The 57,671-nt window shown below is 60.1% G+C and carries 50 protein-coding genes (2 of these 50 cut by a window edge); 19 read left to right on the top strand and 31 right to left on the bottom strand.

The window, feature by feature from the left end; all coding sequences use genetic code 11:
- Nucleotides 1-951, bottom strand: the 5' portion of a protein-coding gene (locus tag J2D75_RS08385; RefSeq protein WP_207854322.1) for an APC family permease. Its footprint begins 498 nt before the window's first position; the window shows 951 of its 1,449 coding nt (coding positions 1-951); the start codon lies at nt 949-951; the stop codon falls past the left edge of the window.
- A complete protein-coding gene (locus J2D75_RS08380; protein ID WP_207854321.1) occupies nt 948-1,751 on the bottom strand; it encodes a carbon-nitrogen hydrolase family protein in 804 nt (267 codons plus the stop codon). The genes J2D75_RS08385 and J2D75_RS08380 overlap by 4 nt, the downstream gene beginning before the upstream one ends.
- Nucleotides 1,752-1,938: 187 nt before the next feature.
- On the opposite strand from J2D75_RS08380, the gene J2D75_RS08375 reads away from it, so the two are divergent.
- The 3 genes from J2D75_RS08375 (at nt 1,939) to J2D75_RS08365 (ending at nt 6,132) form a co-directional block, all read left to right on the top strand.
- Entirely contained in the window at nt 1,939-3,369 is a 1,431-nt protein-coding gene (locus J2D75_RS08375; protein WP_265782971.1) for an aminotransferase-like domain-containing protein, read from the top strand.
- 107 nt (nt 3,370-3,476) lie between these two features.
- Nucleotides 3,477-4,373, top strand: coding sequence for a pirin family protein (locus J2D75_RS08370; RefSeq protein WP_207854320.1), 897 nt, complete (start codon nt 3,477-3,479; stop codon nt 4,371-4,373).
- Nucleotides 4,374-4,485: 112 nt separating this feature from the next.
- Nucleotides 4,486-6,132 carry an FMN-binding glutamate synthase family protein gene (locus J2D75_RS08365; RefSeq protein WP_243428616.1) on the top strand — a complete coding sequence of 549 codons (1,647 nt, stop codon included), beginning with the start codon at nt 4,486-4,488 and terminating at the stop codon, nt 6,130-6,132.
- A gap of 12 nt (nt 6,133-6,144) precedes the next feature.
- Here J2D75_RS08365 and ppk2 read toward each other — a convergent pair whose 3' ends face one another.
- From ppk2 to J2D75_RS08345, 4 genes are all read right to left on the bottom strand, one after another.
- Entirely contained in the window at nt 6,145-7,065 is a 921-nt protein-coding gene (gene ppk2 / locus J2D75_RS08360) for a polyphosphate kinase 2 (protein WP_207854319.1), read from the bottom strand.
- A 166-nt stretch (nt 7,066-7,231) separates the two neighbouring features.
- Entirely contained in the window at nt 7,232-8,842 is a 1,611-nt protein-coding gene (locus J2D75_RS08355; protein WP_243428615.1) for an inorganic phosphate transporter, read from the bottom strand.
- Nucleotides 8,843-9,049: 207 nt separating this feature from the next.
- Nucleotides 9,050-9,385, bottom strand: a complete 336-nt coding sequence (locus J2D75_RS08350) for a hypothetical protein (protein ID WP_243428614.1) — start codon at nt 9,383-9,385, stop codon at nt 9,050-9,052.
- A gap of 43 nt (nt 9,386-9,428) precedes the next feature.
- Complete coding sequence (locus tag J2D75_RS08345; RefSeq protein ID WP_207854318.1) at nt 9,429-11,216, bottom strand: ABC transporter ATP-binding protein; 1,788 nt, start codon at nt 11,214-11,216, stop codon at nt 9,429-9,431.
- 255 nt (nt 11,217-11,471) lie between these two features.
- On the opposite strand from J2D75_RS08345, the gene nth reads away from it, so the two are divergent.
- Complete coding sequence (gene nth / locus J2D75_RS08340; RefSeq protein WP_243428622.1) at nt 11,472-12,140, top strand: endonuclease III; 669 nt, start codon at nt 11,472-11,474, stop codon at nt 12,138-12,140.
- 25 nt (nt 12,141-12,165) lie between these two features.
- Here nth and hemH read toward each other — a convergent pair whose 3' ends face one another.
- Both hemH and J2D75_RS08330 read right to left on the bottom strand, forming a co-directional pair.
- Nucleotides 12,166-13,212, bottom strand: a complete 1,047-nt coding sequence (gene hemH, locus J2D75_RS08335; RefSeq protein WP_207854316.1) for a ferrochelatase — start codon at nt 13,210-13,212, stop codon at nt 12,166-12,168.
- A gap of 33 nt (nt 13,213-13,245) precedes the next feature.
- A complete protein-coding gene (locus tag J2D75_RS08330; protein WP_265782981.1) occupies nt 13,246-14,328 on the bottom strand; it encodes an A/G-specific adenine glycosylase in 1,083 nt (360 codons plus the stop codon).
- Between the two features lie 10 nt (nt 14,329-14,338).
- Here J2D75_RS08330 and J2D75_RS14445 point away from each other — a divergent pair, with 10 nt between their 5' ends.
- The 8 genes from J2D75_RS14445 (at nt 14,339) to J2D75_RS08290 (ending at nt 23,679) form a co-directional block, all read left to right on the top strand.
- Nucleotides 14,339-14,884: a DciA family protein gene (locus J2D75_RS14445; protein ID WP_243428612.1), complete on the top strand. Its 546-nt coding sequence runs from the start codon at nt 14,339-14,341 to the stop codon at nt 14,882-14,884.
- Nucleotides 14,885-15,021: 137 nt separating this feature from the next.
- Nucleotides 15,022-15,255, top strand: a complete 234-nt coding sequence (locus J2D75_RS08320) for a hypothetical protein (RefSeq protein WP_207854313.1) — start codon at nt 15,022-15,024, stop codon at nt 15,253-15,255.
- A gap of 32 nt (nt 15,256-15,287) precedes the next feature.
- Complete coding sequence (locus J2D75_RS08315) at nt 15,288-16,406, top strand: lytic transglycosylase domain-containing protein (protein WP_243428611.1); 1,119 nt, start codon at nt 15,288-15,290, stop codon at nt 16,404-16,406.
- A gap of 239 nt (nt 16,407-16,645) precedes the next feature.
- Nucleotides 16,646-17,146, top strand: coding sequence for a DUF3576 domain-containing protein (locus J2D75_RS08310; protein WP_207854312.1), 501 nt, complete (start codon nt 16,646-16,648; stop codon nt 17,144-17,146).
- Between the two features lie 103 nt (nt 17,147-17,249).
- Entirely contained in the window at nt 17,250-19,892 is a 2,643-nt protein-coding gene (leuS, locus tag J2D75_RS08305; RefSeq protein WP_207854311.1) for a leucine--tRNA ligase, read from the top strand.
- Complete coding sequence (locus J2D75_RS08300; protein ID WP_207854310.1) at nt 19,892-20,587, top strand: hypothetical protein; 696 nt, start codon at nt 19,892-19,894, stop codon at nt 20,585-20,587. The genes leuS and J2D75_RS08300 overlap by 1 nt, the downstream gene beginning before the upstream one ends.
- 63 nt (nt 20,588-20,650) lie before the next feature.
- Nucleotides 20,651-21,664, top strand: a complete 1,014-nt coding sequence (gene holA, locus J2D75_RS08295) for a DNA polymerase III subunit delta (protein ID WP_207854309.1) — start codon at nt 20,651-20,653, stop codon at nt 21,662-21,664.
- 572 nt (nt 21,665-22,236) lie between these two features.
- Nucleotides 22,237-23,679 carry a restriction endonuclease gene (locus J2D75_RS08290; protein ID WP_207854308.1) on the top strand — a complete coding sequence of 481 codons (1,443 nt, stop codon included), beginning with the start codon at nt 22,237-22,239 and terminating at the stop codon, nt 23,677-23,679.
- A gap of 14 nt (nt 23,680-23,693) precedes the next feature.
- Here J2D75_RS08290 and J2D75_RS08285 read toward each other — a convergent pair whose 3' ends face one another.
- From J2D75_RS08285 to J2D75_RS08245, 9 genes are all read right to left on the bottom strand, one after another.
- Entirely contained in the window at nt 23,694-24,956 is a 1,263-nt protein-coding gene (locus tag J2D75_RS08285; RefSeq protein ID WP_207854307.1) for a cation:proton antiporter, read from the bottom strand.
- 105 nt (nt 24,957-25,061) lie between these two features.
- Nucleotides 25,062-25,943, bottom strand: coding sequence for a carbon-nitrogen hydrolase family protein (locus tag J2D75_RS08280; protein ID WP_207854306.1), 882 nt, complete (start codon nt 25,941-25,943; stop codon nt 25,062-25,064).
- 2 nt (nt 25,944-25,945) lie between these two features.
- Nucleotides 25,946-26,578, bottom strand: coding sequence for a GNAT family N-acetyltransferase (locus J2D75_RS08275; RefSeq protein WP_207854305.1), 633 nt, complete (start codon nt 26,576-26,578; stop codon nt 25,946-25,948).
- Between the two features lie 181 nt (nt 26,579-26,759).
- Nucleotides 26,760-27,839, bottom strand: coding sequence for a heme-dependent oxidative N-demethylase family protein (locus tag J2D75_RS08270; protein WP_207854304.1), 1,080 nt, complete (start codon nt 27,837-27,839; stop codon nt 26,760-26,762).
- Nucleotides 27,840-27,852: 13 nt separating this feature from the next.
- The gene (locus J2D75_RS08265) at nt 27,853-28,803 is read right to left on the bottom strand and encodes a PDR/VanB family oxidoreductase (protein ID WP_207854303.1); all 951 of its coding nucleotides are present in this window, start codon (nt 28,801-28,803) and stop codon (nt 27,853-27,855) included.
- Nucleotides 28,796-29,347, bottom strand: a complete 552-nt coding sequence (locus J2D75_RS08260; RefSeq protein WP_207854302.1) for a dimethylamine monooxygenase subunit DmmA family protein — start codon at nt 29,345-29,347, stop codon at nt 28,796-28,798. The genes J2D75_RS08265 and J2D75_RS08260 overlap by 8 nt, the downstream gene beginning before the upstream one ends.
- A gap of 55 nt (nt 29,348-29,402) precedes the next feature.
- Nucleotides 29,403-30,536, bottom strand: coding sequence for an aminomethyltransferase family protein (locus J2D75_RS08255; RefSeq protein WP_207854301.1), 1,134 nt, complete (start codon nt 30,534-30,536; stop codon nt 29,403-29,405).
- 174 nt (nt 30,537-30,710) lie between these two features.
- Entirely contained in the window at nt 30,711-32,084 is a 1,374-nt protein-coding gene (locus J2D75_RS08250; RefSeq protein ID WP_207854300.1) for an NAD(P)-binding domain-containing protein, read from the bottom strand.
- A gap of 68 nt (nt 32,085-32,152) precedes the next feature.
- Nucleotides 32,153-34,363 (bottom strand): DUF1989 domain-containing protein, encoded by a 2,211-nt coding sequence (locus J2D75_RS08245; RefSeq protein ID WP_207854299.1) that lies wholly within the window; start codon nt 34,361-34,363, stop codon nt 32,153-32,155.
- A gap of 253 nt (nt 34,364-34,616) precedes the next feature.
- Here J2D75_RS08245 and J2D75_RS08240 point away from each other — a divergent pair, with 253 nt between their 5' ends.
- Complete coding sequence (locus J2D75_RS08240) at nt 34,617-35,684, top strand: helix-turn-helix transcriptional regulator (protein WP_207854298.1); 1,068 nt, start codon at nt 34,617-34,619, stop codon at nt 35,682-35,684.
- A 2-nt stretch (nt 35,685-35,686) separates the two neighbouring features.
- Here J2D75_RS08240 and J2D75_RS08235 read toward each other — a convergent pair whose 3' ends face one another.
- The 6 genes from J2D75_RS08235 to J2D75_RS08210 are packed head-to-tail and all read right to left on the bottom strand — an operon-like array spanning nt 35,687 to nt 42,638.
- The gene (locus tag J2D75_RS08235; protein ID WP_207854297.1) at nt 35,687-36,562 is read right to left on the bottom strand and encodes a bifunctional 5,10-methylenetetrahydrofolate dehydrogenase/5,10-methenyltetrahydrofolate cyclohydrolase; all 876 of its coding nucleotides are present in this window, start codon (nt 36,560-36,562) and stop codon (nt 35,687-35,689) included.
- Between the two features lie 21 nt (nt 36,563-36,583).
- Nucleotides 36,584-37,462: a formyltetrahydrofolate deformylase gene (gene purU, locus J2D75_RS08230; protein ID WP_207854296.1), complete on the bottom strand. Its 879-nt coding sequence runs from the start codon at nt 37,460-37,462 to the stop codon at nt 36,584-36,586.
- Between the two features lie 18 nt (nt 37,463-37,480).
- Entirely contained in the window at nt 37,481-38,068 is a 588-nt protein-coding gene (locus J2D75_RS08225) for a sarcosine oxidase subunit gamma (protein ID WP_207854295.1), read from the bottom strand.
- Nucleotides 38,061-41,090 carry a sarcosine oxidase subunit alpha family protein gene (locus J2D75_RS08220; RefSeq protein WP_408736751.1) on the bottom strand — a complete coding sequence of 1,010 codons (3,030 nt, stop codon included), beginning with the start codon at nt 41,088-41,090 and terminating at the stop codon, nt 38,061-38,063. The genes J2D75_RS08225 and J2D75_RS08220 overlap by 8 nt, the downstream gene beginning before the upstream one ends.
- Complete coding sequence (locus J2D75_RS08215) at nt 41,087-41,371, bottom strand: sarcosine oxidase subunit delta (RefSeq protein WP_207854294.1); 285 nt, start codon at nt 41,369-41,371, stop codon at nt 41,087-41,089. The genes J2D75_RS08220 and J2D75_RS08215 overlap by 4 nt, the downstream gene beginning before the upstream one ends.
- A 7-nt stretch (nt 41,372-41,378) precedes the next feature.
- Nucleotides 41,379-42,638 carry a sarcosine oxidase subunit beta family protein gene (locus tag J2D75_RS08210; RefSeq protein WP_207854293.1) on the bottom strand — a complete coding sequence of 420 codons (1,260 nt, stop codon included), beginning with the start codon at nt 42,636-42,638 and terminating at the stop codon, nt 41,379-41,381.
- An 82-nt stretch (nt 42,639-42,720) separates the two neighbouring features.
- On the opposite strand from J2D75_RS08210, the gene J2D75_RS08205 reads away from it, so the two are divergent.
- Nucleotides 42,721-43,689, top strand: a complete 969-nt coding sequence (locus tag J2D75_RS08205) for a LysR family transcriptional regulator (protein WP_207854292.1) — start codon at nt 42,721-42,723, stop codon at nt 43,687-43,689.
- Here the strand turns inward: J2D75_RS08205 and J2D75_RS08200 are convergent.
- Together J2D75_RS08200 and J2D75_RS08195 are read right to left on the bottom strand one after the other, a co-directional pair.
- The gene (locus tag J2D75_RS08200) at nt 43,686-44,336 is read right to left on the bottom strand and encodes an HD-GYP domain-containing protein (RefSeq protein ID WP_207854291.1); all 651 of its coding nucleotides are present in this window, start codon (nt 44,334-44,336) and stop codon (nt 43,686-43,688) included. The genes J2D75_RS08205 and J2D75_RS08200 overlap by 4 nt on opposite strands.
- A 300-nt stretch (nt 44,337-44,636) precedes the next feature.
- The gene (locus J2D75_RS08195) at nt 44,637-46,013 is read right to left on the bottom strand and encodes a GGDEF domain-containing protein (RefSeq protein WP_207854290.1); all 1,377 of its coding nucleotides are present in this window, start codon (nt 46,011-46,013) and stop codon (nt 44,637-44,639) included.
- A gap of 407 nt (nt 46,014-46,420) precedes the next feature.
- Here J2D75_RS08195 and J2D75_RS08190 point away from each other — a divergent pair, with 407 nt between their 5' ends.
- The 3 genes from J2D75_RS08190 to J2D75_RS08180 all read left to right on the top strand — a co-directional run bounded on the left by J2D75_RS08190 (nt 46,421) and on the right by J2D75_RS08180 (nt 50,461).
- The gene (locus tag J2D75_RS08190; protein WP_207854289.1) at nt 46,421-48,826 is read left to right on the top strand and encodes a TonB-dependent receptor; all 2,406 of its coding nucleotides are present in this window, start codon (nt 46,421-46,423) and stop codon (nt 48,824-48,826) included.
- A gap of 63 nt (nt 48,827-48,889) precedes the next feature.
- Nucleotides 48,890-49,744, top strand: a complete 855-nt coding sequence (locus J2D75_RS08185) for a tetratricopeptide repeat protein (protein WP_207854288.1) — start codon at nt 48,890-48,892, stop codon at nt 49,742-49,744.
- A gap of 120 nt (nt 49,745-49,864) precedes the next feature.
- The gene (locus J2D75_RS08180; protein WP_207854287.1) at nt 49,865-50,461 is read left to right on the top strand and encodes a GcrA family cell cycle regulator; all 597 of its coding nucleotides are present in this window, start codon (nt 49,865-49,867) and stop codon (nt 50,459-50,461) included.
- Between the two features lie 75 nt (nt 50,462-50,536).
- Here the strand turns inward: J2D75_RS08180 and J2D75_RS08175 are convergent, their stop codons facing one another.
- Nucleotides 50,537-51,244 carry a bactofilin family protein gene (locus J2D75_RS08175; RefSeq protein WP_207854286.1) on the bottom strand — a complete coding sequence of 236 codons (708 nt, stop codon included), beginning with the start codon at nt 51,242-51,244 and terminating at the stop codon, nt 50,537-50,539.
- 202 nt (nt 51,245-51,446) lie between these two features.
- Between J2D75_RS08175 and J2D75_RS08170 the strand changes: the two genes are divergently transcribed.
- Nucleotides 51,447-52,445, top strand: coding sequence for an adenosine kinase (locus J2D75_RS08170; RefSeq protein ID WP_207854285.1), 999 nt, complete (start codon nt 51,447-51,449; stop codon nt 52,443-52,445).
- Nucleotides 52,446-52,478: 33 nt separating this feature from the next.
- On the opposite strand, the gene rnd is transcribed toward J2D75_RS08170, so the two are convergent.
- On the bottom strand, nt 52,479-53,699 hold the full coding sequence (rnd, locus tag J2D75_RS08165) for a ribonuclease D (RefSeq protein WP_207854284.1): 1,221 nt from the start codon (nt 53,697-53,699) through the stop codon (nt 52,479-52,481).
- Nucleotides 53,700-53,819: 120 nt separating this feature from the next.
- On the opposite strand from rnd, the gene queF reads away from it, so the two are divergent.
- Entirely contained in the window at nt 53,820-54,290 is a 471-nt protein-coding gene (gene queF, locus J2D75_RS08160; RefSeq protein WP_207854283.1) for a preQ(1) synthase, read from the top strand.
- An 82-nt stretch (nt 54,291-54,372) separates the two neighbouring features.
- On the opposite strand, the gene atpC is transcribed toward queF, so the two are convergent.
- The 4 genes in view from atpC to atpA are tightly spaced (at most 31 nt apart) and all read right to left on the bottom strand, a layout consistent with a single transcriptional unit that may run on beyond the window.
- A complete protein-coding gene (atpC, locus tag J2D75_RS08155; protein ID WP_207854282.1) occupies nt 54,373-54,783 on the bottom strand; it encodes an ATP synthase F1 subunit epsilon in 411 nt (136 codons plus the stop codon).
- Nucleotides 54,784-54,811: 28 nt separating this feature from the next.
- On the bottom strand, nt 54,812-56,284 hold the full coding sequence (gene atpD, locus J2D75_RS08150; protein ID WP_207854281.1) for a F0F1 ATP synthase subunit beta: 1,473 nt from the start codon (nt 56,282-56,284) through the stop codon (nt 54,812-54,814).
- A 31-nt stretch (nt 56,285-56,315) separates the two neighbouring features.
- Nucleotides 56,316-57,203 carry a F0F1 ATP synthase subunit gamma gene (locus J2D75_RS08145; RefSeq protein WP_207854280.1) on the bottom strand — a complete coding sequence of 296 codons (888 nt, stop codon included), beginning with the start codon at nt 57,201-57,203 and terminating at the stop codon, nt 56,316-56,318.
- A 16-nt stretch (nt 57,204-57,219) separates the two neighbouring features.
- Nucleotides 57,220-57,671, bottom strand: partial view of a F0F1 ATP synthase subunit alpha gene (gene atpA, locus J2D75_RS08140; RefSeq protein WP_207854279.1) — the 3' end only. Its footprint extends 1,084 nt past the window's final position; the window shows 452 of its 1,536 coding nt (coding positions 1,085-1,536); its start codon lies off the right edge, out of view; it ends in the stop codon at nt 57,220-57,222.

The following is a 57,671-nucleotide window of genomic DNA, read 5'->3' as shown; positions in this document are numbered from 1 at the left end:
ATTATGAAAGGACAGCAGGCAGGCAAACAGGCTTGTCAGTAGCAGAACCTGCATAATTTCACGCACTGTACCACCCGCATAGCGCCCGGCAGTTTCCAGCACCATGTTGCCACCGTTGTCCAGATATGTGCGGGCAATGGCCGTAACAGACTCCGTTCCCCACGCCTCAATCATGCACCAGCAGGAAAACGCATAGAAAAAACCAATAATCAACACTGCCCCATAGGTCGCACGGGGAATGGTTTTTTCCGGCTCGCGGGCTTCATCCCGAAAAATGGCCGTGGCCTCAAAACCCAGAAACCCGGTAATGGCGAACAGCAACGCCACCGCAAACGGGCCGGATGCAACAGGCGCACTCCCTGCCGGGGCCGCCACAGGCACGGGATGCCACACAATGGCGGCATTCATGATCAAAACAACCCCGATTTCCAGAACAAGAGCAATCCCCAACACGCGGGAGCTGAGTTCGATATGCCGGTATCCCAGCAAGCCCACCAAGGTCAGAGCAACCAGCGCATAAGCCCACCAAGGAAGTGCCGGGCCACCCCACTGGCGCACGGCATCATCCATCGCCCAGCCAAAAAAGCCATACACACCAAGCTGGATAGCCGTGTAAGTCAGCAATGCCAGAAACGCGCTACCCCGCCCGGCCCGCGCGCCCAGCCCCTCACGCACATAGGTAAAAAATGCCCCTGCCTGCGTGATATACGGTGTCATGGTTACAAACCCGACGGAAAACAGCAAAAGCACGAACGAGGCTGCCGCAAAACCAGTCCATGCCAGCGCCCCGTTACCCTGCGCGATGGCCAGTGGCACATTGCCACTCACCACTGTCAGCGGTGCGGCGGCGGCCATCACCATGAAAATGATTTCCGCAACACCCAGATTGCCCGAAAGGCGTCCGTGTTCCTTCCCGCCCTCACACGGGGCGGCAGAATGGTTCGTGCTCATGGGGTATCCTTTTCAAAAGCGGCGACCAGGCTCTGATAGGAAGCGGGGCGCCTGTCCTGCAGATAGGGGTTCGCATGCTGGGCGCGGGCGACAACCTGCGCCGATACATCGGCCGTAATCAGCCCCGTGCCCTGCTCAATCCGGGCAAGAACGGTGGCATCGGGTGCGACAATCTGGCTGTTGCCGACATAGTGTGTCTGGCCTTCCTGCCCATCATGGTTGATGTAGGCGATATAGATCTGGTTTTCCCATGCGCGGGTGCGGATGACCTCGCGGGCAACGAATGTGAACGGCTCCATCTGGGCGGTGGGCACCAGCAGCAGTTCGCACCCTGCCAGAGCGGTGGCGCGCACATATTCGGGAAACTCCACATCGTAACAGATCATGCTGGCAACACGCATACCCTGAAAGGAAACAACTTCAGGCTGGGCGGAGCCGGGCAGGAAAAACGCCCTGTCCAGCGCCCCGAACAGATGCTGCTTGCGGTAATGCAGCACAGTGTGGCCTTGGGCATCCACCAGTGTTGCAGCGTTATACAGCCCCTGCGGCGTGTGCTCGGCATAGCCTGCCAGAATGGCCACGCCATGCGCCGCCGCCATGGCCCGGATGGCGGGCAACGGGTCAAAACGGGCCAGATCGCGCAGGCTTTCGCCAATATCATAGCCAGTCACGAACAGTTCGGGCGTTACAAGAAGCTGGACATTGTCCTGACGGGCACGGACCACCGCCTGCCCCAGTTCGGTCAGGTTTGCGTCCACCCTGCCGGGCGTGCCTGCGGTCTGGAGGCCGGCTATACGCATGAACGTGTCATCCTGTTTCTATATCAAAACAATCAGGCCACTATAGGCTCCACGATGCGGAACTCAATGCCCGCAAACACCACAACCCCGACCACAAGGGAGTGAAGGCACGCGCACCACGCCATGGCGGGCGGAAAGCCGTTTATGATATGTACAGAAACGCCATAATCTGAAAGAATCTGTACTGGTGTCCACCCCGCCTGCTTTTGGAAATTTTTCCGCTGCCTCGTCCATTCATCTGGATAGCTCGCTCCCCACACCTCTGGTGGCGCAGCTTGCCGCACGCCTGAGCGCGCTGGTCAGAAACGGGGATATTCCCGCAGGCGAACGCGTTCCCTCCATCCGTCACATGGCACGCCTGTGCAAGGTCAGCCCGCTGACCGTGGCCAATGCCTATACCCGGCTGGTGGAAGCCGGCGTGCTCGTGGCCCATGCACGGGGCGGCTATTTTGCAGCACGCATGGCCCCGCCTCCCCGGCCAGACCCCGGCGAGGGAGACCCTCTCTGGCTGCTCCAGCATGCGTATGAGACTACGGCCCCCACCATAAAAGCCGGATGCGGTTGGCTGTCGGAGCAGTATCGCTACTCCCTGTCCGTGCGCCGTGCGCTGGAAAGGCTGGCCCGTTCGGATTTACTGCCCACTTTTCTGGATTATGGAAACCCGGCGGGTTTTCCCGCATTGCGGCTGGCCATACGCCAGCTTCTGGCCCGGCGGAACATTCCCTGCCCCGAAAACGGTATCGTGCTGACCCACGGCGCCTCGCAGGGGCTGGAACTGGCCCTGCGCGCCTGCACCAAACCGGGCGATACAGTGCTGGTCGATGACCCCGGCTACTGTAATCTCTACCCCCTGCTGCACATGCTGGGCCTGCGCGCGCAGGGGGTACCCCGCACGAAGGAAGGGGTCGATATTGCCGCACTGGAAGAGCGGTTGGCCGATACGCCCGCCGCCGTCATGGTGACAACCTCCGTGCTGCACAATCCGACGGGTGTCTGCGCCACAGCGGCCAATATAACGGCGCTCTATGCGCTGGCCTGCCGATATGGGCTGCATGTGATCGAGGACAACATCTTTCTCGACCTCGCCCCCCAGACCCAGCCCTGCCTGGCCCGGATTGATACCGAGGAACGGGTTGTGCATGTCAGCAGCTTTTCCAAAACCATAACGCCCGGCCTACGTGTAGGGTATGTGCGCTGCGCACCCGACCTGGCTCGCCGGATCATGGAATATAAAATGGCGGTGGGGCTGACCTCATCCTCCCTCAACGAAGCGCTGGTCTGCTCCATTCTGCAAGGCGGATTCTACCAGTCACATCTGGCAGACCTGCGTGAAGGACTGTTCAAAGCCCAGAAAACCACCATTGCCGCCCTGCTCAAAGCCGGGCTGGCCCTGTATGCCCAGCCTTCGGGCGGGATGTTTGTCTGGGCGCGCTTTCCGGGCGACAAACCGGCCCGCGCCATCATGCGCCGTGCGGCACAGGCCGATATCCTGCTGGCACCGGGCAGCCTGTTCCGCCCCGATGGGCAGGATACGCCGTGGTTCCGCTTCAATGTCACTCAATGTGATAGCCCTGCCCTGCTGAACTTTCTGCACACCGAGGCCCATAGCGGTTTCTGAACGGAAGCCACTGGCCTGCCCCTGCGTTATGCAACAGAACGGGCTATGGGGCGCGCCTGTCATGCTGCCCACGATACGCGCCCCACAGATGCCAAGGAGGCTCTGCCATGATCGAACTGACCATAGAACAACGCAGGCGCAGTCTGGGCGGCGGGCTGGAAGTCGGGCGTGTCCTGCCCCATGCCCGCAGACGTATGGTGGGGCCTTTCATTTTTTTCGATCATCTGGGGCCGCTCACTCTGCCTGCGGGGGTGGATCGTCAGGTGGATGTCAGGCCTCATCCGCATATCGGCCTTTCAACCGTGACCTATCTTTTCTCGGGCGAGATCATGCACCGTGACAGTCTGGGCTCAGAACAGGCCGTACGCCCCGATGCCGTCAACTGGATGACAGCCGGGCGCGGCATCACCCATAGCGAACGCTTTGAAAAAGCCCGTGCCATAGGCGACCACCTGCACGGCATACAGGCATGGGTGGCCCTGCCGTGTGAGGATGAGGAAACAGCCCCTTCCTTCGCACATCTGGAAGGAGCCGACCTGCCCCACTGGACAGAAAGCGGTCTGCACGGCCAGCTCATTGCAGGCAGCGCCTACGGACTGACAGCCGCCGCCCGCACCCATTCCCCTCTTTTTTACGTGCATCTTGAACTCGCAACCGGCGCAAAGGCGGAACTACCCACCGCCTACCCTGAACGCGCACTTTATATTGCCAAAGGCCGTATCCGCCTTGACGCACAAGACTACGAGGCCGGGCGGATGCTGATTGCAAGCCCCGGCAGCACGTGGTTTGAAGCCCTTGAACCCGCCACCGTCATGTTGCTGGGCGGCGAGCCAATAGGAGAGCGGTTTCTGCTGTGGAACTTTGTCAGCTCATCAAAAGACAGGCTGACACAGGCCGCCATGGACTGGCAGGCTGGCCGCATGAAACTGCCCGATGCCGATCATGACGAATACATTCCCCTGCCCGCTGGCACCCTGCCGCCACAGGCCATGCCCGCTTCCTGATTACGTAAATGTTCATGCTGATAGCGCAAGCGTGTTTACGCATTGCGTGTGCGGCATTCTATCGTCCGCTCCAACCGGCGGACACCCGCTCCGGCGTAATCAGCCATGAGGCATGACCATGAAGACAGCAACCCTGATAGCCGCCCTGTTCACAGATCATGCGCTCGGGCGCAACGGGTTGCTCTGGGCCAGCATACTTCTGACAGCAGCGGCATTCTGTCTGGCACCGGTTCACCCTTACGTGCTGTTTCTGCTAGTACCTGCCCTGCCGGTACTGGCCCTGTGCCTGATTGATCTGACACAAAGCCGCCATAGCCTCCGGCGCACTTTCCCTGCTTCAGCACGGTTTCGGTGGTTTTTTGAATGGCTGCGCCCCTTCCTGCGCTCCTATATCGTTGAGGGCGATCTCGAAGGCCGTCCGTTCAGTCTCGATACACGCGCACTGGTTTATGCCCGCGCCACCGGGGCAACCGATGCGCATCCTTTTGGCACAGAGCTGGATGTTTACGACGGCGAATACGAATGGCTGGCCCATTCCATGGTACCCAATACCAGTGCGGATACCGCCATGCGCGTGCAGGTAGGCTCTAACCAGTGCAGCCAGCCTTATAGTGCATCGCGGCTGAATATTTCAGCCATGTCCTTCGGGGCATTGAGCGCCAATGCCATAGAATCCCTGAACCTTGGTGCAAAAATCGGTGGTTTTTACCATGATACGGGCGAAGGTGGCCTCTCCCCCTACCACCTGCGCCACGGAGGCGATCTGGTATGGGAACTGGGGTCGGGTTATTTTGGCTGCCGCACAGCCGATGGCCGGTTTGACCCCGAGCGCTTTCGTGACCGCGCGGCGGACGAGCGGGTGAAAATGACCGAAATCAAACTTTCACAAGGTGCCAAGCCAGGGCATGGCGGCGTATTGCCCGGCCCCAAAGTGTCTGAAGAAATCGCCCATATCCGGGGTGTTGCACCGGGGCAGGACTGTCTTTCTCCCGCTGCGCATAGTGCGTTTTCCACCCCACGGGAGCTGCTGGAATTTGCCGCACGCATGCGCGAACTCTCTGGCGGCAAACCTGTCGGGATCAAGCTGTGTGTTGGCTACCCGCACGAACTGTTTGCCGTAACAAAAGCCATGCTGGCCAGTGGTATCATGCTGGATTTTATCGTGATCGACGGCGCGGAAGGGGGCACGGGAGCTGCCCCGCAGGAGCTTTCGGACAGTCTGGGCACCCCCCTGCGCGAAGGGCTTATTCTCGCGCGCAATGCGCTCGTCGGCTCCGGGCTACGTAGTCAGGTCAAGCTCGCGGCCTCCGGCAAGGTGGCCTCGGCTGCGGGTATTGCCATGCACGCGGCCCTTGGGGCGGACTGGTGCAATGCTGCGCGCGCCTTCATGTTCTCGCTCGGCTGCATCCAGTCCATGCGCTGCCATACAGATACCTGCCCCACCGGCATTGCCACGCAGTCTCCCGCGCGGCAACGTGGGCTTGTGGTTTCAGAAAAGGCAGAACGCGTGGCGCGATTTCATAAATCAACCATAGCCGCGCTGCATGAAATCGTGGTGGCCGCAGGCCTGCGCTCGCCAGATGATTTCAGGCCAGCCCATCTGCGCCACCGGATCAACGTGGCGCAGGCACTACAAATGGATGAACTCTATCCGTTTGTAGCGCCTGGCGAACTCGTAGCAGGCACAGACCAGCCCATGCTGCGCCGCTGGTGGGATGAAGCTGATCCTGACAGCTTCCGCCCACGCCTGCGGAATTAATCCTCTATAAAATCAGTAAATTTCAGGAACAATCATGTTTTCCGGTGTCGGCTGACGTTCGTAATCAGGGTGGTGAACACGTTCTGGCAGTACAATTTCGGGGTGTTGCACGTCCTCATACGGTACCTGAGACAGCAGATGGGAAATGCAGTTCAGCCGTGCGCGTTTCTTGTCCACACCCTGCACAACCCACCAGGGGGCTTCAGGTATGCTGGAGCGTTCAAGCATAACTTCCTTCGCACGGGTATAATGCTCCCAGCGACGACGGCTTTCCAGATCCATGGGAGACAGTTTCCACTGTTTCAGGGGATCTTCTATCCGGGCGCGAAAACGGGCTTCCTGCTCATCATCCGTGATTGAAAACCAGTATTTGACCACCTGAATACCGCTGCGCACAAGCATGCGCTCAAACTCAGGAACAGAGCGGAAAAATTCTTCATATTGCTGGTCGGTGCAGAACCCCATCACCCGTTCCACGCCAGCGCGATTGTACCAGCTCCGGTCAAAAAGAACGATTTCGCCTGCGGCAGGTAGGTGGGCGATATAGCGCTGAAAATACCATTGCGTGCGCTCACGGTCGTTAGGCGCAGGCAGAGCCGCCACCCGGCAGATACGCGGGTTGAGCCTTTGGGCAATCCGCTTGATCGCCCCGCCCTTGCCCGCTGCATCGCGCCCTTCAAACAGCACGACCAGACGGTGCCCACTGGCCTTGACCCAATCCTGTAGCCTGACCAGTTCGCCCTGCAATCTGACCAGCTCACGGAAATACGTCCGGCGAAAAGCCCTTTCTTCCTCATCCAGAGCGCCGCCAGCGGCTTCCTCCTCCAAAGAAAGTTCAAACTCCTCGTCCAGATCATCAATGATTTCGCGCCGCATCTGTACACGGATACGCTCTTCCGGGGACAGGCTTTGCAGATACTGATCGTCGGCCATGGTTTTCCCTTTCAGGCAAAGGATCACACGTTACACGCAGCGTATGATAAAAATCATTCAAACGGCAGGACTGATGAAAAAAGCATTAGCCCTGAAAACTCTTTTTCCAGAACAGGAAACCTGCAGGGAGATCAAACTCACCCGCAGGCCATAAAAGCCCCTGTTGTTAGAAAACATGCCGGAAAACAAAGAACAGCACACCGCTGATCAGCATCGCGGCCGGGAGCGTTACAATCCACGCCATAGCCATAGTGCGCAGGGTGCGCCACTGCAGGCCGGAACCCGCCGCAGCCATAGTGCCCGCCACACCGCTTGAAAGGATATGTGTGGTGGAAACCGGCAGGCCAAACCCTTCCGCCAGACCGATTGTACCCATGGCCACAATTTCAGCCGAAGCCCCCTGTGCGTAGTTAAGGTGGGTCTTGCCGATTTTCTCACCCACGGTCACGACAATGCGCTTCCAGCCAACCATGGTGCCCATGCCCAGAGCCACGGCCACCGCAATCTTGACCCATGTGGGAATGAACCGGGTGCCTGCATTAAGCTGGCCCATGAAGCTTTTGAGGCCCGCTGCTTCCTTACCTTCAAACGCCGTGGTTTTTGTCAGGACACGGATGGCGTCGGACACCAGATACATATCCGTACGAACGTTGGGCACCTCTGCTGCGGGAATGGCGTTGAGCGAGTGATACCCCTTGACCGAAGCTGTGATGTCATCAGACAGCACGGCCAGTGCGCTATAAACCTGCGGCGTATCAACATGCCGGTTGCGCAGCGCGTCCGTAACCTGCACGCGGGCATCGGCTACGGTAGGCGCCGCGATTTCCTTGGCATGAAGCTGGAAAATGGTGCTGGCATCGCCCGCCATCTGCACAAAGGCCGGCATGGCTGTTTCGGGCATGGCGCGGTTAAGAGCATAGGCGGTGGGGGCCGCACCGATCAGGATCAGCATGATCAGGCCCATGCCTTTCTGCCCGTCGTTACCCCCGTGGAAGAAGGAAACGCCCGTGCAGGTGCCAACCAGCATGCCACGGATCCACAGCGGCGGCGGCTTGTGGCCTTCGGGGGCCTCAAACAGCACGCGCTGGCGGATGAAGGTTCTGAAAGACCAGAACAGCAGCATGGAAAGAATAAAGCCACAAAGCGGGCTGAACAGCAGCGCGCTGAACACTTTCTGCACCTGCGACCAGTCTACGCCGTATGTCGCCGCACCGGCCGGAGCCATGAGCTGGTTGGCAATCCCCACCCCCATGATCGAACCGATCAGGGCATGAGAGGAACTGTTGGGAATGCCGAGCGCCCATGTGGCGAGGTTCCACAAAATAGCGGCAATCAGCAGCGCGAAGATCATGGCATGACCGGCACTTCCGCCAGCCTGCAGGATCAGCTCGACCGGCAGCAGGGTGACAACACTATACGCCACCGCACCGGATGAGACGAGCACGCCCAGCAGGTTCCACATACCCGACCACACCACCGCAACCAGCGGCGGCATGCTGTTGGTATAAATAACGGTTGCAACAGCGTTGGCCGTATCATGAAAACCGTTGACGAACTCAAAGCCCAGAGCAATCAGCAGCGCCAGCGCCAGAAGGGCGAACGCACCCACCGCAATCCCGTGCTCGCCTGCGGCCTGCAGGTCAGTCAGGACGCTGTAACCCACAAAGGCCAGCGCAGCAGCAATAACCGTCAGAAAAAACAACCTGAATGCAGGGGTTTCCCCTGCATTCATGCGCGGGCGCAGAAAGCGGCCCTGTGAGACACTTGTTTCAGACAAAATTCTGTCTTTCCTAGTTTTGCAGAAATTTTGCCCATTTTGACGCAATCAAAAATAACTAACAGTTAAGTTATGATGAAAAATGATCGTTTATAAAACGCTGCGTTCAAACAAATGAAAAATATACTCTTTTCGAAAGCGATTATTGTTAAATAAAAACAATATAGAAACACCAGTGCACGTCCCGCACAGGAAAACAGGGCACCCTTACTGCCCCCCCTCCTTCTGTTCGCCAAACAGATCGGGCCTGCGGCGGGCCATCCATGCGAACAAATACACGCTCAGCCCGCGAAACAGCGGAATATCCTCAGCCAGCAGCACCACACCCAGCGGGAGCATCCAGATCCCCAGCAAAGGCAGAAAAGATAAAAACCCTCCCAGCAGGAACAGAAAACCCGCGACCATCCTGATCGTGCGCCGTTCAGCCGCCAGCAGCCACCGCACCCAGCGGCCCACACGGGCGGGCAGATGGGCCACCAGCGCATCGCGCCGCTGTTTTCTCAGCCGTTCGGTTTCGTTATCAGGCTTCATTGTTACCGCCATGATGTGTCAGCCCCTCCGTGCCGCAGGAATCGTATCGGCTCCCTTACAGGCTCTGCAAGGTATACAGCCTGCGATACAAGCCACCTTCCTTACCCACCAAAGTCGCATGTGGGCCATCTTCCACCACGCGCCCATGTTCAAACACCACAATCCTGTCCAACCCCCGCACGGTGGCCAGACGGTGCGCCACCACCAGCACTGTGCGCCCGTGCATGAGCCGCTCCATCGCCTGCTGCACCAGCGCCTCGGACTCCGAATCCAGACTGGCCGTTGCCTCGTCCAGCACCAGAATAGGGGCATCCGCCAGAAAAGCGCGGGCTATGGCCACACGCTGGCGCTCCCCGCCAGACAGCTTGATACCGCGCTCACCCACAAGGGTTTCATACCCTTCTGGCAGGCGGTCTATGAAACCCGCCGCATTGGCCAGCCGTGCGGCCTGCTCAATCTGTTCGCGTGTGGCATCGGGGCGGCCATAAGCAATGTTTTCCGCCAGGCTACGGTGGAACAGCATGGGCTCTTGCGGCACCAGCGCAATATGCGCACGCAGGGCGGACTGGCTGACTGTGGCAATATCCGTACCGTCCACCCGGATCACACCCGCCTGTGGCGCGTACAGCCGCTGCAACAGCTTGGTAAACGTTGTCTTGCCCGAGCCTGACGGCCCCACCAGCCCCACACGGCTACCTGCCTTGATCGTCAGCGAAAAATCATCGAACAGCGGCCGGGCCTGCCCCGGATAACAGAACCCGACATGTTCGAAACGGATCTCGCCCTGACTAACCTGCAAGGGCTGCGGATGGGCGGGATCGGCCACGGCGGCGGGCGTGCGCCATAGCAGCAGCAGCTCCTCCATTTCATTCACCGAACGCTGCACCACGGAAACCTGCTGGCCGATCTCGCGCAGGTAGCCCTGCACCAGAAAGGTCATGGTCAGCACATAGGCCACATCGCCGGGGCCAGCGCGCCCGACCATCCACAGCCAGATCGCCCCACCCGCCAGCGCCAGCCGCATGACCATGACCGCTGCCGACTGAATATTGGCGCTGTCCGTGCCCCGCACCCACATATGCGCCGTTGCCTTGCGCCAGCGGGTAACAATACGCTCAAGACGCGCATCCTCCCGCGCTTCCGCTCCGAAGGCCTTCACCACGGCATTGCAGGTTATGGCATCAGCCAGAGCCGCCCCCATGCGGCTGTCTCCCTCATTGGCAGCCTGCGCGGATGGCGCCACGTAACGCAGGGTCAACGCACAGGAGAGAGCAACAAACAGGACCGACAGCACCCCCAGCAACGCCCCCATAGCGGGCCAGTGCCAGCCCAGCACAAGGGTTGTCAGCACCAGCAGCGCCACTTCGGGCAACAGCAGAAGCAGCAGCGTGTCATCCAGCATGTCCACCGCCCACATGCCGCGCGTCAGCCGCCGCACGGTGGAACCCGCGAAGGTGCTGGCGTGCCAGTCGGTAGACAGACGCTGGACATGGGCGAAGGCTTCCGTGCCGATTTTCTGCATGACCTGTGTGGTCAGCCGCGTAATGCCCAGATACGCCCCCCGCTTGGCCAGCACGCTGGTAAAACCGCACCCGGCCATGGCGGCAAGCATCCACAGTGCATCCCGCCCCATTTCGGCTACCGGATGCGCAACATCCGTCACCAGCTGCCCGGCGATAACGGGCATCAGTACATCTGTCAGCGTCGCCAGCAGGGTTCCCGCCAAGGTCACGGCCAACGGCACCGGAAAGCCCAGCCAGTGCCCTGCCACAAAGCGCAGCACATCAATAAACAGGCTAGTTTTCCGCGTGGCCGCAGCCACTTCGGAACCGTGAACAGGCATAAGGGTACCCCGGACAGGTCAGTAAAACAGAGAGATCATTCTTGGTGGCGCAGGAACGCCCGCACTGCCTGTATCGTGAAAGGGGGTGGTTGCACAAATACCCCCTATCCCCGACAATACCGCCCGGATCGACCAGCCGCAGGCCCGCTTATGCCCCCCAAGCCCCGCTCTTCCACCACCGCATCAGCCCCGGCACCGCAGGCCAGGCCTGCACGCAAGGCGGCCGCACCCGCTGCCGCACGGGCCAAACGCGACATGAAACCCCCAGAAATCCGGGCCTTTCTGCTTGATCTGGCCCGCGCATGGCCCGACGCCAAAACCGAGCTGGTTTATACAACACCCTTCACCCTGCTGGTGGCGGTCGTGCTCTCGGCACAGGCAACCGATGCCTCGGTCAACCGTGTCACACCGGCCCTGTTTGCCGCAGCCCCCACCCCCGCTGCTATGGTCGCACTGGGGGAGGAAGCCGTGGCCCAGCTTATCCGCACCATCGGACTATGGCGCAGCAAGGCGCATAATGTGGTGGAACTGTCGCGCCAGCTTCTGGCCGAGCATGATGGCGCGGTACCCGGCACGCGCGAAGCACTGGAAAAACTGGCCGGTGTGGGCCGTAAAACCGCCAATGTGGTGCTGAGTGTCGCGTTCGACCAGCCCACCGTGCCGGTGGATACCCATGTGTTCAGGCTGGCCAACCGCTCGGGGCTGGGGCGCGGGCGCACGGTGGAGGCGGTGGAAAAAGCGCTGGAGCGCCGTATCCCACAGGAAATGAAGCAGGAATCCCACCACTGGATGATCCTGCAGGGGCGCTATGTCTGCAAGGCCCGCAAACCCGAATGCTGGCGCTGTGCGGCACAGGAGCCATGCCTCTACCCCGACAAAACGCCCTTACCCACGCCACCCCGGCGGGCATCCGCCGCTGCCTGAACGCCCGGCTGTCACCCGATATGGGTTACAGCCAGCCAGACAGTTCCCGGCAGGCCAGTGTTTCCAGCAGGTCGATACAGGCGGGCGATTCATTCAGGCAGGGGATAAGGGTAAACGACTCCCCCCCCGCATGCAGGAAGCGCTCGCGCACCTCGTTGCCGATTTCATCCAGCGTTTCCAGACAGTCGGCCATAAAACCGGGCATGACCACGGCAATACGCGTGATCCCCTGCGCGGGCAGGGCGGTAATATACGGCTCGGTATAGGGCTCCAGCCAGCGTGTCGGGCCGAAACGGGACTGAAAGGTCATGGGCAGGGTCTGCTCATCCCGCCCTAGCGCCACGCGCAGGGCGGCCACCGTTTTCTCGCAGTCCGCGTGATAGGAATCGCCCTTTTTCACGTAATCCACCGGCAGACCGTGGAAAGACGCCACCACCTTCTGGAAAGGCTCTCCCTCGCGCCCCTCCTCCGCCTGCGCACGCAGGGCTTCATCATGCGCGGCCCGCACGCTCTGCGCCACGGCGGCGATAAAGTCCGGGTCATCCGCAAACGGTGGCAGCGTACGAATGGCAGGCTGGTTGCGCAGGCGCATAAGTGCGCGGAACACCTGATCATTGGCCGTGGCGGTCGTGGTCGCACTATATTGCGGATAGAGCGGCATGCACAAAATCCGCTCGCAGCCCTGCCGTAGCAGGTCATGCACGGCGTCCTTCAACGAAGGCCCGCCATAACGCATGCCCCACGCGACAGGCACATTGCTGGCCGCAAAACGCTCGGCCAGTTTTTCCGCCTGTGCACGGGTGATGGTGCGCAGGGGGCTTTCATTACGCCCCGTGTTCCAGATCCGCTCATAGGCCCGCCCACTCGCCCGCGGGCGGGTTGTCAGCACCACACCTTGCAACAGCGGTTGCCAAAACAGCGGCGAACCTTCGATCACACGCCTGTCGGAAAGGAACTCCGACAGATAGCGCCTGACCGCCCGGTAGCCCGTATCATCCGGCGTGCCCAGATTGATCAGCAAAATGCCAACCCGCCCACGCTCCGCCTGTGACGGCACATGATGGAAAACCATGACTTCTTTCCTTTCCGCACCGCTGTCCAGCACTTAGCCTGACAGGCTCTCACTCTCCGACAGACCCTGCATACCCACCGCGACACATTTACGCATGACCGATGGCAGCGCCGCCCCTTGCAGCCGTGTAACGGGCAGCAGAAAACCCTGACCGACCTCGGCATTGCCAAAACGCGCCACCCGCGCGGCCAGCACGATAATTTCGAGCGAAAAATGCGTAAACACGTGCCGCACCATACCCGCCTTCTGCCACACGGCCCGCACGGGCGCACTGGCCAAAGCCTCGGCTTCAGGCCATGCGGTGGCCTGCCAGGGGGTTCCGGGTATTTCGGTCATGGCGGCCAGCAGCCCGGTCTCCGGCCTGCGTTGCAGCAGCACCTGTCCGGCTTCATCCACCACAAAAAAATGCACTCCATGCCGCACAGGCCGCGCCACTTTGGGCATTTTGCGCGGCAGGGTCGCCGCCGTACCTGCCGCCTGCCCCGCGCAGGAGGTCTGCCAAGGGCACACCCCACAGGCCGGTGTGCGCGGCACGCAGACACTCGCCCCCAGATCGAACAAAGCCTGTGCGAAATCAGAGGGGCGGGCCTGCGCCTCGGCCCCCGTATTCAGCCCCTCCGCCAGACGCGCCAGCACCTTGCGCGCACCCGGCAGGGGCGTGTGTTCATCAAACAGGCGGGCGGTAATACGCTCCACATTGCCATCGACCGGCACCACCGGCACCCCGAAGGCAATGGCGGCAATAGCGGCCGCCGTATAAACCCCGATACCCGGCAGGGTTCTGAGTTCGGCCACCTGCGCGGGAAAACCCCCACGCGCCACCACGGCCTGTGCGCAAGCATGCAGGTTACGCGCCCGTGCGTAGTAACCAAGCCCCGCCCATGCCGCCAGAACCTGCTCCTGCGGTGCCGTGGCAAGTGCTCGCACGGTGGGAAACAGGGCGAGAAATTTCTGGTAATACGGAATAACCGCCGTAACCGTGGTCTGCTGGAGCATGATTTCGCTCAGCCAGACATGGTAAGGATCAGGCGTGCGCCCACCCTCCGCCCGCCATGGCAGGGTGCGGCGATGTCTGTCATACCAGTGCAACAAGGCGTGGTCAGATGGCGTAATCACGGAGGCAGTTATGGCGAAGGAACCCCGCTCCGGCAAGACGGAGCCAGCATCCCCCCCCAAGGCACGGACTACGCGCGCCCAGCCCATAGCCGCTGAAAAGCCGCCGCGCCGCGCCATGACCGCGCGCAGCCTCGCGGCCCTGCTGCCCGGTGTCACGGCTCCTGCCTTCCGCCGCCGCTCCCCTTCGGGGGCACGGCTGCTCAGCGGCTGGCGTGATATTGTAGGGCCGGGCCATGCAGCCCAGACCACCCCCCAGCGCCTGAGTGCTGGCACACTGAGCATTGCCTGCGCTGGCCCCGTGGCCATGGAACTCCAGCACCATGCGGAACTGCTGATCGAGCGGATCAACACATGGAGCGGCGAGAAACTCGTGACCCGCCTGCGTTTCGTGCAGGACCCGACGGCGGGCCAGCCTGTCCGCAAAGCCGCCACCCGCCCTGCCCTGCGGCAGGCCGTCTCGCTCCCCACCTTGCCTGAAGGCCCCCTGCGTGAAGCGCTTGAAGCACTGGGCAGCAGTGTGCAGCACGAACGGAGCGAGAAAAAACGTCGTTTCTGATCACAAGCAGGTCAAGCAACATCACTGAAACACAATTGCGCGAAAATTGACACAATCTGCCGCTGTATCGTGGCCCGTCCGCATGGCATGCGCCAATGCGGCAACAACAAACCCGAGACGGATGCAGGACCCGTACCATGTCGCGCAAACAGGCCTCACATCAGGCCCACACTACTGCTCTCCCTTCCACCACGTTCACAACATCCGCGCAGCAATACCCTGCGGGACGTGATGGCCAGTCCGACCTTGCCTTCCTGCAATCATGGGCTTCGGGCGTGAACTACAGCGCCGCAAGCGTGCTGCGCGCAGGCCAGATCCGGCGCGCCAACCCCGAACTGGTGCGCCGCATCACGACCGCGCAGCGCGGCTGACACCCCCTCGCACCCGCCACAGGCGGGCTGGCATGCGCCCGAAGATTGCATCCGCCCGCCCGGAAGGGCACCATGCCCCCATGCACGGGCGTGAGACCTTTCCCCTCCCCAGTTCCTTCGCCATAAGGCGGCACGGCCACAGCGCGCCCACACGCCGCAGCCTCGCCGTAGCCCATCAGGCTGCGCGCCTGCTCGTACTGGCCGCTCTATGCGTGCTGGCAAGCTGTGCCGGGCCACGCAGCAACTATGCGCCTCCCGTTGCCTCCGACAACGCCCTGAACCAGTGGACTCCCTATGTGCAGGAGGCCTCGCAACGCTTCACCATTCCGCAATCATGGATTCGCGCCATCATGCGGCAGGAATCGGGCGGGCATCAGTATCTACACGGCCACTTGACCCGCTCCATACATGGCGCGGTCGGACTGATGCAGATCAAGCCCGATACCTATGCCGAACTGGCAGGCCGCTACCATCTGGGTTCCGACCCTTATGACCCGCATGACAATATCATGGCGGGCAGCGGCTATATTCGTGAGCTGTATAACCGCTTTGGTTCACCGGATTTCGCAGGTGCGTATAGCTGTGGCCCCCAGTGCATGAGCAACCACCGCACACGCGGCGCACCATTGCCCTCTTACGCCGTGGCGTATCTGGCGGCAGTCTCGCCGCATCTGAACGACCCTGTCCCCGGAGATAATACGCAGATCGCACAGGCGGTCGCGGCGGCGGAAGCCCAGAACTGGAGCGATTCAGACCACCCGCAGGCAGACCCCCTGAACGATACGCCAACAGACACGACCACCACCGGCGCGGACACACGGCAGGTCAGCATTACCCCCCTGCCCGGCCAGTCCAGCCGGGAAGTCGCACTCAGCGGGCCAGCCATTACATGGCGGCAGAACCGCATTACCGGCAATGCGGTCATCCAGATCGGTGCGTTTTCAACACGCGGGCGCGCCGATGCCGCCCTGCGTACCGCCCATGGCGCGGCACCCGCTCTGGAGCAGGCGCATGACCGGGTGGAGCGGATTCTGTCCGGCTCGGGGGCGTCCGTCTGGCGCACACGGCTTGAAGGGCTGCCCGCTGCCCAGACCAGCATTATCTGTCAGGCGCTGCACCAGCAGGGACTGGCCTGCGTGCCCGTCCATTAACCCTTCCACACAGCCCACACCCGCCCCGGAGCCCCCGCGCACGGGCCACGTACCAGCCCCGCCATGCCCCAACCCTGAACCATGCGGCACGACACGCGCCAAGAATGCTTGGCGGGACAGACCTGAAAGGATATGAAGGCTGGCAGGAATATCGCAGCCGCCAGCCAGACCTGACTTCTGTCCTCCACGGCGGAGCGGGAAGGACAGACATCCCAGCGTCAAGGAGCCGTATCGCCATCATGCTTCGCCGTCTCATGCCCCGCTCTCCCTCACCGCGCCCGGTAATGGCCCTCGCGGCTCTCTGCCTTCTGGCGTCGTGCTCATCCGACCCCAAAACCAGTCAGGGCCTGACCGCGCCGGACGGCCGCCTCCTCCATGAGGACCGTGGCGCCTCCGGCGGGGAAACCGGCCTTAAAGGCGGGGTAAACGCCTATCTGTGGCGGGCCACGCTGGATACGATTTCCTTCATGCCGGTCGCAACGGCCGATGCGGAAGGCGGGATCATCCTGACGGACTGGTACACCCCGCCCGCAGCCCATGATGAGCGCTTCAAGATTACCGCCTTCATTCTGGACCGCCGCCTGCGCTCGGATGCGCTGCGCCTGAGCGTGTTCCGTCAGGTGCGTGAAGGCGGTGCATGGGTAGATACCCCCCCCGCCCCCAACACCGCATCCGACATCGCGGCACGCATTCTCTCCCGCGCACGCAAGCTACGGGCCAATAACGGCAACCGCGACTGATCCGGGGCCAGCGCCTTTTTTCTCTGCCGCTCCCGTTCCCGGCCACAAGGCCGGGTAGCGGGGGCAGGACTTTTCATTCCAGCCTGACAGTACAGAACCTTCCATGTCCCAGCCTTCCAGCACTCCTGTTCCTGCTACCCCCGCCCCTTATGACTTCCACACCGTCGAACCACGGTGGCAGGCTGAGTGGGATAAGGCCGGTATCTTTACCGTGCCTGACGTGCCCCCGGCGGGGCAGCCCAAATACTACGTGCTGGAAATGTTTCCCTACCCGTCAGGGCAGTTGCACATGGGCCATGTGCGCAATTACGCGCTGGGCGATGTTATTGCCCGCTACAAGCGTGCGCGTGGTTACTGCGTGCTGCACCCCATGGGTTGGGATGCCTTCGGTCTGCCCGCCGAAAACGCGGCACGCGAACGGGGCGTACACCCGCGCGAGTGGACTCTGGCCAATATCGCCGCCATGCGCACAACCCTGCAGCGGCTTGGTTTTTCCCTGAACTGGGACCGTGAGATCGCAACCTGCCTGCCCAACTATTACGGCAAGCAGCAGCAGCTTTTCCTTGATTTCCTGCGTGCAGGGCTGGTGGAACGGCGCGAAAGCTGGGTGAACTGGGACCCGGTGGACCAGACCGTGCTGGCCAACGAACAGGTTGTGGACGGCAAGGGCTGGCGCTCCGGTGCGCCAATCGAAAAAAAGCAGCTCTCGCAATGGTTCTTCAAAATCACGTCTTTTGCTGAAGACCTGCTGGGCGGGCTGGACAGCCTTGATCGCTGGCCCGAACGCGTACGCACCATGCAGGAACGCTGGATTGGCCGCTCCGAAGGGGCAAAGGTCATCTTCAACCTGCACCAGCCCCCCGCCGGACTGGATACAGACCTGAACGCGGTGGAAGTGTTCACCACCCGCCCCGATACGCTGTTTGGCATGTCGTTTCTGGCTATCGCCCCTGACCACCCGCTAGCCGCATGGGTTGCTGAACGTAACCCCGAAGCTGCGGAGTTCGTGGCGGAATGCCGTAGGCTCGGCACGTCGGTAGAGGCGGTTGAAACAGCCGAAAAACGTGGTTTCGATACCGGCCTGCGCGTTAACCACCCGTTCCTTGACCAGAGCTTTCCGGTCTGGATCGCCAATTTCGTTCTGATGGATTATGGCACCGGCGCGCTGTTTGGCTGCCCCTCGGGCGACCAGCGCGACCTTGACTTCGCCCATAAATACACCCTGCCTGTGGTGCCGGTTGTGCTCCCGCCGGGTAAGGCGGAAGCAAACTTTGCCATTACCACCTCCGCCTTTACAGGCGATGGCAGCATGATCAACTCGGGCTTTCTCGACGGGCTGTCCACGCAGGATGCCCGGCGCGAAGCCATTACCCGGCTTGAGGCCATGGGCGTTGGGCAGGGTGTGGTCAACTGGCGCCTGCGCGACTGGGGCATTTCGCGCCAGCGCTACTGGGGCTGCCCTATTCCCATCATCCACTGCCCCGATTGCGGCCCCCAGCCTGTACCCGCAGACCAGTTGCCGGTGGAACTGCCCGAGGATGTCACTTTCGACAAACCCGGCAACCCGCTGGACCACCACCCAAGCTGGAAGCACACCACCTGCCCCTGCTGCGGCAAGCCCGCCACGCGCGAGACCGATACGTTCGACACGTTCGTGGACAGTTCGTGGTATTTCGCCCGCTTTACCGCGCCGCATGCCGCAACCCCCACCGTGCGCGATGCAGCGGATGGCTGGCTGGCGGTAGACCAGTATATTGGCGGGATCGAACACGCCATCCTGCATCTGCTCTATGCGCGCTTCTTTACCCGCGCCATGCGCAAAACCGGCAATCTGGATGTGAGCGAGCCTTTTGCGGGGCTGTTTACACAAGGCATGGTCAGCCACGAAAGTTACAAGGACAGCACAGGCAACTGGCTGTACCCCGAGGAAGTGGAGCACACAGCCCAAGGTGTGATCAAACGCGGCACCACCGAACCCGTAACCGTCGGGCGTGTGGAAAAAATGTCCAAATCCAAGCGCAACACGGTCGCGCCGGTGGCAATTATCGAGCGTTTTGGCGCGGATACGGCGCGCTGGTTCGTGCTGTCCGACAGCCCGCCCGAGCGGGATATGGAATGGACGGAATCCGGTGTTGCGGGTGCTGCGCGCTTTGCCCAGCGTCTGTTCCGCGCGGTTTGCACTATTGCCGAAACCACACCGGCCACAGCCACGGCTCCCACGCAGGACAATCCCGCCAGCCCGCAGGCCGATACCCTGCGCCGCGTAACACACCGCACCATCGCGGCTGTAACCGAGGCGCTGGAAGGCTTTGCCATTAACGTGGCGGTTGCACGCCTGCACGAGCTGACCTCCGCCCTGATCGATGCGGAAAAACAGGCCGATGCCGCAGGTATGGATTTTGCCCGGCGTGAATGCGCCCGCGCTCTGTGCCTGCTCTGCGCACCGATGATGCCGCATCTGGCTGAGGAAATTTTCTCCCGCCTGAACCCGGCTGACGGGCTGGCGGCACAGCAGCCCTGGCCGCAGGCCGAGCCAGACCTGCTGACGGCCACCAGTGTTACGATCGCAGTGCAGATCATGGGCAAGCTGCGCGGCACGGTGGAAGCACAGCCGGATGAAGACGCCGCCGCCGTGCTGGCCCGCGCTGAAAGCGAGCCCAACGTGGCGCGCCTGCTTGAAGGCAAGCGTATCGTCAAGCGCGTGCATGTTCCTAACCGTATCGTTAATTTTGTCACGGCAGGCTGATGAACCGTACCGCCTTTATGCTCCGTCTGGCACGCCCGCTCCCGGCCCTGCTGCTGCTCCTGCCTCTGCTACTGGATGGCTGCGGGTTCAAACCCCTCTACGGCGAGCAGGAAGGCCAGACGAACATCTCGGCGGAAATGAAGGAAATCTACGTCAATAATCTTCCCGAACGTGTGGGCCAGCAGCTTCGTCTCGCGCTTCAGCAATTCATGGCGCAGGATGGGCCTGAAAATCCGCATAAATACCGGCTGAATGTTATACCCCGGATCAGTACCGAGGCCATCGACATCCATAACGACAACACCGCTGGCCGCCAGCGGATTGTCGGCTCTGCACACTGGATGCTGTATTCTGTTGAGGAGCACCCCCGCCTGCTGGCACAGGGGGATACGACCACAATGGACGGCTATACCTCGTCGTTTGAGCAATATTTTGCCCAGACCCTCAATGCGGAAACGGCGTTTGGCCGCGTAGCCCAGACACTGGCGGCCCAGATTGCCCAGCAGGTGGCGGTATGGCTGCGCACAGGCACCAACCCGCTTATTCGACCGGCACAGGGGCCAAAGACCTATTATCCTATCCCCACGGCCATCCCCAATTCCAACAACGAAACCCCGATGGACGCGGGGGCGGATGACGCCATTCCCGCCATGGCCACGGGTCGCTCCTCCGGCGAAAATGACGGCGCACCCTAAGCCAGCCCGCTTGGGCGGCGCGGCCTCTCCGCGCCGTACAGCCCGGCATTTTTCCGTCCTGTCATGAAAATTGACGCCCGCACCCTGCCGCGCGTTCTGGCAGACCCCGGCGCATGGCGGGTTATCCTGCTCCATGGCGAAGATACGGGCCTGATCCGGGAACGTGCGCAGGAAGCCGCACGCATGATTATCGGGCCAGAGGAAGACCCTTTCCGTCTGGCCCTGCTCGACCGCGAAACCCATGATCGGCTGGAAGAAGAAGCCACAGCCCTATCCCTCATGGGGGGGCGGCGGGTTGTGCGCGTGCGCGATGCTTCCGACAGCCAGCTCAAGGCCGTGGAGCATATCCTGAACCAGACGACCGATACGCTGGTCATTCTCGAAGCACCGGGCCTGTCCTCCCGCTCCAAGCTCCGCGCCCTGCTTGAACGCAGGCAGGATTGTGCCTCCATCGGCTGTTACCCCGAAGAAGGCCGCACGCTTGAAAGCAGCATTACCAAAATGCTGGCGGCACACCGTATCCGCATCGACAACGACGCCCTGCACTGGCTCATGGGGTGCCTCGGGGCCGACCGGAGTGCAACCCGCGGCGAGGTGGAAAAACTGGCGCTCTATGCGGGAGACGGCGGCACGCTATCTCTGGAGGATGTCCGCACCTGTATTGGCGATGCGGGCAGTGTTTCCCTTGAAGATGCCGCTTTTGCCGCAGCACAGGGCAACCGGGCCGAGGCCGATCTGGCTCTGGAGCGGGCTCTGGCCGAAGGCACCAGCCCTATCGCCATTATCCGGGCGTTCATGGCGCACCTACACCGGCTGCGCCGGGTGCGCGCGGCCATGGCTGCGGGAGAAAGCCGCACAGACGCGCTCAAAACCCTGCGCCCGCCGGTTTTTTTCAAACGCACCGCAGGGTTCAGCCGTGCGCTGGAACTCTGGACACTCCCTGCGCTCACCCACGAACTCACCCAGTGGCAGGCACTGGAACTGGCCTGCAAACAGACCGGCGCACCAGACCTGCTCCTGTGCCGCCGCCAGACCGCCATGCTGGCGGCGCAGGCCGCCCGACAGGCCCGCCGTTAACGGGTATGTGGCCTGCCTGACGTGCCCCTCTTGTCCATTGGGGCGGCTTTCAGTATAGACTGCGGGTGTGTGTCCGCGTAGCTCAGCAGGATAGAGCACAGGATTCCTAGATAAATTGGGCACCATGTCAGGAAACGTCATGGTGAATCCGCTCAAAGTCGGGGAACGCTACGGCCGCAAGGCCTTGCCAATCCCGAGCCAAGCCGCCCTCGGGCGGAAGGTGTAGAGACTGGACGGGCGGTGCCTAACAACCTGCATGCAGGTTTATGGCAAAGGGACAGTCCAGCCCACGAACGCCCTGCTCCGCTCAGGAACAGGACGGCGGTGAAAACCGTAGTGGGATGAATCCTGGGGCCGTGGGTTCGAATCCCGCCGCGGACACCAACACACACACCAAGCAAAAGCGGTTCAGAAAAGCGGCAGCCAACAGGTGCCGCCTCCCAACCTCATAACATTTGGAAAACAAGTCCCCTCACTTCAGCCCCACAGGATCCTGACTCGCCCGAACTGACTCATCGGGCTATCGTCTCGATATAAGAGGGGAGAGAAATTTGAGACGGTTCCTGTTTATTATGGCTGGGCTATCGCTAGCACCCGCAGCATGGGCTCAAGAGTACAAACCTGATTTCAACTGTTCCGCAGATCACACAAAAGACAGCATCGCCACAATGCTGTGTGAGAACAGCGAAGCCGCCAAACACGAACTGATGTTTGATCAGGCTTATTACGCTCTGCGCCAGATTGTCGGAAAAGACGGCTGGAAAACGCTCAAGCAGGAAATTATTGCGGATGATGCCGCATTCTCTGAATGCCTTGATCCTTCAAGTCTGGTTGGCCCTCAAAATATCCCTCAGGCTGACCCGACCTGCTACATCACACATATGGACACCCTGACTGACAAGTACAAAGCCCGCCTCAGTGGTGCCCCTTTACAAGAAGCCGACCGCCCGATTGACCAACATATCGCTCTGCAGCAGGACTTGATTAACCTCGGCTTTCTAAAAAGCAGCAGCCGGGCAGATGGTGTCTATGGAGAGGGAACGCGTGCAGCCATCATGCAATGGCAAAAATCGCATGAAGACATGGTCGCTGACGGGTTCCTTTCTGATAGTGATGCTATAAGGCTGGATTCTGAAACAAAAAACCTGCCGGTATCAAAAGCTGTTATGGACAGGAACAGCCCAGATGCGTCCATTCTCCCAGAAAAACCGGACCAAACCCCGGACATTCACAGCTACAATCACCAATCAGGGTCGAATGTTCCTTATTATTTCATGATCTTTTCCGCTATTGTTATAGCTCTCTATGCAACAGCCAAGACACTGCAAACCAAAGCCTATCAGGCTACCTGGGATGCAGTATCGAAAGAAATATCTTTCCAGAAACTGAACCTACAAATCGCAAGAACCCAAAAACTTACCAAGGATCAATATGGAACGCTTCAAACGGCAGCGTGGGCAAGAGAAATAAGCTATTTCATGGAAACCAGAATTGATAACATTATTGATTCTGGAACGACCAATAAAAACCTTCGGCAAAAGCTCCGGGCAAATGCCATCAATATGATTGCCGACCTTGCCGCGCATCCGCTTCCCGTCAATGCGGGAACGACAGCGTATATCAGTGATCCAACCGTGTTTGACACCCGAATGGATCCATTTGATTACGAACAACACTGCGCCCTCATTCTCCGCAATGCTGGATGGGATGCTCATGCTACCAAAAAAAGTGGTGATCAGGGGGCTGATGTTATTGCCCGAAAAGGAAATGTCAGGATCGTCGTACAGTGCAAGCTGTATTCAGGAACCGTCGGAAATGATGCCGTCCAGCAGGCTTTCGCCGCCCAAAATTTTCAAGGGGCAAGCGGTGCCATTGTAGCCACGAACTCGACATTCTCTCAGTCTGCAAGACAGGTAGCCGCAACAACGGGTGTTATCCTTGTCCATCATACGCAACTACCAACTGCCGCCGAGGAAATTTACACCCGGGTAAACGATCTACCCCGCTACTCCTAACCGCTTCAATGCGGCTAAGTTACCGCTTTCGGGTAGAATCTACGCACGACCTTTTCCATGGTCAGGCCCTGCACAATAATGGTGAACACCACAACGCCGTAACAGACTGGCAGCAGCAGATCACGAAGCGGGCCGGGTGGCAGGCCAAGCACGAGAGACACCGATATGCCGCCACGCAGGCCACCCCATGTCAGAACGGCCAGAACACGCCCCTTCTCCCACCGGCGCAGATGCTCGGGCAGGATGGACAACAATATACTAAGCGCCCGCACCACAATGGATAGGGGAATAACGCACAGCATGGCCGTAACAGTGAATGGGCTGAGTGTGATCTCCAGAGCTTCAAAGCCGATCAGCAAAAACAGCAGTACATTCAGGACTTCATCAATCAGGGTCCAGGCATTCTCCAGTGCACGCTGTGAAGCCTCATCAAACAACACTGGCTCTGTGCGGGCAAACCCTGTGCCGAAATACAGGCCGGCCACCACCACGGCGATAGCCCCGGACATGCCAAGATGACTAGCGATGCTGAATGTAACCGTCGCCAACGCCAACGAAATCAACAGGTCGATATGCCCATCGCGTTGCCATGCCAGCATACGCAGCGCAATCCAGCCTGTAACCGCCCCCAGCACCCCGCCGCCCAGAGCCTCGCGGCAGAAATCCAGTGCGATACCGGAGGCTGAAACCACGTCACGACTGCCAGTTGCAAGCCCCAGTGTGACGCCGAAAATGACCACACCCACCCCGTCATTAAACAGGCTCTCCCCCGCGAAAACCGCCTGAACCTGACCGGGCAGCCCAAGCCGTTTAAGCATGCCTACAACCGAAACCGGGTCAGTCGGAGCCAAAATGGCTCCCAGCACGATACACCACGAGAAAGGCACCGCCTGACCTAGCAGGGGAAACAGATACCATGCTGCTCCGGCCAGAAAAGCCACAGCAAAAATGGTACCCAGCACAGACAGGGCCGCAACCGATGCCAGCCGGGTGCGCAGATGTGCAACATCCACCTGCATGGCCCCGGCAAACAGCAGAAGGCAGAGAACACCGTTCAATAACGATTCCGGCAAATTGACCGCCCCCAGCACGGAACGGGGAAAAGCCAGCAGATTATGCGCTGGTATCAGCCGATCCAGCGCCACCAGCAGGAGCGAGGCCAGCAGGGAGAAAATCAGCACCCCAATCGTGACAGGCACCCGCAGAAAGTGGTGATTGAGGATGCTGAAACCCGCGGCGCAGGCCAGCAACAAGGCGACAAGGCTGATGGTGTCCATAGCTGCCAGAGCTGACGGTTCCGGGGCGCAACGTCAAGCAAAACCGTTGCCCTGCGGCGTGTCCGCCGTTGACGCGCCGCCGGATTAACGGCGGCGCGTGCGCAATCAGGTTACCTCTACCGGGCGGAGTTGCGCTGGGGGTACCTGCGTGGGCCAATCACGACAATTGCGCACGGCGCCATTTTCGCGCACGGCATCAAGTGTTTCGGGGTTGAGGGTTACAAACACCCACCCCCCCTGATCCAGCTTGCCTTCCGCCATGATTCCATCTGCTGGAAAACCACGATCCACCGGGCCGTAAACACCTGCACATCCGTGGTTTTCATCCAGTGTGGCCAGCCACGGGGCATCGCCTACCGTAGGCGCCACCGCCACAAAACACTGGTTTTCCAGTGCGCGGGCCTGTGCCGAAATCCGCACCCGGTTAAAGCCATGCAGGGAATCCGTGCAGGTTGGCACCAGGATCAACCACGCACCGGCCTCAATCTGGCGGCGGGTCAGCATGGGAAACTCGGAATCATAACAAACGGCTGCACCAATCAGCCCCCAAGGTGTTTCAAACACACCGGGTGGATTGCCCGCCCGCACACCCCATGATTCGTTTTCAAAACGGGTCATGACATGCTTGTCCTGAAACATGATACGCCCATCAGGGGCTATCAGCGGGGCGCGATTGCGCACACCTTCAGCCTCGGGTCTGGGCAGGGTGCCGGGCATAAGCCACACACCATGCCGCATGGCCGTATCGCGCATAATGGCCAGCAGGGCATCGCTTTGCGCACATACGGCCTCAAGCTCGGCAGCCGGGTCGGGTGCCCCCACCAGAGCGGACGCCACCTCCATGCAGGCATATTCGGGCATCAGCAGCAGATCTGCATCGGCTGCTCCCTGCGCCACCAGCATATCCAGATGGGCCGCATACTCCTCGATCGTGCCAATGCGCACGACCTCCCATGCCAGAACGCCCAGGCGCAACGGCTGTGTCATGACTATTTCTCCGGCTGTAACAGAACCTGCGGCACGGGGGCCGACCGCAATGGTTTAATAAAAAAATCGAGCCAATGCTGGGTTTCCTCAGCCTGCCCCGGTTCTTTCCACATCATAGTGCAGGCCACACCCGGCAGAGGAGAAAATCCTCTTTTGGCCCAGAACGCATGCAGGGTGCCTGCCCCGGCGGGCCGTAGCGGATGGTCCGCTGGCCGCCGCACAGAGCAGAATACCGCAAATGCGGCCCGGCTATCCTTCAGGGCATAGCGTTCGCGCTCTTCAAAAAACCGAACACCCAGCCCCTGCCCCCGATAGGCAGGTAACAGAACCGATTCACCAAAATAAAAAAACTGCTCGGGTGACAGGCCACGGGCCTCGAACGGCGCGCGCACATCTGGCGCTTCATCCTGCAAGGGCAGGCAGGAGGAAGCGCCCACCACCTGCGCACCATCGCGTGCGATTACCACCGCTGCGGCGCGGCTTTTGACGTAAAATTCCAGATATTTCTGTTCGTATTCAGCATCGCCCTCATACAGATAGGGCCATTCGCGGAATACGCTCATCCTCAGGCGGGCCAGATCCGCCATGACAGGCCTGAGGGCTTCTCCCGAGAGGGTTTCAAGCGTGATACTCATCCACGGTCCGTTTTCAGCCTTGCCGCCAAACACGCTTGCGCGCCTGCCCTGCCGGGGTCAAGCCCCGGCAGGGTTGCACCATACAAAACCGACTGGCCCTGCCCCGCTTTCAAGAACGCGCCATGAATATTCAGTTTTACCGAACCTGCGGGCCAACCCACCCGCTGGCAGGCCCATAGTGTCAGGCTGCCGGTGCCAGTGCCTTTTCAAGCTGTACGACCTCGGGCTGTATCCCGCTGGACAGGGGGGCGCCATCATCATACGGAGCAAGAAAATCCACCACGGTCTGCCGGTACAGATCTAGCCCCTTGTAGCTGGACAAGGTGGGATCGAGATCACGCAGCACCCGATGGAGCCGCCTGCGCCATTTAGGCACGCGCATGATATCGCGCAGCGGCATCAGGTAACAGCGGATGGAAAACAGAATGGCGTTGGAGCGTGGCAGGCGGTAAAGCGTTTGCAACTCCACGCGCAGATGCACCTTATCCGCTACATTATCCGGCGTGACCGAAGCCCGGTCTGGCCCCCAAACCATGAAATTCTCGGGCGAGGTATCCAGCCGGGGGTTGATGGTCATTGTCCAGTTCAGCCGCCGCACCGGTTTTTCGTGCTGCAACATGAGCAGAAAGCGCAGGCCACGATCAAACACCCCCATTTCCGCCGCCTTGGGTACAGGCGCATGCCACTGCCGGAAGGACATGCCCAGATCGAACTTGAGCGACCAGTCAGCCTGTGCCGTAACCATGCCGCCATCCATCCACAGATCATCCTCACGCTGATCATGAAGCGTGAAATCTCCCTGCATTTGTCGGGCCATATACTCAAAGGGTGGCAGCGGCAGGGTTGTCGCATCGCCAAACACAAAGCTCTGCTCATACCCCAAAAGCCGGTTAACCCAATGCCAGTCCTGCCCTTCACGCCGCAAGGAAAAATGCTGCGGATACTGATCGGACAGGCTGCTCATGGCCAGTTCCACGAAATCCCACTCAGCAGCGCGCATATGGGGCTGAACAATGCAGCGCTTGGGATCTTCCTGCAAAATACGGGCTTTTTCCGCGCATTCCGCGACATAATGCTCATCAATATCGAACGTGTTATGCATGGCGGCTACCGGGCCACTACGGATATGCGGCTCCACGTTCATGGAATACATATAACTGTCTTCAGGGAACGGAAATGGAAACCGCAGGATGGTTTCTGCACTATTCGTTACCTGATAGGGCGGGCGATAACTTTCCCGCGCACTGGTCTGAACGGTCATGCCCGCCTCCTCTTTACAGGTTGAGTGTCAGCGTATCCGTTCTGGCACGGGATACGCAGGTCAGAATGGTGCGGCCTTCAGTTTTTTCCTGCTCTGTCAGCACATGATCACGATGTTCCGGCACACCGTCCATAACCTCCAGAGCGCAGGCACCGCAGGCACCACCACGGCACATGCACGGAGCATCCACCCCGGCATTCTCCAGTGCTTCCAGCAAGGTTTCATCGCCCGCTACAGCAATCCGCTGTCCGCTGCTGGCCAGAACAACCGTGAACGGCTTACCCCCTTCGGGTACGAAGAAATGCTCTGAATGCACCTTGGCCGCCACAAAACCGAGTTGGGCGGCCGCCTGCTCCACCCAGCCCATGAAGCCTTCCGGCCCACAGAAATACAGATGGGTTGCTATGCCTTCCTCCGCCATATGGTGCTTCATGCCCGCATCTTCGGGCGGACGGTCATGAATAAAAACCCGGCCGGGGGGCAGGTCTGCCAGCAAGGTTACAAAAGCCGGTTTTTCCTCAGGGCGGCAAAAATGATGCAGAGTGTAATCCGCCCCTTCCGCCTCAAGCGTGCGGGCATGAGCAAGAAAAGGCGTAATACCCACCCCAGCAGAAAGCAGAAGGTGCCGTTTGGCTGTTTTGGAAACAGGAAACAGGTTGGCACTGCTCAGAACCGTAACAGGCGTGCCATCCTGCGCCTGATCGTGCAGGAAAGCCGAACCCCCGCGTGATTGCGGAGCGCGCCGCACGATCACACTCAGTTCACGCCCATCCGGCGTAGCTGAGACAACGGAATAGGCATTTTTATAGCGCCGTGCGGCAGAACCAAACCCAAGCACCACATGACTGCCCGCAGACACAGCAGGAAAACGCACACCCTGTGCCGCAAGCACGAATTTACGCAAGGTTGGTGTCAGCACTTCAACCGAGGCAATAACTGCCAGATAACCAGAACGTTCAACCATGACGGGCTGCTGCCTCCATCGCCTGCAACAGGATTTCTGGCTCGCCCACTCCCATATAGGCGCCCAGCCCACGTGAATAATGCTCCCGCACGAACAGGGTGGTGCCGCAGCCAAGGCAACGCACCGTATCGGCTTGCACCCCATCATTCAGCGTATCGCAATGCACGCACACCACGCGCCGCGCCGTATCCCGTGGGGGGGCCAACAGAACCTCGCCCGTGGCCAGCCCGGCCGCATCCGCCACTATGGCCACGCGAGACAGGAACGAGGCCCCACCCGCTCCATACAGCCGCAAGCCTACCCTCTCCCGCGCCAGCCGTCCGGCCAGCCTTTCCAGCAAGGCCGTTACGGAACGCAGCAGCACTTCTCCTTCGCGCGCATCCGCCATCACTGTCGCATCGGATACCACTGTCCATATCTCGGGCATGACCGCGCCGCAGCCATCCGGCAGGGGGCAGTCCGCCGTATCCCGAACATACAGGTGCCGCACGCCCGACGCATCCAGAACCAGTGGGGCAAAAGGCAGTTGACTACTGACGATCACGCTCTTTTCTCCTCCCGCATGCTCCACAGGCAGACAATGCGGCAACCCTGTTTGTTCAGCCTTTAACGGTACGCTTTTTCTTTTCGGGGTCATCAAACGGCAGCGTGTGCGTAACACCGGACAGGGTCTCCCCCGCCGAGCGCACGACAATGCGGCACCCGGCCACGGCGTAGGGTACATCCATGCGTGCCAGCGCCATTGAGCGGCCAGTCAGTGTGGAAATCATACCGCAGGTAACGGTACCCACACGCTGCTCGCCATCGTACACACCGGCTCCGGCTTCGGCCGCTGTCATACCGTCCAGCAAAAGACCGAAAATTTTAAAACGTTCACGCCCCTTGAGCGCATAATGCGCCGGTGCGCCACGGAAATGCGTTTTGCCGGGGCTGACCGTGAAATCCAGCCCCAGTTCCCACAACGTATCCCCCGCCAGTTCCTGTTCAAATGGATACATTTCGGAATTATCGTAAGGATAGAACAGCAGATAGCTTTCAACCCGCAGGAGATCGAGCGCGGTAAAGCACACCGGCACAATGCCATCGGCCTTGCCATCTTCAAGGATCGTATCCCAGATCAGCGGCGCATCGGTGCCTTTGCAGAAAATCTCGTAGCCACGCTCACCTGTGTAACCAGTGCGCGAAATCATGACCGGCGCACCGAAAAGCGTTGTCTGCATATGGCAGAAATAGTTGAGCTGGCGGATACCCGGCACATGGCGGGCCAGAAAATCAACCGCAACAGGCCCCTGTAACGACAGGTCGTGCAGATCGTCATCGAACAGCATGGCGGCATTACGCCCCACCACAGCCTGCGCCAGCATTTCATGCAGGGTGCCTGCCCCGTGCACCACCATCCAGCTATTGGGGCCGGTGCGGTATAAAAGGCAGTCATCAATAAACTTGCCATCGTCATTCAGGGCCGTGGCGTAAACCGAGCGCCCCGGCTGCACCTTGCTGACATTACGGCTGGTTGCGTAATCCAGAATGGCCGTGGCGTGCGGGCCGACCAGATGCACCTTTTTAAGCCCCGAAACATCCATCAGCCCCGCACGGGTGCGCACCGCCACGTGGTGATCCTGCAGGCTGGAATCGTAGCTCCAGGCCGTAGCCATGCCGTTCCAGTTTTCGAGGGCGGAGCCAAGGGCACGGTGGCGATCTGCCAGAGTGCTTGAACGCCAGCTAGTCGTCATGTTTTTCAGTCCTCACTACGCCGGGCCGCCACCGTGGGGGCCACAAACCACCACGACGGGAACCATCATATTCCAGTCCATTACGAATGTGAAAAGATCATGCGTTATAGACTGCATAAATTTTTCTTATCCTTGGAGAACTCTCACAAATTCAGGACATTTTTACAAAAAACTTCAGCCTGAAGCCCTGACACGCGCAGGCTCTGCCGGGGCCAGAAAGGCTTCCAGCGAGTCATCCATAGCCTCCATCCACGGGGTATGGTGCGGGGGGGCCATCGTGCCGGTCAGCACCGAACGGTAGCTGCGATCACGGAAGGTCATGATGCCGTCTTCCTTGTCATGCTTCCATTCCTTGAACAGGGCCGCAACCTGATCAAGGTCAAAAGGCGGGTAATCTGTATAGGTCATCAGATCGCGCACATAATCGGTCTGGAAATCAATTTCCTGCGTGGCATTTTCCAACGCCTGATCTCGTGCCACCCATGCCTTGCTATCCGCCAGCATATCTGCCCGGCCGGGCAGATCCAGCTTTTCCATGATGACATCGCGCGCGAACCATGCCTGCGCGTCAAACATGTTAAAGGTATAATATTGATCCTGCATGCCAAGATAGAGAAGTTTCGGATTATCGATCCAGCACACACCCTTGTACAGATCCACCGGATACAGACAGTTATGCGTTTTCAGACGCAGGTAATCCGGCAGGAACGGGAAATAATGCTTGTAGCCGGTGCACAGAATGATGGCATCGACCTTTTTTGTCGCACCATCCTGAAAATGTGCAACATCTCCTTCCACCTTGAGCAGCAGGGAATGTTCCGCAAAGCCTTCGGGCCATTTGAAGCCGAGCGGATGGGAGCGATAGGAAAATGTTATGGATTTTGCGCCGTATTTATAACACTGGCTCCCAATATCTTCCGCCGAATATGAACTGCCGACCAGCAGCACATCCTTACCCGCGAACTCATTGGCATCGCGGAAATCATGCGCGTGCAGGACACGGCCGGGAAAAAGGTCGAAACCGGGAAAGGAGGGAACATTCGGCGTTGAAAAATGTCCCGATGCAACAATCACATAATCAAATCGTTCTGAGTAAACATGGGCTGTGGTCAGGTCTTCCACCGTCACCAGAAAATTATCCGCCTCGGTATCCCACTCGACCTCACGCACCGAGGTGCTGAAGCGCATATCGCCCTCAAGATTATCGCGCTTGATACGCCCGACAATATAATCCAGCAGCACAGCACGGGGCGGATAGGACGGAATGGGCCGCCCGAAATGCTCTTCAAAAGAATAATCAGAAAATTCAAGGCCTTCCTTGGGGCCGTTCGACCACAGGAACCTGTACATGCTGGCATGGACGGGCTCGCCATATTCATCCAGCCCGGTGCGCCATGTATAGTTCCACATCCCGCCCAGCGTTGCCTGTTTTTCAAAACAGACCAGTTCAGGCACTTTCTCACCCGCCTTGCGTGCCGCGCCGAAGGCTCTCAGTGCGGCCAGCCCGCTCGGGCCTGCACCAATAATCGCCACTCTTTTTGCTGTCATGCTCACACGCGCTCCCTGTTCGCGGTCGGGCCATCAGCCCGCCGCATTGTCTGTCACTGCAAGAACATTCAGGATCTCACCCGGCTTTTATCCGGGTCATAGGCTGGAAAAGATGTGACCTTTACGGCAATTCTCTTTTGCAGCCCGTCAAGCTGACCAATTTCCAGCATACGCCCCGGCTCGGCCACGGCCGTATCTACCCGTGCCAGGGCAATGCTTTTACCCAGAACGGGCGACAGACACGCACTGGTAATGCTGCCCACTCTGGCCCGACCATCATACACCGCATCACCATGCGCGAGGGGTTCGTTAGACAGGCTCTCCAGCCCCACCAGCCTGTGCCGTGGCGCCAGTCTGCGCTGGGCCAGAGCCTCAGCGCCAATGAACGCCTCGGTTTTGGAAGCCGGAACCGCAAAACCTATCCCCGCCTCGAACGGATCTGTTTCGGAGCAGAACTCATACGCGGCAAAAGCCAGACCAGCCTCAATCCGCAGCCAGTCGAGCGCATCCAGCCCCAGAGGCACCATGCCTTCCGGCTGACCGGCTGCCCACACGGCCTCCCACACGGCAGGGGCATGGCGTGGGTGACACCAGATTTCATAACCCAGTTCGCCCGTGTAACCGGTGCGCGATACCAGAACGGGTATGCCCGCAGGCCCGCCCACACGCCCGATGGTAAAGCGGAACCATTTAAGGGCCGCAATGTCCGGCTGTGTCGGTGGCGTCCAGATCAGGGGGGCCAGAATGGCGCGGCTTTGCGGCCCCTGCACCGAGAGATTGTGCAACTGGTCGGTAGAGGGGCGCACAAAAGCATGCAGCCCATGCTCCACCGCGAGTGCCCGCAGCCACTCACCGCAATATTCATCGCCACAGACCAGCCTGAATGCCTGCGGCGCAAGACGGAAAACCGTTGCATCGTCCAGCATGCCGCCATGCGGATAACAAAGCGCTGTATAGACCACCTGCCCCACCGCCAGCTTGCGAATATCGCGCGTGGCGGCCAGTTGCAGCAGGGACAGGGCATCCGGCCCGGTTATTTCAAACTTGCGCAGGGCCGACAAATCCATAACGCAAGCCCGTGTGCGACAGGCCCAGTATTCCGCAACCGGCCCGTATCCCTCAAACCGCGCAGGCAGCCAGAATCCCTTGTATTCGACAAACTGCGCGCCCTGTTCAGCAAGGTCTGCATGAAAGCCGCTCTGCCGTGTCATGATTGCCGGTGCTTGTGGTGTCATACGATGGGCAACCCCGCTGGAAATGGTACTGGCGCGGTCATAAACCCGCACATGAATATCGGTCGGCTGCCAGCCGTTGGCTTCTGTCACGTCATCCGCACAGGAGGACGAGGCACAGACAAGGTCTGTCAGGGCACGCAGCAGCACGTAATCCCCCGCGCGTGACCAGGGTTCGGCGCTGGTAATGGCGCCGCAATCCTGCACCTGTGTGTTGAAAAAGAAGTTGATGGCAGGCCAGCCATTCCGTGGCACAAGCCCTTCAGGCTCCAGAACCGCGTTGAAATTGTCGCTGCAGTTATCGTGGCCCGGATAGCCGGTATCATCATAATATTTGGCGGTGCAGGCCAGCAGGAATGCATCATGCCGCCCCACGGTATCCTGCACCACCTCCACCAGCGGTTGCAGGCGGCTATCTAAAAAGCGCCCGTGCAGGCCGGGCACTGGCAGGGCGTGGCCCTGCACCGTGCGCGTGGCCGTGGCATCCAACCCGTATTCCTGCCCGCCTTCGAGTGCTGCGGCATCAAAGGCCAGAAAATCCGAACACTGGCGGCCATCCACATCAATAATCTGGATATATTCGCCTTTGCGCACCCGATAGCTGACAGCAGTCGCCGCAGGCACGCGCACATCCTGCACAACGGGGGCCAGAGGCTCCGGCAGGCGGCTACCGCCCTGCGGGGCGGGGGTAAAATGCAGGTCATACGCCCCCGGCGCGTTGGACTGATCGGGCATCATGTCCTCGGCCGGGAGATCAAGCACGATCTCGCCATCGGCCAGCACATCGAAACGGCACCCGGCACCCGCCTGTTCATCCGCTGTAAACAGGGTGTAGAGCGCCTCACCCTGAGCCCCCTGTCCAGCAGGCTGATCCAGTGTCAGGGCATGCAGCACCCCCAGGGGAGCCGCCAGCATACCGGCTTGCCCGCCATCAACCGTGATGACTTCAAGCCCCTCTCCGGCCCGAACGGTAAACCGCCGGGGGCCGCTGCCCCCGGCTACCCGCACAGGAGCCGCTTTATGCGGTGGTGCAAACAAGAGTGTCATGGCGATAGGCCACTCCCCATCCGTTTCTTTTACAAAACAAGACTAGGGAAGGCCGCCCCCCTTTCTCAATGGTGCCTTTTGGCACCATTCCCCTGCGACCGCACAGGCCCATGCGCCTGAAGGCGCTTGACAGAACCATCTCTCAAACGAAACAATCAAACCTGCTACGGACTCGTCGCCGCAAAAGAACGGCAAACGCCAGCCCTTGTGGCACCCGACTGCTCCGGCACGGGAAAAAGAGGACAATGGAACCATGACCGGCATCATAAAGCCGGACAGCCATACCCCCCCTTTCATGGAACAATGGCTGGCCGAACTGGGGCATGTCGCGGGCCATATCGGCAGTGCGGATTTTCATGCCCGCCTTCTGTCCGTGTTTTCCCGGCTTATTCCACACCAGTCCTCATGGATTATCGCCTATGCACCGGGGGTGCTGCCCCATGTGCTGCATACCGAGGACGTCGAATCCACCGCCTTTAGCGATTACAGAAACCATTTTCGCACGTTCGACCCGTTCTGGCATTTGTGGCGCAGTCAGGCCCGCCAGCCTGTGGCATCGCTCTGCACACTGGACAAGGCCGTAAAGCCTTATGAATACACATCCATTTTCCAGAAAAACTGCGGATTTTCAGACGAGCTGGCCATTATCCTGCCCATTTTGTCCAATACCTGCATCATGCTGTTTCTACAGCAGACAGACCGGCCTTTTACCCAAAAAGAGTTCAACCGGGCCAGACTGGTACAGCCGCTTTTCTATGGCCTGCACCAAAGCCACATCAACCAGACCCTGCAAGCCTGGAGCCGCCCCCCACAGACAGAGACCCAGACCAGCCACCGCCCCGAAAGCGAAGGCGCACTGGTGCTCGATCGCCACCGCAACCACCTGCACAGCAACCCCACATGGTGCGCAGCGGAAACGCGGCATGGCGCACCGTTTCGCCGGGCTGTACACCGGCTACTCAGAAGCACCGATGGCCTGATACCGGGCCATACCCCCGCAATACTGGAAGAAAACGGTTTTACCCTGAACCTGACAGCCCTGCCCGAAGACTGCCCGCTGGCCCCCGGAGGCTACCTGCTGAGCCTTGCCCCGGCCACCACGCAGGCGCCACTTTCCGCGCTGCCGGGGCTACATGTCACCCGGCGCGAGCAGGATCTGCTGGAACTGCTGCTACAGGGCCGCAATACAGGCGAAATCGCCCAGACACTGGGTATCAGCAAAGGCACGGTCAAAAACCACCGTCAGCGCCTGTACCGCAAAATGGGTGTCACTACGGAAAGGGGCCTGCTCAGCCGCTTGCAGGCCCTGCGGCAACAGTAAGTTCAATCAGCCGCCAGCCCCTGTGCCGCACGCAGGGTGTTCTGGAGCAGGCAGGCAATGGTCATCGGCCCCACACCACCGGGTACGGGCGTAATGGCAGCAGCATGGGGGTAAACCTCGTCAAACGCCACATCGCCCACAATCCGCGCCCCTTGCGGCGTTTCCGCCCGGTTGATGCCCACATCAATGACCACCGCGCCGGGCTTGATCCAGTCACCCCGCACCAGCCCCGGATGCCCGGCCGCCACCACAACAATATCCGCCCGGCGCGTTTCCGCCGCGACATCACGCGTTTGCAGGTGCGTAACAGTCACCGTGCAACCGGCCTGCTGCAAAAGCCGCGCCATAGGCCGCCCGACAATATTCGAACACCCCACCACCACGGCATGCAGCCCGGCCAGTTCAGGCAGCACGGAATGCAGCAGCATCATGCAGCCTTTGGGCGTGCAGGGAATAAAGCCATCATGCCGCCCCACGGCCAGAAGCCCGGCATTGACGATATGAAAGCCATCCACATCCTTGGCGGGGGCAATGGCATCGAGCACGGCATCACGGTTGATCTGTTCGGGCAGGGGCAACTGCACCAGAATACCGTGTACGGTTTCATCCACATTCAGGGCCGCAATCAGGGCGAGCAACTCGCCCTCCTGCGTGCTGGCAGGCAGATGGTGCGAAACCGAACGCATACCCGCCTGCTCGGTCGCGCGGATCTTGTTGCGCACATATACGGCGCTGGCGGGGTCTTCCCCCACCATAACAACCGCCAGTGTTGGAAGAATACCATGAACGGCATGGAGGTTTTCAGCCTCCTGCCTTATTTCACTTCTGAGCTGGCGGGCAAATGCCACGCCGTTGATCAGCTTTCCACCTGCCTCCATGACACGGTCTCCTCCATCCGTTCAGGAAACGAAAACAATGGTTTTGTTTCCGTTCATGATCGTACGCATTTCAATATGGTAACGCACCGCACGCGCCAGCACGCGCCGCTCGATGTCACGGCCCTTGCGGATCAGGTCATCGGGGCTGTCGGCGTGGGAAATGCGTTCCACATCCTGTTCGATAATCGGGCCTTCATCCAGATCGCGCGTAACATAATGCGCGGTAGCGCCAATCAGTTTCACGCCACGCTCATAAGCCTGATGGTAGGGCCGCGCCCCCTTGAAACCGGGCAGGAAGGAATGATGGATATTGATGCACCGCCCGGACAGAGCTGCGGCCATGTCGTTGGAGAGAATCTGCATATACCGCGCCAGCACGACAAGATCGGCTCCGCTGCCATCCACCACCGAGAGAATACGGGCTTCCTGCTCGACCTTGGTCTCTTTGGTAATGGGCAGATGGTAGAAAGGAATACCGTAGAAATCGATATCCTTATAGGTTTCTTCAGGATGGTTTGCGATAATGCCAACAGGTTCGATCGGCAGTTCCCCGATCCGCCAGCGGTAGAGCAGGTCCACCAGACAGTGATCGAACTTGGAAACCATAATCACGACCTTGGGCCGGTAAGACTGGCAGTTAAGCCGGTACTCCATGCCGAACTGCCCGGCCATAACATCCACCAATGCGCGTAGCTCGGCCTCGGTGGTCTTGCCTTTGACGATATCGAACATGATCCGCATGAAAAAACTGCCGCTACCCACATCATCATACTGCTGGGCTTCGGTAATATTGGCCCCGGCTTCATACAGCGTCTGGCTGAGTGCGGCGACAATACCCGGCCGGTTCGGGCAGCTCAGGGTCAGGATATAACCTTTGGCATTGGGAGACAGTGTCGACATGCGTTTTGGGTCCATTTCCTAGGAAAGTGCGCCGTTCATGGCGACATGAAGATCATGAAACAGGCTTTCCGCAAAACTGCGGAATACCAGAAACTCATACGTAACCGGGTTTCGTGCAACCTGTCTGATAAGAACAGGGATATGTCCGGCCAGTGTCAGGGCCACGTGGCCGGGTTCGAACACCGCATCGTGCAGGTCAACCGGCACAAGACGGCCAGCCACCTCACGCGCCTGCGGGCCGGATAGCCGTAAGGTGGTGCGGCTGTCGCTCTGGCTGGTCAGGGCGCACAGATCGCCGCAGGCAGCACGCAGGCGCGCCAGCAACCCGCCCTCCGCACCGCTCTCACCCAAAGAAAGGGCCAGCCACTGGGTAGGGCCGCACCACACGAACGTCACCTGCCCATCGGCCGAAGCCACGGCGCGGGGCTGTTCAGGCAGATCGACCCCAAAGGTTTCGCGCACCCGCGCCAGCAGCGCGGCCCGCCCCGCTCCGGCAAAGGCTCCAAGGCTGACAGCCTCGCCCATAGGGGCCAGAGCCAGCACCGTATCGCCAGCCCGCACAGGGTCGGCACTTACTGGAGGCAGGGCTAACAGAGACTCAACCATGCACACGCGCTCCCTCGGGATCGACAAAAACAGGAGATACAACACGGGCACGCACAACCGTGCCTGCCAGCGGATTGTGCAACGCCACGATCTCGCCATGCCGGGCCGGGCCGTTGGACAGCAGACCAAGCCCGATCCACGAGCCAAGCGTAGGCGAAAACGCCGCCGAGGACACCCAGCCCTGATCAGACGCCGCCGTAGCCGGCGCACCATCGGGCAGCAGATGCGCGCCCGCCACAACCTGATCTGCCGGGTTGAGCGGTTGCAGGCCCACAAGCGTTGGCCGCGCGGGGTCTGTCAGCGCAACGCGCTGGGCCATGTGCCGACCGATGAAGTCCTTGCGAGTGGACAGCATCCGCCCCATGCCCAGATCATGCGCTGTGGTCTGGCCGTTGAGTTCCGGCCCGGCGGGATGGCCTTTTTCAATACGCATCACGCCCAGCGCTTCAGTGCCGTAGGGGGCAATACCGTAGGGGGCACCCACCTCCATCAGTCTGCGGGCCAGTGCATCGCCATAACGGGCGGGCACGGCCAGCTCGTACGCCAGCTCCCCCGAGAACGACAGGCGGAACAGCCGCGCCGCAACGCCGCCACACACTGTAACCTCCCCTGCCGCCATGTAGGGAAACGCTTCGTTGGAGAGATCGAACGCGGGGTCCACCACATGGCGCAGCACGGTACGGGCCTGCGGCCCGGCCACGGCAATCTGCGCCCATTCATCCGTCACGGAAATGAACTGCACATCCAGTTCGGGCCACAGCCACTGGTGGCAGAATTCCAGATGCGCCATGACACCGCCCGCATTAGCAGTGGTTGTGGTCATGACATAATGGGTCTCGCTCAGGCGGGCGGTAGTGCCATCGTCATAGGCAAAACCATCCTCACGCAGCATCAGACCATAGCGGGCCCGCCCGATGGGCAGTTTTTTCCACGCGTTAACATAGACCCGTTCCAGAAACTCCGCGGCATCAGGCCCCTGAATGTCGATCTTGCCAAGGGTCGTGACATCGCAGAACCCGACCGCGCCGCGCACGGTGCGCACTTCGCGGTTGACTGTTTGCAGCCAGTCCGTCTCGCCGGGACGGGGGTACCACTGCGCACGCTGCCACAGCCCGTTGGCGGTAAACACGGCCCCCTGACTTTCCGCCCACTGATGGGTGGGCGGCAGACGCGCAGGCTTGAAATGCTGGCCGCGATGCGCCCCGGCCAGCGCACCGATCGCTACTGGCTGGGTCGGGGGGCGGATCAGTGTGGTGCCGGTCTGCCCAATGGCGCGCTGCGTAATTTCCGCCAGCAGGGCAATGGCGTTGACATTGGATGTCTTGCCCTGATCCGTGGCCATGCCCAGCGTGGTGTAGCGCTTGAGATGCTCGACCGAGACAAACCCTTCCCGCGCGGCCAAGGCCACATCCTTGGCGGTAACATCGTTCTGGAAGTCCACAAACGCCTTGGCCCACCGGGCTGACGGCACACCCGCCAGCGCGTGAAACAACGGAGCAATGGCGCAGGATTCCGGTTCGGCATCCGGCAGGGCGGGCTGTTCCGCTTCAAAACCGCAGGCCTGTGCAGCCCTTACCCCCGCCTGCGCACCATTACGCAAAGCCTCAGCCGTGCCAAACACCCCGGCTGCGGCACCAGCCACCACCATACCCGGCGGCAGGGCCGCAGGCAGGAACGCGCACAGCGCCTCATCATAAACCGGGCGCATGCCCTGATGGGTCGTAAGCGCAATATTGGGCGACCACCCGCCCGACATGGCGAGCAGATCACACGCAAAGCGCTGCTCCCGGCCCTGTGCATCGCGCACGCTCACACCGCTGACTGCCATACGGCCCTTGACCGCCGTAATGGCCGCACCGGGCAGGAAGGGTGCGCCACAGGCCCGCGCCACCTGTGCGCCCTGCCCTTCCCCTTCGGGTCGTGAATCGACAATAGCCGCAACCGATACCCCTGCCCGTGCCAGATCCAGAGCTGTGCGCAGACCATCATCATTGCAAGTATAGACAACGGCCCGGCGCCCCGGCGCCACGCCAAAGCGGTTCAGATAGGTGCGCACCGCACCGGCCAGCATGACACCGGGCGTGTCATTGCCAGAAAACACGATGGGCCGTTCAACCGCGCCCGCCGCCACGATGCACTGCCGTGCCACAATACGCCACAGCCGCTGGCGGGGCTGCCCTTTTGCGGGCTGGGGCAGATGATCGGCCACCCGCTCCAGCGCCCCATAGGTGCCACCATCATACGTACCGAACACACAGGTACGCTCCATGATCCGCACCTCGGGCAGCGCTTCGAGTGCTGCGCGCACCTGCTCCGCCCAGCGCCATGCGGGGGCGGCATCCAGCTGGCGGCTTTCGGCCCGCAGGCGGCCACCTGTCAGGCTGTCTTCCTCGCACAGAATAACCCGCGCCCCTGACCGGCCCGCAGCAAGGGCTGCGGCAAGCCCGGCCGGGCCGCTACCCACGACCAGCACATCGCAAAACGCCGTGGCTTTTTCATACTGGTCAGGATCGGCCTCATCCGCAGCCCGCCCCAACCCTGCCGCCTTGCGAATCAGCGGTTCGTAAACCTTCTCCCAGAAAGCCGCAGGCCACATGAAGGTCTTGTAGTAAAACCCCGCCCCCAGCACGGAGGAAAACAGGCCATTCATCCCCAGCGCATCAAAGGCAAGGCTGGGCCAGCGGTTCTGGCTGGCGGCGGACAGCCCTTCGTACAGCTCCGCCACGGTAGCGCGTGTATTCGGCTCCCGCCGGGGGCCGGTGCGCAGTTCCACCAGTGCATTGGGTTCTTCCGGCCCGGCGGACAAAATGCCGCGTGGACGGTGATATTTGAACGACCGCCCCGCCAGCCGCACACCATGCGCCAGCAGCGCAGAGGCCAGCGTATCGCCCGGATGGCCAGTATACTGCCGCCCATCAAACGTGAAGCGAACCGTCCGCCCCGCATCAATACCGTTACCACCCGCCACACGGTGCTGCGGCACACCCGTAGCCAAAGCAGAAGACATATGGGCGTCCGTCATGCCGCGCCCTCCTTGTGTTCAGCCTGCGCCACCGCACGGGCGGCACGCACCTCGGTAATCTGATGTGTGCGCGTATCGCGCGTCACCACCAGCCATGAACGGCACCCCGCACCATGGTACCAGAGTTCCTGATGAGGCCCGGCCGGATTGTCGCGCAGGTAGACATAATCCACCCAGGCTTCGGCACTGGCCTCGCCAGCCGGACGACGCACCGTGGCATCGCCCCGGTAGGTAAATTCCTCAACTCCGCGCGAACCGCAGAAAGGACAGGTCAGACGCATGGAAACCTCAATGCAGATTGGGCTGTGCGCCCATGCCTTTTTCATCAATCACGGCGCCGCGTGCGAAACGGTCCAGCCGGTAGGCTGTCGCGACGGGGTGCGGCTCATCACGCGCCAGCAGATGCGCAAAACACAGGCCCGATGCAGGCGTGGCCTTGAACCCGCCGTAACACCAGCCCGCATTCAGGTAGAGGCCCTGCACCGGCGTATGATCGATAATGGGACTGCCATCCATGGACATATCCATGATACCGCCCCAGTGCCGCAGCAGCCGCACACGCCCGATCCGGGGCATGAGCGCCATGCCGCCCTCGCACACATCCTCGATCACGGGCAGGTTGCCGCGCTGGGCGTAAGAGTTATAGCCGTCGATATCACCACCAAAGACCAGCCCGCCCTTGTCGGACTGACTGATATAGAAATGCCCGGCCCCGAATGTGACCACGCAATCAATGAACGGCTTGATCCCTTCGCTGACAAAAGCCTGAAGCACATGGCTTTCAATCGGCAGGCGCAGGCCCGCCATACCCGCCACCCGTGAGGAATTGCCCGCGCAGGCCAGCCCCAGTTTGCCAGCCCCAATAAAGCCGCGCGTTGTCTCCACCCCCACGGCCCGCCCGCCTTCAAGGCGGATACCGGTAACCTCGCAGTTTTCAATAATGTCCACGCCCAGCCTGTCCGCCGCGCGGGCATAGCCCCAGGCCACAGCATCGTGCCGCACGGTACCACCACGGCGCTGCAACAGCCCGCCACGAATGGGAAAACGCGCATCGTCAAAATTGAGGAACGGCACCTTTTCACGCACCGCCTGTGTATCAAGCAGTTCCGCATCCACGCCGTGCAGGCGCATGGCGTTGCCCCGGCGGATATAAGCCCCCCGCTGGGCATCGTTATGGAACAGGTTCAGCACGCCGCGCTGGCTCACCATCGCATTGTAATTGATGTCCTGCTCCAGCCCTTCCCACAGTTTCATGGCGCATTCATAGAATGGCTCATTACCGGGCAGGAGGTAGTTCGAGCGCACGATGGTGGTATTGCGCCCGACATTGCCGCCGCCAATCCAGCCTTTTTCCACCACGGCAATACGCTGCCCGCCATAGCGGCGCGCCAGATAATAGGCTGTTGCCAGCCCGTGCCCGCCACCGCCCACGATTACATAATCATAGGTCGGGGCCGGGGTTGCCTTGCGCCAGGCCGGTTTCCAGCCCGTATTGCCGCGCATGGCCTCACGCAGCAACGCAAACAGGGAATAACGATCAGTCTGCATGATAAATCCGCTCTTTGCTCTGCTTTCACCCTTACGGAGCGTTCACGCTTGAGACAGCATAAATTTTTCTTATAATACGGGCATGGCCATTGCAGACCTTCCGTTTGACCTGTCATCCCTGACCGTATTTCTGGCGGTGTGCGACAATGGCAGCATGGCTGCGGCCGCACGCACCCTCAAGGTAACCCAGCCCGCCATTTCGCAAACCATAGCAGACCTTGAAAACCGCCTCGGCACGACGCTGTTCGACCGGAATGTACGCCCGCTGGCCCTAACCCCTTCAGGCACGGTGCTGCGCCAATACGCACAGACCATGCTGGCCGAGGTGCGGCTGGTGGCTACAGGCATACAGAAAATGCGCCTTGGCCGGGTGCCGCAGTTGCGTATGGGGGTGGTGGACTCGCTGGCCCGTGCGCTCTCCACCTCCATTTCCGACTTCATGCACGAACGGGTCGGACGGCTTATTGTCCACGCGGGCCTGACAGAAACCCACGCGACAGCCCTGCTAACCCGTCAGATCGACTGTGTGATCGGGGTGGATGAAATGGAGGATGTGTCCGGTCTGGAACGCTGGCCACTATTTGAAGAACCCTACCTGCTGCTGTACCCCGAACACGAAACCCCACCGCGCGATACAGCCGAACTCAGAGATTTTCTGGGTCGCCACCCTTTCATCCGCTTTTCGCAACGCTCACGCACGGGGGCTGAAATCGAGCGCTTTTTGCGCCGCCTGCGCATTGATGTGCCGTTTCAGCAGGAGTTTGATCTGCCCTATGGTGTCTATGCCACCTGCCGCACGCGCGGTGTTGCCATAACCACCCCGCTTTGCCTGTACGAAGCGGGTTACACACAGGGCTGTGGCCTGTCCTGCCACCCTCTGCCCACCCCGGCGTTTCACCGGCGCTTGACGCTGGTGGTGCGCAGGCGTGAGTTCGGTCGTTTCCCGCTTGATCTGGCCCTGTTCCTGCGCGAGCAGCTTAAACAAGATGTCATGCCCGCACTCGGCACGCTCTTTCCGGCTTTTGTTGAACAGATGCGCGTGCTGAGTTAGCTGGTCTGCGATGTGGGCGTAGTAGGCTGTATGTCATGCATGGAGCTGACAATCTGGGGAAGGTTATCAGCGCACAGTGTCGCCAGATGCGGATCAAAGCTCCGGCCGCTTTCCTTGCGGAGATAGTCCTGCAAACGGGGGACAGACCAAGGCGCCTTGTAACGTCTGCGTGACGCACAGGCATCAATCGTATCCGCCAGCGAGACAATACGCACCAACAGGGGAATGTTTTCCCCTTTCAGCCCCAACGGATAACCGCTGCCGTCCCAGTGTTCATGGTGCATAAGAATTGTATCGAGCACATCCTGCGTAAAGACGTGATCGTACCACTGGGTTACCGCAAGCCCGAGCAGCGGGTGACGCTGGACGGTTCTTTTCTCGTCATCGGTCAGACGTCTGGGAGCCTGAAGAATGGCCTCAGGGATCAGCAGTTTGCCGGTATCGTGCAATTCGCCAGCGGTTTTCAGGACTGAGCGGTCGAGACTATCTATGCCCGCCAGATCAGCAATGACCTGCGCCACGTGACCAACCCTGAACCCATGCCCTTCATCCATATCCGCCACATGGCGGATAAAATGCGCAAACGGCAGTGTCTTGGGGGGCAATGCGTGCTCTGACCACGCCCCGGTCTCTTGTTCCCCTGACATTGCTCGCTATCCTTGGATACCGCCCTTTTTCGGCACCGAGGCGAAAAAGTCTCCCACCCACGCAAGGGACCAGAGCGGGCTGCGGTCTGAAAAATCTTAAAGAAATCTTAAACGATGTCGCTCATTCGACTGAAGAACGGGGTTCTATTCTGCCATCGGACAATGTGTCAAGCAACCATACAATGCGGAACCGACTGGAAAAAACACGGCCGGTAATCAAGCCCACCAATGAGACAGTGCAGCCATGCCGTGCATAACGGGGCAGACCAAGCAGACACAAGGCCCACCCCTTGCGAAAGGTTACGCCACACTCTGCGGCATATGCCCGACAACAATGCGGTTACGCCCCTGCGCCTTGGCCGTGTAGAGCGCCTGATCCGCCCGGTTGATCAAGGTGCGGACATTGGTCTGCCCATGCAGGCTTGTCAGCCCGCCCGAGACACTGACGCTTACCTGCTGTTCGGAACGCAGGGTTACGGGCTGGCCACAGATAGCCAGACGAATGCGCTCCGCACATTTACGCGCGGCCTCGGTGTCAGTTTCTGTCAGAACAATCAGAAACTCCTCGCCTCCATAACGGAAAACGTAATCATTCACCCGTAGGGACGAGGTAATCGTATTAGCCACAAAGCACAGGATTTCATCCCCGGCCAGATGCCCGAACGTATCGTTGATCGATTTGAAATTATCAATATCAAACAGCGCGATACTGAAATGCTTGTTCTTGGACAGCGCAAAGGAGATTTCGTTCTGCACCACCACATCGAGAAACCGGCGATTGAGCACTTTTGTCAGCGGGTCGCGCCCGGTCTCTATCTGCTCGATATTATGGAAAATACTTTCCATAAGGAAAACGATTTTACGAATACTCCTATGCAGAGACGCAACAAATCGCTCCGGCACAGACCCGTCCTGCCGGATGGCATGGAGCTGCGTATCGAGAGATTCGATCTCGCGCTGAATCTGCATAAACTCGGAACGGCCATTAAACAGGTTGCGTCCCTTATGGGTAAACCACAGGCCGAAATCAGAATCTTCCAGATTTTCGAGATCATCAAAACTGTTTTCGCACAGGGCGCGCATGGTTTGCATGCACCATGAAAAAAACGTCCGTGCCTGCGTCTCTTTTTCAAAACTCAGATCCTGCCCGATAGAAACAAGGCGCAGCGCCTCATTATCCTCGACCATTTTGCGAAAGCTTTTTTCATAGGAACGCATAATGAACTTAAACGCGAAGTCCATCATGCCCCCGGCGTACAGGATCAGTCCTGAACGATCAAAGCTGCCCACATCGTCCTGTGTGAACAGCCCGAGAATCTGCTTTTTCAGAATATAGAAGCCATATGCGACGATATGGGTCGGTATTTCCAGACGGGCATAACTGGCCCCCAGCCGCATCTGTATCTTGCACAGGCGGGACACATGATCGGGCGTGGCGGAAAACAGGGTTACCAGATAGTAATACAGGCTGCGCTTGAGCGATTTCTGGATACTGTCCTTTTCCAGAAAATCCGCCACATCGGCATGCTGAAGCAGCGCTTCGCAAAAGAACGCCACACAGGCCTGCCCCTGCACCTCGACCTGTCGCCGGACATGTTCGCGTTCATCCTGTGGTGTCTGCAAAATAATGTCACGCCATTGTTCCTGCGGCGTAAGATAGATGAAATTCTTATCCATAATATCTGGTATGCCTCGCAAAGCTCCACGCCGTAGTGAAAGTGAAGGCACTTTCGCATTCCGAAAACAGACACCTGTGGAACCGCCAAAATTTTCTTTTATTTGCGTATGATATGTCTTTCCCAAAGAGCCATACGACCACCGACCCAATCGCCTTCAGGCTTGATCTTAGCACACAGCCCCCGGCCCGCAACGGGAATCCCTACCCCGGCGGGCAGAGCGCCACAAAACGGCGCTTTATGGCATCTGCTCGGCACGATCGGGTTCAACGTGTCTGATAGGCAACAGTTCCTATCAATACGGCCTTCTGATGGCTTTTTTCGCCCCACTCGTTATTGCGAATCATTCCTAGTGCTTCTATCGCCATGAGTGAGAATGATTATCATATTTGAATGGAACCCCTCATTATGGCTGTCTCACGACTGAACGCCCATTTGCATAAAACCCCATTGGCCGTAGGGCTGGCCCTCGGGTGTCACGCATGGTCCGCCTTCGCCGATGAGCAGCCTGCCGCCGCCAAAAAGAACACCGTTGCCGATACCAGCACGCAGGCCAGTTCCAACCTGTCCAATGCCGGTGGTCACGGCCCCAAGACCACCACCCGCAAGGATGGGTCGCAGGTGGAGGAATGGGTTGTAACCGCCTCCCCCATGAACACGCTGCATACCCCCATCGGCCTGAGCCGCATGCCTGATGACGTGCTGCACACACCACAGACCATCGATGTGGTGCCGCAGATTGTCATGCAGCAGCAGAACGTGAAATCGCTTGATGAAGCCCTGAAGAACGTGCCCGGCATTACCGCCTCCGTGGGTGAGGGCGAAGGTGGCATGGCGGGCGACCAGTTCCTGATCCGTGGCTTTGCCGCACAGAATGATATTTACGAAAACGGTCTGCGCGATTTTGGCGTCTATACCCGCGACAGCTTCGATTATGAGCGCGTGGTAGTGATCAAAGGCCCGTCCTCACAGGTATTTGGCAACGGCACTACGGGGGGCGCGATCAACGTCGTCACCAAAACCCCCACGGCCAAGGATCATTACCGGGCTTCGTTCTCAGGTGGGAGCGGCAATTATTATCGCGGCACGCTCGACATCAACCACAAGATTACCGACACCATTGCTTTCCGTATAACCGGCATGGGCAATGAAAATGACATGATCGGCCGCAATGCCGTCTATTCGCACCGCTGGGGCATTGCGCCGTCCATTACTTTCGGACTTGGAAAAAAGCTTAATTATACCGTTGAATATTTCCACCAGACCGATAACCGCCTACCCGATTACGGCGTGCCGATGGTCAAGGACCCCAAGGCCGCTTACAGTGCACCGGCTACAGAATATGGCGTAAACCGCACCAACTGGTATGGCACTACGCTTGATGCCGATAATTCGACCGTAGACATGCTGACCGGCCGCCTGCAATGGGAGGCCAACCGCTTCATCACCGTTTCCAACGATACTCGTGGTGGCCTTTATAGCCGATATTTCTCCGCTTCGGGTGTGGGGTGCAGCAGCAAAAAGCTGCTGGATAAAAACGGCCAGCTGAGTAACGGCGCATCTTACAACTGTAATAGTGACTTTTTCGGCGGCAACGCTGCGGCAGCCAAGCTCTCACGCACTGGCGGTGTTTTCGGCCCCAATCCTTACCAGCAGGATGACTGGTCGGTGCAGAACGTGCTGTCAGCCATTGCCAAGTTCAATACCGGCAGCGTGCGCCATCAGATGCTCGGCGGTCTGGACATTATGCATGTCGATGATCAGCGCAAGAATTACGCCTACAACAACCCCACCGCCCGGCAATACGTCAACCTGCTGAACCCTTCTTCCTACGTGCCCGGTCTGGCCGTGGTTGATGGCTCTAGCGCCCCCGGCCATCTGGTCAACACCAAAACGGCGGGCCAGAAACTCTGGAAAAAGGGTGATGCCACCGATATCGGTCTGTTCCTGTCTGAACAGGCATGGGTTGCACCGTGGTTCTCCATCCGCGCCGGGTTCCGCTGGGATCACTGGATCAGTCATTACAGCATGACCGGCGGAGAAGGTGCCGACAAATACATGGGCCAGACACAGGACACCATCAACCCGAATGTCAGCCTGATGTACACGCCTAACGACCACGCTATGGTGTATTTCACATGGTCTGAATCCACCACGCCGTTGGGCCTGTATGTCACCAACAGTTCCGAACCTCTGACGACCACAAACCAGAACTTCAAACCCGAACGCAGCCGACTGTATGAACTGGGCGCGAAATACTCGGCTTTCCATGACCGTATCGGTTTCACGGCCTCGGTGTTCCGTCTGGAAAAAAGCAACGCGACCATGCAGGATTCTTCAAATCCTGGCCAAATTCTTACCTCCGGCGACTCTCAGCGTAATCAGGGGCTGGAACTGAGCGTATCGGGCCAGATCCTGCGGAACTGGAATATGATTGCGACCTATGCCCGCTACGACAGCATCACAACCGGTGGTGCCGCAGCAGATATTGGCAAGCAGCTCCAGTATGTGCCGCGCAATCAGGCCACGGTGTGGACAACATACGAAATTGCCCCCTCCAGCGCTTACAACCTGCTCATCGGTGGCGGCATGACATGGCGTGAAGGGGTGTTCGTGGACGCAAGCAACTCTGGCCGCGTGCCCGCCAATGTGGAATTCGACAGCGTGATCTCGCACCGTTTCGACAACCACTGGAAAATCGCCATGAACGGCTACAATCTGGCCAACCGCCTGAACTACAGCAACCTGTTCAGCGACCGTGTCACGCCGTCCATCGGCCGGGCGTTCCTGTTCAACCTGTCGGCTGATTACTGAGCCACAGACCCGCGATTACGGAGCCAGCCCCCACAGGCTGGCTCCGCCTGACAAAGCCCTGCAATGTCCCGCTCCTTTTTCTCCCGCCTGTTTGCCCGCAAGCGCCGCAAGGCACTGACGCAGCCCCTCGTCCTGCCTGACTCCATGCAGGCCATTTACGAGCGGGCTTGCCGGGGGCACCATCTCGATCAGGTTCTATGGGGCAAGGCGCTCCTCAAAAGCACCTTTTTACCGCCAGATCACGCGCAGGCCATCATCTGGTTCACTATGGCCGCCGATGCCGGGTATGGCCCCGCTTCCAACATGCTGGGGCGGTGCCATCATTTTGGCTGGGGCGTACCCAAAAGCTTCGAACAAGCCGCCATCTACTACGCCCGCGCGGCTGAACAGAACGATGAATGGGGGCGTTACAATCTCGGCATCCTGACCATGCGCGGACTGGGCATGCCGCAGAACCTGCCCCGGGCGTTCGCGCTGTTCGCCAAAGCCGCGCAGAACGGCCATGCCAAATCCATGAATATTCTCGCCCGCTTTTACGAGGAAGGCTGGACAGTCCCACCTGACCCTGAGCGGGCGCGCGCCCTGTATCGCGCCTCGGCCGAAGGCGGCGACTATCGGGGCTGCCATAACCACGCCACCGTGCTGACCCAGCAGGGCGCATGGCAAGAAGCCCTACACTGGTGGACACAGGCCCAGCCCCACGCCACATCCGATATTCTTCTGGCGATGGAGCGCAGCCTGAGCACAATGATCACCCTGCCCCCACATGATGCCACACACCCCCACAACCCCTCGGCTGAAGAGCAGGAAACCGCCCGCACCCTGCTCGAACAGGTGCAAAGCCGGATTGCCCTGATCGTGCCCGAACGCGCCACATCCCCGACGCCAGACTGCACCTCAGCAGGAAAAGCAGACTGAACAATGCCTTCTTTCAGGCTTTCTGCTTGAGCCGCCGCCCCCATCCCCCTAAGATGGATGGCTTCGCGCTGCATCTGTTGCGCTGCTTAGGTCATCAATGGTCGAAAAGGTGTACAGGGAATGGAGTGGACCGACGAAATAATCGCCCAGCTCAAAGAGCTATGGGGTGAAGGTCTTTCGACGGCGGAAATAGGTCGCCGCCTCTCCATTACGAAGAACGCCGTTGTGGGTAAGGCGCACCGGCTGGGCCTGCCCCCGCGTCCTTCGCCCATTCGCCGTGATGGTAAACCCAAGGTTGCTGCTGCGGAAAAAGCCGAAAAACCGGCCACACCCGCTGCGGAAGCAGCCCCCCAGCCAGCAGCCTCTGCCCCGCGTGAGGCGGCTCCGGCTCCCGTGGTGGCCCAGTCTGCGCCGCCGCCCGCGCCGCCTGCCGCACGCCCCAGCCCGGCAGCAGTAGCCGCACCGGCTGAAACCGTCGAACGCAAGGAAAAGGCAGCCCCCAAACCGGCAGCCAAACCCAAGCCCACGTTCCGCAGCGTATCAGACCCCGAGCCGCAGAAGCGCCGCGGCCCTGCCTGCTGCTGGCCGATCGGTGACCCCGGCACACCGGGCTTTCATTTTTGTGGAGCAACACCGTTGCCGGGCAAGCCTTACTGCGAGGAACATGCCCAGATCGCATATGTCAGGCTACGCGACCGCCGCGATACCATGGCCTGATCCACTCAGGCCTGATCGCGTTCAAACCAGAAAGGCTGGCCCGGAATAATACCACGGGCCAGCCTTTTTGCGTTTTCAGCTCTGAGACGGGGTCTCAGAAGCAGCCGAAGCCGAGGCAAGTGTCGCCGGGGCAGAGGCCTTCGCCCCGCTGTTTTCGGGCAGCATTTCAAGCTGACCGCTGATCTGGCCACCGTCTTCCACCTTCAGGCGGTAGCACGAGGCCTTGCCCAGAAGGCGCCCGGTGCCGCGCACCGTCAGGCTGCCCCGCACAACCAGCGAACCATCGACCGTGCCGGAAATTTCAGCCGTTTCGACTTCCACGCCACCACGGAACAGACCGCCGGGCATGACAACCAGCTCGGTCGCGTTGATCATGCTGGATTCAACGGTGCCTTCCACCACAAGGCGCTCGGCATCCTGAACGGAACCCTGCACGCTGATCCCGCGCCCGACAACAAGGGTGCGCTGCTCGGCTGCATCCTTGCGCCCGGCAAGCTGGGACGGCAGGCCGCCACGCGCGCCACCACCGGGGATCGGCGGAATACCAGCCCCTGCGGGCAGAGGGGAACCGGAAGGAAGTGGCGCACGACCCATTGCGGGGGCCTCCTTTGTATTATCATGATTGGAGCCGGAAACACCCGCCTGAGAAAGGGAGGGGCGTCCTGGAATGGAAGAAAACGGAGCACCAGAAGAGGCTCCGGCCGCATCTCGCGGCGCCTGCGCGCCGGTCTGTGCGGGCTTTTCCGGTGGTTTGCTTTCTTCAGTCTTGCGTCGTCTGAACAAGAATGTCCCCCTGCCGTTAGGCCGCCCGCCTTACCGGGCGGCGTTCGTCCGCACATACATTGCCCATCCGGGTCGGGCGCGAGTCTATACGAGCCGATAACCGTTGGGCAAACTTTGCGTAGCCCCAACTGTTGCCCTTTTTATGGCGGCGGGCTAGCCAAACAGCCAGACTTATCCATTTTTGAAGAAAAGTTTTAACAAAATGACCGATCCTGACATTCGTTACGATATTCTGGGTATTGGCAACGCCATTACAGACATTCTCGCACGGGTCGATTTTGCTTTCCTTGAAAAACAGGGCCTGACACCGGGCAGCATGACCCTGATCGACGCTGAACGCGCGAATGCCCTGCAGGCGGCACTGACCCCGGAACAGGTCATGGGCGGCGGTTCAGTAGCCAATAGCTGCGTTGTGGCCGCACAGTTTGGCGCACGCGTAGCCTATCTAGGCAAGGTTGCGCGGGACGAAGCCGGAACAAAGTTCGGTCAGGATCTGCACAGCAACGGCGTGGCTTTCCCGTCCGAACCGCTAAATGCGCAGCTGTTCGATAACCTGCCAACCGCGCGCTGCATTGTCATGATTACACCTGACGGCCAGCGCACCATGGCCACCTATCTGGGAGCCTGCACCTGTTTTACACCGGATGATGTGCTGGCCGATGTCATTGCCGCATCCTCCATTGTGTATCTTGAAGGCTATCTGTTCGACCCCCCGCACGCACAGGAAGCATTCCGCCGGGCCGCCTCCATTGCCCATCAGAGCGGACGGCAGGTTGCCCTTTCCCTGTCAGACCCCTTCTGCGTTGGCCGCCACCGCGCTGCCTTCCTTGATCTGGTCAAAGGGCATGTGGACATCCTGTTCGCCAATGAAGATGAAATCTGCGCGCTGTATGAAACGGAAAATTTTGATACCGCCGCCCGCCATACCGCACAGGACACCACTTTTGCGGCTCTGACCCGTTCGGGCCTTGGCAGCGTGGTCGTACACGAAGGCACGTTTACGAAAGTAGACCCCGTTCCTACTCAGGTGGTTGATACCACCGGCGCGGGCGATGCCTATGCGGCGGGCTTCATGGCCGGGCTGACAGCAGGCCGTACCCTGCCTGAATGCGGCAGGCTGGCATCTGTTGCGGCATCGGAAATCATTTCCCACTACGGTGCGCGTCCGCTGTCCAACCTGTGGGCAGAAATGGGGTTCTGAGCGACCGCGCTCTCCCCAGTCCCGAGCCTGCCCTTAACCGAGGGCAGGTTCAGACAGGGTTTCGTCCTCACACGGGACATTGATAACCCGCCCATCCTGCACACGCAGGGCCATACGGCCTTCGCACAAAGCACGGGCGGCATCACCAAACACACGCCCACGCCAGCCACCCAGCAGGGTTGGCGCCTGTGCGGGGTCAAGGGCCAGCGCTTCCAGCTCTTCCTGCGAGGCCACCAGCTTCGGGGCAACATCATGTGCCTCGCAGCAGGCATTGAGCAGCACTTTCAGCAACGCCACAAGAGAAGCCGGAGGCCGCGCAGCATCACGCCCACGGCCTTTGGGCAGGCGCGGCAGTTCCGCATCTGGCAGAGCTTGCGCCTGACGGATTGCCTCCAGCAGAGCCTGCCCCGTGCGCCCTTCCGCCAGCCCGCGTGCAACGCCACGCACACGGGCGAGCGCATCGGTGCTGTTCGGGGTGGTCGCCGCGATTTCGAGCAGGCTTTCATCCTTGATCAGACGCTGGCGTGGCACGTTAACCCGCTGGGCTTCCCGCTCACGCAGGGCCGCTACGGCACGCAGCACCCCGAGCATACGCCGGTTATTGGTGCGCGCACGCAGGCGCTCCCACTGTTTTTCCGGGTCTGGCTGGAAGGTTGAAGGTTCTTCCAGCTCGGCCATTTCCGCCGCCACCCAGCTCAGGCGCTGCTCCTGCTCAAGCTTACGGTGCAGGCGCTCGTACACAACCCGCAGCCAGGTTACATCCCCCGCCGCATAAGTCAGCTGTGCGGGAGAAAGCGGCCGGGCCGACCAGTCGGTAAATCTGTGGCTCTTGTCGATGGAATGTCCGGTCAGCGCACCCACCAGACTGTCATACCCGACCTGATCGCCATGCCCGGCAACCATGGCCGCTACCTGCGTATCAAAAACCGGCAGGGGCAGAGCGCCAAACAGATGCAGAAAAATTTCCAGATCCTGCCGTGCCGCATGAAAAACCTTGATAACGGCCGGGTCCGCCATAAGTGCAGCCAGCGGCGCAAGATCAAGCCCTTCGGCCTGTGCATCAATCAGGATAACATCATTGACGCCACCAAGCTGCACCAGACACAACTCCGGCCAGTACGTCTTCTCACGCATGAACTCGGTATCGACGGTCACATACCGCTCGGTATGGAACGGCTTAAGTGCCTCTTCCAGCGCCTGTGTGGAGGAAACCAGTCGTGGTTGCGGAAAAACGGGAGAAGTTGTTCTGGCCATGCCCTCTCATACACCAGCCCCATTAAAAACGACAGTCGCAACCCTCATCCACCCTGCGGGAAAACTTGACTTGGCCCGCAAGTGCCCCGACATCAGGCAACAGCATCCGAGGAGAGAACCATGAGCAGACCAGATGATGGCAGCACCGCGCTGACCCAGCTTGGCCAGTCGGTATCGGCCCCTTCCAGCCCCGAAAACGCCGTGCTGGAACGCGTACCGACCCCCTACCGTGACAGGCGTTACATGGTGCGTTTTACCGCGCCGGAATTTACCTCGCTCTGTCCGATCACCGGTCAGCCGGATTTTGCCCATATCGTCATTGATTACGTGCCAGACCAGTGGATTGTGGAGAGCAAATCCCTCAAACTGTTCCTGACGAGCTTTCGTAACCACGGCGCTTTTCACGAGGCCTGCTCGATCCAGATTGCCAGCACGCTGGTTGATCTGCTCAACCCTGTCTGGCTGCGTATCGGGGCATACTGGTATCCGCGCGGTGGTATCCCGATTGATATTTTCTGGCAGACAGGCGAAGCCCCGAAGGAAGTCTGGATTCCCGCGCAGGATGTTCCAAGCTATCGCGGGCGCGGCTGAAAACACGCGGGCGCGGGCAACAGGCCCAAAACAAAAAAGCCACCCTTTCGGGTGGCTTTTTTTAAACTATGTGGTGCGGTTCTCAGACCGTACCGGCACCTGCGGCAATTTCAGCCCGCACTGCCAGAATCTGATCCTGCAGCGCGCTCAGGCGGGTCATGTCCGTCTTGTCGGTCTTGTCCCAGATCTCGGACAGCGCCTCAAGCTGGGCTGTGGCGTTGTCGATCGAAATCTCGCTGACAGGCACAGCCTTGTCCGCCAGAACCGTGCAGCGCGTAGCCGTGATATCGGCAAAGCCACCCGCAACAAAAAAGCGATCTGTAACCACATCGCCTTCATGCAGGGCAACGACACCGCCACGCAGCAGGAGCATCATGGGCGCATGCTCGGGCATGGCGGCGATATCGCCTTCCATGCCGGGCAGAACGGCCATATCTACCTCACGCGACACCAGCACTTTTTCAGGGCTGATGATCTCAATTAGGACCGGCATGAACGATGCTCCTCCCAGAAATCGGCCGTTAGACCGATTCCCTCAGTTTTTCCGCCTTGGCGATGGCTTCTTCAATGCTGCCAACCATGTAGAAGGCGGCTTCCGGCAGGTCATCATATTCACCCGCACAGATGGCCTTGAAGGAGCGAACCGTATCGGAAACCGAGACCAGCTTACCCGGCGCACCCGTGAACACTTCAGCCACGTGGAACGGCTGAGACAGGAAGCGCTGGATGCGGCGCGCACGTGCCACAATCTGCTTGTCGTCTTCGGACAGTTCGTCCATGCCCAGAATGGCAATGATGTCCTGCAGGGACTTGTAGGTCTGCAGGATACGCTGCACTTCCATGGCCACCTGATAATGCTCTTCACCCACGATCTGGGGGTCAAGCGCACGAGAGGTGGAGTCCAGCGGATCAACGGCCGGGTAAATGCCCATTTCAGCAATGGAGCGGTTCAGAACGGTCGTGGCATCCAGATGCGCGAAGGTCGCGGCAGGAGCCGGATCGGTCAGATCGTCGGCAGGCACGTAAACGGCCTGAACGGAGGTGATCGAACCCTTCTTGGTGGAGGTAATACGCTCCTGCAGGGCGCCCATTTCCGTCGCCAGCGTGGGCTGGTAACCCACGGCCGAAGGAATACGGCCCAGCAGAGCGGACACTTCCGAACCCGCCTGCGTGAAGCGGAAGATGTTGTCCACGAAGAAGAGAACGTCCTGATTTTCTTCGTCGCGGAAGTATTCAGCCATGGTCAGGCCGGTCAGGGCAACACGGGCACGCGCACCCGGCGGCTCGTTCATCTGGCCGAACACCAGCGCCACCTTGGAACCATCGGTCGCGCCGTCTTCAGCCAGCTTGATCACGCCTGCGTCCTGCATTTCGTAATACAGGTCGTTGCCTTCACGGGTACGTTCACCAACACCGGCGAACACGGACACGCCGCCATGCGCCTTTGCGATGTTGTTGATCAGTTCCTGAATAATAACGGTCTTGCCGACGCCCGCACCACCGAACAGGCCGATCTTACCACCCTTGAGGTAGGGGCAGAGCAGATCGACAACCTTGATGCCGGTCATCAGAATTTCAGAGGCAGCGGCCTGCTCGTCAAACGCCGGGGCATCGCGGTGGATCGTTGCGCGACGGGTCGTGCGCACCGGGCCCTTTTCGTCGATCGGCTCACCGATCACGTTCAGGATGCGGCCCAGAGTTTCCGGCCCGACGGGAACAGAAATCTGCGCACCGGTGTCGGTCACTTCCGCACCACGGGTAAGGCCGTCGGTGGAATCCATGGCGATGCAGCGTACTTCGTGCTCGCCAATTTCCTGCGCCACTTCCAGAACCAGAATCTGGTCGTTCAGCTTGACGTGCAGGGCGTTGAGGATGTTCGGCAGTTCGCCTTCGAACTGCACGTCAACGACCGGGCCTCTGATCTCGGTAATGCGGCCAACGGCATTGGACTTCGTGGCCGCAGGGGCCTGGGTCTGGGTTGTGGTATCCGACATGGGTCAGCTCCTGCGGGGCATGCGAGCGGGCTCAGACAGCCTGTGCGCCCGAAATGATTTCGATCAGTTCGTTGGTGATATTGGTCTGGCGGGTCCGGTTATAGACCTGAGTCAGACTGTCAATGGATCGGCCCGCATTGCGGGTTGCGTTATCCATCGCCGTCATCCGGGCGCCATTTTCGCCGGCTGCTGTTTCCAGCAGAGCAGCGTAAATCTGCACCTGAAGATTGCGCGGCAGCAGCATGGCCAGAATTGTCGCCTCATCAGGCTCGAACTCATACTGGGCCACGCTATCGGCCGGGACATCGCCCGCCCCCTGCTCTTCCATGAGCAAAGGAACAAGCTGCTGGCTCGTCGGCACCTGCATCATCGCGTTGTGGAACTTGTTGAACACAAGTGAGCACACGTCGATTTCGCCGGACTCGACCAGGGCGTTGATTTTTTCACCCAGACCGGACGCCACAGAGAAGGGGATTTCCTTACCGCTGACGCCGATGACATGATCAACGATCAGGTCAGCGTAATCACGCGAGAAGAAATTGAGCGCCCTGCGACCAACCGGCAGCAGACGCACGGTCTTGCCTTCGGACTGGAGGCGACGGATCGTCTGGACGGTCAGGCGATGCACGTTGGAGTTGAAGCCGCCGCACAGCCCGCGATCACTGGTCAAGGGCACCAGAAGGTGCACCTTGTCCTGTCCCGTGCCGGACAGCAGACGGGGAACCCCGCCTTCGCCCTGCACTGCGCCAGCCAGTTCGCCCAGCATACGGCGCATGGCCGCAGCATAGGGGCGAGCAGCTTCCGCACTGGCCTGAGCGCGCCGCAGCTTGGCTGCGGCCACCATTTTCATGGCGCTCGTGATCTTCCGTGTCGACTTGATACTTCCGATCCGGGCGCGGAGTTCCTTAAGGGAAGCCATGGACGCTTCTGCCCTCTCAGCCCGCGAAGTGGCGGTTGAAGGTGGTCAGGTATTCAGTCAGGCGGGCTTCGAGATCCTTGGACAGAGCCTGCTCCTTGGCGAGCGTGTCCAGAATATCCTTGCCTGCGCTCCGCACATCAGCCAGCAGAGCCTTTTCCCAGGCCACAACCTTGTTGACGGCGATACCATCCACAAAACCACGGGTGCCAGCGAACAGCAGAACGACCTGTTCTTCCACCGAAAGCGGGGAAGCCTGCGGCTGCTTGAGCAGTTCGACCAGACGCGCGCCACGGGCGAGCATCTTCTGCGTTGCGGGGTCCAGATCGGAAGCGAACTGCGAGAACGCAGCCATTTCACGGTACTGAGCCAGTTCCAGCTTGATCTTGCCGGCAACCTGCTTCATCGCCTTGATCTGGGCGGCGGAACCAACGCGCGACACCGAGCCACCGACGTTCACGGCAGGGCGGA

It is taken from the genome of Acetobacter suratthaniensis (assembly GCF_017377745.1).
GTDB lineage: Bacteria > Pseudomonadota > Alphaproteobacteria > Acetobacterales > Acetobacteraceae > Acetobacter > Acetobacter suratthaniensis.
This window is presented reverse-complemented; position numbering and strand designations above follow the sequence as displayed.

What these genes read in the sequence shown, in the direction of transcription:
- J2D75_RS08380 (WP_207854321.1), bottom strand. Translation starts at nt 1,751, where the DNA reads ATGCGTATAGCCGGCCTCCAGACCGCAGGCACGCCCGGCAGGGTGGAC.
- J2D75_RS08370 (WP_207854320.1), top strand. Translation starts at nt 3,477, where the DNA reads ATGATCGAACTGACCATAGAACAACGCAGGCGCAGTCTGGGCGGCGGG.
- J2D75_RS08365 (WP_243428616.1), top strand. Translation starts at nt 4,486, where the DNA reads ATGACCATGAAGACAGCAACCCTGATAGCCGCCCTGTTCACAGATCAT.
- ppk2 (WP_207854319.1), bottom strand. Translation starts at nt 7,065, where the DNA reads ATGGCCGACGATCAGTATCTGCAAAGCCTGTCCCCGGAAGAGCGTATC.
- J2D75_RS08350 (WP_243428614.1), bottom strand. Translation starts at nt 9,385, where the DNA reads ATGGCGGTAACAATGAAGCCTGATAACGAAACCGAACGGCTGAGAAAA.
- J2D75_RS08345 (WP_207854318.1), bottom strand. Translation starts at nt 11,216, where the DNA reads ATGCCTGTTCACGGTTCCGAAGTGGCTGCGGCCACGCGGAAAACTAGC.
- nth (WP_243428622.1), top strand. Translation starts at nt 11,472, where the DNA reads ATGAAACCCCCAGAAATCCGGGCCTTTCTGCTTGATCTGGCCCGCGCA.
- hemH (WP_207854316.1), bottom strand. Translation starts at nt 13,212, where the DNA reads ATGGTTTTCCATCATGTGCCGTCACAGGCGGAGCGTGGGCGGGTTGGC.
- J2D75_RS14445 (WP_243428612.1), top strand. Translation starts at nt 14,339, where the DNA reads ATGGCGAAGGAACCCCGCTCCGGCAAGACGGAGCCAGCATCCCCCCCC.
- J2D75_RS08320 (WP_207854313.1), top strand. Translation starts at nt 15,022, where the DNA reads ATGTCGCGCAAACAGGCCTCACATCAGGCCCACACTACTGCTCTCCCT.
- J2D75_RS08315 (WP_243428611.1), top strand. Translation starts at nt 15,288, where the DNA reads ATGCGCCCGAAGATTGCATCCGCCCGCCCGGAAGGGCACCATGCCCCC.
- J2D75_RS08310 (WP_207854312.1), top strand. Translation starts at nt 16,646, where the DNA reads ATGCTTCGCCGTCTCATGCCCCGCTCTCCCTCACCGCGCCCGGTAATG.
- leuS (WP_207854311.1), top strand. Translation starts at nt 17,250, where the DNA reads ATGTCCCAGCCTTCCAGCACTCCTGTTCCTGCTACCCCCGCCCCTTAT.
- J2D75_RS08300 (WP_207854310.1), top strand. Translation starts at nt 19,892, where the DNA reads ATGAACCGTACCGCCTTTATGCTCCGTCTGGCACGCCCGCTCCCGGCC.
- holA (WP_207854309.1), top strand. Translation starts at nt 20,651, where the DNA reads ATGAAAATTGACGCCCGCACCCTGCCGCGCGTTCTGGCAGACCCCGGC.
- J2D75_RS08290 (WP_207854308.1), top strand. Translation starts at nt 22,237, where the DNA reads ATGGCTGGGCTATCGCTAGCACCCGCAGCATGGGCTCAAGAGTACAAA.
- J2D75_RS08285 (WP_207854307.1), bottom strand. Translation starts at nt 24,956, where the DNA reads ATGGACACCATCAGCCTTGTCGCCTTGTTGCTGGCCTGCGCCGCGGGT.
- J2D75_RS08280 (WP_207854306.1), bottom strand. Translation starts at nt 25,943, where the DNA reads ATGACACAGCCGTTGCGCCTGGGCGTTCTGGCATGGGAGGTCGTGCGC.
- J2D75_RS08275 (WP_207854305.1), bottom strand. Translation starts at nt 26,578, where the DNA reads ATGAGTATCACGCTTGAAACCCTCTCGGGAGAAGCCCTCAGGCCTGTC.
- J2D75_RS08270 (WP_207854304.1), bottom strand. Translation starts at nt 27,839, where the DNA reads ATGACCGTTCAGACCAGTGCGCGGGAAAGTTATCGCCCGCCCTATCAG.
- J2D75_RS08265 (WP_207854303.1), bottom strand. Translation starts at nt 28,803, where the DNA reads ATGGTTGAACGTTCTGGTTATCTGGCAGTTATTGCCTCGGTTGAAGTG.
- J2D75_RS08255 (WP_207854301.1), bottom strand. Translation starts at nt 30,536, where the DNA reads ATGACGACTAGCTGGCGTTCAAGCACTCTGGCAGATCGCCACCGTGCC.
- J2D75_RS08250 (WP_207854300.1), bottom strand. Translation starts at nt 32,084, where the DNA reads ATGACAGCAAAAAGAGTGGCGATTATTGGTGCAGGCCCGAGCGGGCTG.
- J2D75_RS08245 (WP_207854299.1), bottom strand. Translation starts at nt 34,363, where the DNA reads ATGACACTCTTGTTTGCACCACCGCATAAAGCGGCTCCTGTGCGGGTA.
- J2D75_RS08240 (WP_207854298.1), top strand. Translation starts at nt 34,617, where the DNA reads ATGACCGGCATCATAAAGCCGGACAGCCATACCCCCCCTTTCATGGAA.
- J2D75_RS08235 (WP_207854297.1), bottom strand. Translation starts at nt 36,562, where the DNA reads ATGGAGGCAGGTGGAAAGCTGATCAACGGCGTGGCATTTGCCCGCCAG.
- purU (WP_207854296.1), bottom strand. Translation starts at nt 37,462, where the DNA reads ATGTCGACACTGTCTCCCAATGCCAAAGGTTATATCCTGACCCTGAGC.
- J2D75_RS08225 (WP_207854295.1), bottom strand. Translation starts at nt 38,068, where the DNA reads ATGGTTGAGTCTCTGTTAGCCCTGCCTCCAGTAAGTGCCGACCCTGTG.
- J2D75_RS08220 (WP_408736751.1), bottom strand. Translation starts at nt 41,090, where the DNA reads ATGACGGACGCCCATATGTCTTCTGCTTTGGCTACGGGTGTGCCGCAG.
- J2D75_RS08215 (WP_207854294.1), bottom strand. Translation starts at nt 41,371, where the DNA reads ATGCGTCTGACCTGTCCTTTCTGCGGTTCGCGCGGAGTTGAGGAATTT.
- J2D75_RS08210 (WP_207854293.1), bottom strand. Translation starts at nt 42,638, where the DNA reads ATGCAGACTGATCGTTATTCCCTGTTTGCGTTGCTGCGTGAGGCCATG.
- J2D75_RS08205 (WP_207854292.1), top strand. Translation starts at nt 42,721, where the DNA reads ATGGCCATTGCAGACCTTCCGTTTGACCTGTCATCCCTGACCGTATTT.
- J2D75_RS08200 (WP_207854291.1), bottom strand. Translation starts at nt 44,336, where the DNA reads ATGTCAGGGGAACAAGAGACCGGGGCGTGGTCAGAGCACGCATTGCCC.
- J2D75_RS08195 (WP_207854290.1), bottom strand. Translation starts at nt 46,013, where the DNA reads ATGGATAAGAATTTCATCTATCTTACGCCGCAGGAACAATGGCGTGAC.
- J2D75_RS08190 (WP_207854289.1), top strand. Translation starts at nt 46,421, where the DNA reads ATGGCTGTCTCACGACTGAACGCCCATTTGCATAAAACCCCATTGGCC.
- J2D75_RS08185 (WP_207854288.1), top strand. Translation starts at nt 48,890, where the DNA reads ATGTCCCGCTCCTTTTTCTCCCGCCTGTTTGCCCGCAAGCGCCGCAAG.
- J2D75_RS08180 (WP_207854287.1), top strand. Translation starts at nt 49,865, where the DNA reads ATGGAGTGGACCGACGAAATAATCGCCCAGCTCAAAGAGCTATGGGGT.
- J2D75_RS08170 (WP_207854285.1), top strand. Translation starts at nt 51,447, where the DNA reads ATGACCGATCCTGACATTCGTTACGATATTCTGGGTATTGGCAACGCC.
- rnd (WP_207854284.1), bottom strand. Translation starts at nt 53,699, where the DNA reads ATGGCCAGAACAACTTCTCCCGTTTTTCCGCAACCACGACTGGTTTCC.
- queF (WP_207854283.1), top strand. Translation starts at nt 53,820, where the DNA reads ATGAGCAGACCAGATGATGGCAGCACCGCGCTGACCCAGCTTGGCCAG.
- atpC (WP_207854282.1), bottom strand. Translation starts at nt 54,783, where the DNA reads ATGCCGGTCCTAATTGAGATCATCAGCCCTGAAAAAGTGCTGGTGTCG.
- atpD (WP_207854281.1), bottom strand. Translation starts at nt 56,284, where the DNA reads ATGTCGGATACCACAACCCAGACCCAGGCCCCTGCGGCCACGAAGTCC.
- J2D75_RS08145 (WP_207854280.1), bottom strand. Translation starts at nt 57,203, where the DNA reads ATGGCTTCCCTTAAGGAACTCCGCGCCCGGATCGGAAGTATCAAGTCG.